This window comes from Melioribacter sulfuriphilus (assembly GCF_051488685.1).
Taxonomy (GTDB): Bacteria; Bacteroidota; Ignavibacteria; order Ignavibacteriales; family Melioribacteraceae; genus Melioribacter.
The window spans coordinates 576715-634385 of record NZ_JBPSEH010000001.1; the positions used below are offsets into that span (position 1 = coordinate 576715).

Here is a 57671-nt window from a genome sequence, read left to right on the forward strand (position 1 = left end):
TTTGCCGAAGGAATTATTGAGCAGCGTCAGGACGGCTATCTGGCGCTATTAATTAAACCAGAGCTCGGTAATCTTACACCTGAGGAATTCAATACAATCGCTGAACTATCTGATAGATATGGAAGCGGTTATGGTATATTCACACCTACACAAAATATTTTAATTCCCTGGATAAATAAGGAATTAATTTATGATGCGTATAATTTTCTCAATGAAAGGTCGTTTTTCAAAAAAGCTTCGGGTTCAACTCGCAACATTGTCTCGTGCCCGGGAGCTTTTTCGTGTAGACTAGCAGTGACCCACCCTTACAATCTGGCACAGGATATTGGAAAGAACAACGAGGAACTTGGCGGTTTGCGTATTCACATTTCTGGTTGTCCAAATTCGTGTGGCCAGCATCATATCGGCGATATCGGTCTCTACGGCGCCTCGATTAAAAGCGGCGATCGACTCGCACCACATTACGTTGTTCTTTTAGGCGGAAATATTCATATCGGTAAAATTGGTAAAGTTATCGGCAAAATACCTGCAAGGTTTGCCCATGAATTCGTTTCGAAAGTTGTAAAACTCTGGGAAGAAAATAAAAAGAATAATGAGCAATTTTACGAATTCGTCGAAAGAATGGGATTCGAGCCATTCAGAAAAATTCTCGCAACATACATGGCATCTCAAAACCTGTCAAACGATATATATAAAGAGCCTGGCTTCGAGGAAGATTTCAAAATGGAAGCCGAAAGCAGAGGAGAATGTGCCGGTAGCCTGCTCGACTTGATGGCAATAAACCTCTTCGATTCGATACGCTATATTTACGAAGCTGAAGACTACATTAAAATTGGCGACATCGACAGTGCACGCAATAAATGTCTCGAAGCGCTATTGCTTTCTTCCAGAATGTTTGTTTTTCTCGACGGTATCGACTCTGAAAACGAAGACGAAATTCTTAATGAATTTATTGCCAGAATTGTGCCCAGAAAATGGCTCTGCAACGATTGGAGCGACCTCAAAAACAGATATTACCAATGGAAAAGCAATTCCAATGCAGATATTACTGAATTATTAAAATATTCGAAAGATTTCGTATACGATTGCGATAAATCTTTCGTTCGTCTTCAACCAAACCTTAAAATACAACAATGCGCAAAAATAGAAGGAGAAGTTCATTATGAAAACTGAACTCAACACTTCAACTCACATCCTGGATTTAAGTGGAGTTGCTTGCCCTATAAATTATTTAAAAGCAAAATTAAAACTCGAAGAAATTCAAGCTGGCGAATATCTTGAAATAATTCTCGACGATGGCCAACCGATTAAAAATGTTCCTCTCTCCCTACAGCAGGATGGGCATGAAATTACGAAAAAAGAAAAATTTAACGAGAATCAATGGAAAATAATCGTCAAAAAAGAGGCACAAGGTTGACTTTAATTTAGTAATTAGGTATAATTGCTACCAATAAGATTAAAATGGTAGTGTATATGAAACTTTCAACACGCAGTCGTTATGGAGTCAAAATTTTGTTAGAAATTGCAATAGCTAATGCAAATACAACAAGGGGAGAAAATGTGCCGGTAACAATAAAAGATATCGCCGTAAAACAAAAAATATCTGAAAAATATTTGAGTAAATTGATAATTACACTTAAAGGTGCAGGCTTGATTAAATCATTTAGAGGTACAAATGGCGGATATCTTCTTGCACGGCAACCTTCGGAAATCAATATGCTAAATGTGGTCAAAGTGCTGGAAGGCGATTTATTGATTTCAGAAGTCTCGAGGTCGGATAATTACTGTCCAGTAGAGAATATGTGGGTAGGTTTACGCTCGAATATAGAAGACTATTTAAGAAACATAAATCTTAACGACTTACTCGAAGATTACACAAAGCATAATACAAAAGCGATTTCATTTGAAATATGAAAATAGCTGAAAACATTACAAAGTTAGTTGGCAAAACACCGCTTGTATATATAAATAAAATTACACAGAATGCATATGCACGGGTGGCAGCCAAGCTGGAAGCCTTTAATCCTGGAGGCTCGGTTAAAGACAGAATTGGACTGGCTATGATCGAAGATGCCGAAGATAAAGGAATTTTAAAACCTGGTAGTTTGATAATCGAACCAACATCAGGAAATACAGGATTAGCTCTGGCATACGTCGCAGCCGCAAAAGGTTATAGAGTAATCATTACCATGCCGGAAAGCATGAGTATTGAAAGAAGAAAAATACTTGAACTATTCGGAGCGGAAGTTATTCTTACTCCTGCCGAAAAAGGCATGAGCGGTTCGATAGAAAAAGCTGAGGAGTTACTCAAGAAGTATCCAGACGCTTTTATGCCGTATCAATTCCGCAACAATGCAAATCCGGAAATTCACCGTCGTACTACTGCGCTTGAAATCTGGAACGATACCGACGGTAAAGTTGATATTTTTGTCGCTGGTGTTGGAACTGGCGGCACAATTACTGGTGTGGCAGAAATTCTAAAATCTAAAAAACCAGAGATAAAAATTGTAGCTGTTGAACCTGCGAGTTCTCCGGTTTTATCTGGTGGTAAACCCGGACCTCATATGATACAGGGTATTGGTGCAGGATTTATACCCGAAGTGCTCAACACTGAAATTATCGACGAAATAATACAGGTCAAGAACGAAGAAGCAATTCGAACGAGCAAAAGAATAATTGCCGAGGAAGGAATTCTTGCTGGCATATCGAGCGGTGCCGCAATGTATGCAGCGCTAAAGCTTGCTGAATTGCCCGAAAACAAGGACAAATTAATCGTAGTTATTTTCCCGGATACAGGTGAAAGATATTTATCGCTCTCATTCTTTTCTAATAACAATGGAGTAAATTATGAAACTGACAATCAACGGCAATAATGAAAATATAGAGAAAGATAAATTAACCGTCTCTGAACTTCTAAAACTTAAAAACGTAGAAATGCCCGAGATGGTTTCTGTCGAGTTAAATGGCGAAATACTTGACAGAGAAAAATACGACTCTACCGAACTGCAAGATTCTGATGTAATTGAATTTCTTTACTTTATGGGTGGAGGTAAAATTGAATTTTGAAACTGCGGCAATTCATGCCGGGAAATTATTAATTGAAAAAACTGGTGCCACACAAGTCCCGATTTATCAAAGTGCTTCGTTTGCTTACGAAACGGCAAGCGATATTGCAAGTGTGTTTCAAGGCAGACAGTTCGGTTATCTCTATTCGCGAATTACTAATCCAACAATAACAACTTTCGAACTCAGAATGAATGCACTCGAAGATGGCATTGGAGCTATAGCTACTTCTTCTGGAATGTCTGCCATTGCTACAGTGATTTTTACTCTTGCCGAAAATGGTAGTGAAATCGTTGCTTCAAAGTCTCTTTTCGGAGGCACCTATATTTTCTTTAATGAAATTTTAAATTACTCTGGTATTAATGTAAAATACGCTGACTTCAATTCACCAGCTGAAATCGAGAAATCTATAAACGACAAAACACGCCTAATATTTCTTGAATCGATCAGCAATCCGAAACTTGAAATTTATGACCTCAAAAAAGTTTCTGATCTTGGACATAAATATAATCTTCCTGTTGTAACAGACAACACATTAACCACGCCTTATTTATGGCGTGCAAAAGAATATGGGGCCGACGTAATAATTCACTCTGCTACTAAGTTTATTACCGGAAATGGTACGGCAGTTGGCGGTATTTTAATTGATACTGGGAATTATAATTGGGAGTTACATCCATCACCTAAAATAAAATCGCTTATCGAAAAGGCTGGCTCCTTTGCATTTATAGCGGCAGCTCGTTCAAAAGTATATCAAAATTTTGGCTTCGCACCTGCTCCACAAAATGTATTTTTTCACCTTCTGGGACTGGAGACTTTAGCTTTAAGAGTGGAAAAACATTGTTTTAATGCCTCGAAACTTGCTGAATTTTTATTGAAACATCATAAAATTAAATCGGTTAATTATCCCGGGCTTAAAGATAATAGATACTATCAATTGGGCAAGAACCAGTTTAATAATCGATTCGGAGGATTAATTACAATTGAGTTAAATACAAAAGAAGATTGTTTTCGTTTAATTGATAATCTTAAATACACAAAGAATTCTGCCAATCTTGGAGACTGTCGCACTCTCATTATTCATCCTGAGTCTACAATCTATTCAAATTGCAGTCAGGAAGAAAAAGAGAATGCAGGTGTTACATCGTCCTTAGTTCGGATTTCTGTTGGTATTGAAAATATTGACGACATAATTGAAGACTTCAGCAATGCACTCGACAAAATTTAAGAGGATAAAATGAATTTCACAGAAGAACAAATATATCGATATAGCAGGAACATAATTCTAAAAGAAGTAGGGGGAAAAGGACAGGAAAAGTTACTCAATTCGAGAGTACTTGTCATTGGTGCTGGTGGACTCGGTTCTCCCTTACTTCTCTACCTTGCTGCAGCAGGAGTAGGAACACTCGGGATTATCGACAGCGACGTTGTCGACCTGAGTAATCTCCAGCGACAGGTTATCCATTTTACAGACGATCTGAACAGATCAAAAGTAGAATCCGCTGCTGAAAAAATTTCTCGTATCAATCCGGATGTAAAAGTAATTCCTCACAAGGTCAGACTCGATTCTACAAACATCGAAGAAATTATCAAAGACTACGACTTCATTATCGACGGAACAGACAATTTTCCTACTAAATTTTTAATTAACGATGCATGTGTTATGCACGGAAAATCTTTTTCACATGCGGGCATACTTCGATTCGAAGGACAAACCTTCACACATATTCCAGGCAGCATGTGTTACAGATGTATTTTCAAAGAACCACCTCCCAAGGGTGTAGTGCCAACATGTAGTGAAGCCGGCATTCTAGGCGCTGTGGCAGGTGTTATCGGAAGCATTCAAGCAGTTGAAACGCTAAAATATCTAATCGGTGCTGGAGATTTATTGACCAATCGACTCCTTACATTCAATGCTCTCAAAGGAAGTTTCAGAGAAGTTAAACTCAACAAAAATAAAAATTGCCCGCTCTGTGGAGAAAATCCGACTATTACCGTACTTACTGATTACGAACAACCAGCGTGCGATTTAAAGTGAGGAACAGGGAAATGGCTAATAAAAAGAAAATATCAATAGTTCTTTTCAGCGGCGACTTCGACAGAGCTATTGCAGCTTTTACAATAGCTTCTGGAGCTGCCGCAGTTAATTACGAAGTCAACCTTTTCTTTACATTCTGGGGCTTAAATACAATCAAACAAAAGAAAGGCAGAAGCGCAATCGGCAAAGGTTTTCTTGCGAGAGCCTTTAATTTTCTGATGGGAGGTTTTAAGAACCTACCCCTCAGCAGATTTAACTTCGCCGGTATCAGTCCTAAAATTATGACCGGAATGATGAAAAAAAGAAACGTTGCTACTCTTAATGAACTTATAAACGCTGCTATTCAATTAAAAGCAAATTTTTATGCCTGTGAAATGTCGATGAATATTCTGGGTTTGAAAAAGGAAGACTTCATTCCCGAAATAAAAGAAGTCCTGGGTGTAGCTAAATTTCTAAATTTATCAGAAGACGGAGAAATTTTATTTATATGAAAAAATATAAACTCGACATAACCAAAGACCATTGTCCGATGACCTTTGTAAAAACGAAGCTTGAATTAGAAAAACTTTCGAGCGGCGAGATACTCGAAGTAATTCTTAAAGAAGGCGAGCCTTTGGAAAACGTGCCTCGTACAGCCGAAGAACAGGGAAATAAAGTGATCGAAATAAAACACATTCAAGACGATATCTATCTCGTGACAATTCAAAAGGGATGATATGCTTCAAATACCCAGACAGATCATTGAAAAGATAATCGAACATGCCAAACAAGATTATCCGATTGAAGCCTGTGGATACCTGACAGGAAAAGACTGCGTAGTAAGCGATATAATAAAAATGACTAATACAGATAAGTCCAGCGAGCACTTCTCGTTCGACCCGAAAGAGCAGTTTCAAGCCGTTAAATATGCTCGAAGCCGCGCCGAAAGTCTTATTGCCGTATATCATTCTCATCCGGATACTCCCGCTCGAATGTCGCAAGAGGATATTCGTCTGGCAAACGATACAGAAATAAATTACATAATATTTTCGGTCAGGGACAATACGATGAGGTGTTTTAAAGTCGATAAAAACAAAAATGTAATTGAAATTCCTATTCGTGAAGTATGATTTAAATCATAAGCCACACTTGACTTAATTTGTCTCATAATTTAATATTGAGTGTGAAAAAGGGATATGTATGAACATAAGCGCAAACATAACGATACATCCTTTGCACGAGTATGTTAATACAAAACTCGACCCCAATAATATACGCACAATCAGCCAGTTGCAAAAAGACGCTCAATATGATTCCTTTCATAAATATTTTATTCCCGAAGAAGTTAGCAAAACAATAACGGAAAACTCTGATGAGAGGAAATCTGAAGAATTAAGATTCAGAGAAAACTCGCCAATAGCACGCCCGCTCGAAGGCACTCAAATTTTTAACAATACGGTTAAAATCAACAAGAAAAAATTAGAAAGATATTTCTCGTTCAACAAAGGATTTCAATCCGAAGAGGAAGAGGTAGTTGAGACGAAAGAAAATTTTGAATTTTACATTGTTACAAATGATAAATATGAATTTAATTCGGACACACAAAAACCACTTACCTACCTTCAGAGAATCGTCAAGAAGACCTACCGCGCTGGATACGTAAAAGACCCCGGCACTCTTGTGAATTTATCCGCTTAATTATCGTAGTATCCTTTCTTTTTGTATAGCTTTGCGCCGTAGGTTCTTTCGTTCCCAATTTGATTTATTATATAATGTTTTTCCGGTTTACCGTTAATCTCCAGTATCTCGTATCCCACTACACCCCGTTTAATTAGAGAGGCGAGCATTTTCATAAATTCTTCTTTCTCGGCTGCATTCAGATCACTGAGATCAAGTCTATCCTTCCTGCCGAGATTTAAGAATTTATCAAGCTTATCGAAAACTCTTGCTGTATTTGAAATTTCAGCAGAATCCGGTGAAATAGAATTGCTGTCGGTTCGCGATGTTTCGGATTTCAATTGTGCAAAAAGCGTACTAAGAAAAAATTTATTCCCCGATACAGGTTCCATAGTTTTTTTATTTTATTATCGATTGGATTCAGAAATTAGTTGAGGATTTTTTTCAAAAAACCGTCGATCCAATCGACCACCTGTTCTTGCCATGGATGAAAAAGCCAGAACGGGTGAGGAGTATTTTCAATTGTATGTACTTCGGAATAAATACCGTGCTCATTTAATATTTTAATCGCCTCATCTCGTCCCGCATGAAAGCGTGGTAAGGAGCTATTAATAAAAAGCATGGGCGGAGATGTACTGTCGACATATTTAAGAGGTGAGGCTTCGATCCATAAAGAGGGATTTTCTTTATAAGTAAACCCGAGCCATTGTTTAGCCGCTGAAGGTTTAGAGGGGATGGAATCCTTCCCACTTTCAGAAGGAGTTGTCATATCGTAAACGCCGTCTACATCAATAATTGCAGCTGCATTAATAGCGCAATTTTTTGCCGATAATTTTTCAATTTTATCCGTTAAAGCTGCCATTGCTGCAATTTGACCACCTGCCGACATCCCCATCAGAACAATTTTAGAAGTATCAATTTTATAAACATCTGAATTTTCTTTAAGCCAGCAGATTGCTCTTTTAACATCAAGGATTGCTACCGGATAGAGAGCTTCGGTCGAAAGTCTGTATTCTACTGTAGCACAAAGATAATTTTTTCTGGCAATGCGGGATGCAATTGGATGCTCCATTTCTTTGTACCCAGAACGCCAGCCACCACCGTGAACAATTACAACCAGCGGAAGTTTTTTAGCATGGCCCGCAGGCATAAATAAATCGAGCAATAACTTTCTTTGACCTTCTGAGTAATAAATTACGTTCTTTAAGATTTGCAAACCTTGCGAATCAAGTTCAGCCGGCTTAACAAACGGATATTCTTTTTTAATCTTTTCATAAGCACTTTTAGTTGTAAACGAAGTATCTCTGTTAAACTGTGCAATAGCTAGTATGGGCAAAAAAAAGATTAATGCAAATGTTTTTTTCATAACGAAGACCAATAGTGTTTACTGTTACGAAATTTATCAGATCACTCAATTTAAAATTACAGCTTGTTTTATTTCTTATCTAATCAGTATGAAAAGATTTAATTCATAAGTTATATACTGCATTAAACAATCAATAAAAAGGAAGCCCTATGAATCAGGGCTTCCTGTAATGAAATTTATTTTAGAAGTAGCATTTTATGAGTAATTATTTTTTCATTTGTTTGCAGCTGGTAAAAATAAATACCGCTTGCCAGATTCGAAGCATTAAATCGCACTTCATAATTACCTGGATTCTGGTTTCCATCAACAAGTATTTTTACTATTTGGCCGGTTACGTCGTATATAATCAATTTAACGTTACTTTGAGCTGGTAAAGAATACTTGATTTTAGTTTCCGGGTTAAATGGATTGGGATAATTCTGTGATAAAGAGTATTCTGATGGTATTTCATTGCTACTGTTATTATACTCTTCGACAGAAGTAATTACATCGGGCATCCAGCTATATCCAAAATTAGGATGAGAATCTTTCGAAAAGATATTTTCGATTGTATAGAGCTTTGCTTCTTCGTCAGTAAGTTGTCGTGAAATCGACTTAATGCGGTTAGTAGTGTCGGAACCAGGACCAAAGCATTTATACTCAGCATACAATGCAGGAGTAACGTTCCAGGTTGACCATCCAGCTGGATTAAGGGATTGAGGTTCATAACAATTGATAAATACTGTTCTGGGTTTATCCTGCCATGGTCTACCGAGTACAAAAGTTGTTATTGGCCTTCCGTCGAAACCGACCGAATCCGCAGAAATAATGCAGTCCTTAAACACATAACCAAATTTCGATACGGCCTCGGTGCTGGCGGCTGTAAGTGTTCCGCCTTCACGATTAATATGAATTTCGCATGAATCAAACAGTACTATATCTCGACCAAATATAAAATCGACCGATCCTTCGATGTAACAATTCTTCATATAAATTCTTCCGGTACCTCTACCGCCCCACGTGTAATAAGTATCCTGATAACCGAGTAGCCTGCAGTTGTAATATTGTTGTCTATCACCGTTAACTCTAAGAGCTACTGCTTGTTCACTGCTACCGTGTGTTCCGTCGTTCTTAATTGTATTTTGAAATGTTATGTTGATTGCAGTAAAATCGTCGGCGTCTATTGCCACACTATACGATTTTGATGTACCCAGATTATTTTTACCTGCATAGTCGTCATAAGTAAGAATTGTGCTATCTCTGTCTTCGCCTTCGAGAATTACATTTGTTTTAGTTGAAGGCAGCAGCAATTTTTCGTAATAGACTCCTTTTTTAACCAGTATTCTGTATTTGCCGGTATAATAATCCGGAACATCGTCAAATGCAGCTTGAACGGATGTGTAATCGCCTGTGCCGTCGAGAGCAACGATCTTGGTTACATCAGGAGCCGGCTCCTGCGTTGTAAAAGAAAATTCTTCGCCGTAACCTGTACCAATACTGTTTGTTGCATAAGCTCGTACGTAATATGTGGTATTTGGTTCAAGAGGATACATTATACTCTTGAATGCACCAAGTCCACTTCCATTCTCTGTTTTATTATCGTTAATTGTAGGATTCCCCTTTGTATTCCAGCAAACACCGCGGACTATTACCGTATCGCCGCCCCATTTTTCAACAGTGCCTCCGCTTACAGCTGTTTTAGTCATAATTTCTGTTACCTCTGCAGTTGTAACTGTGGGTACCATTAAAGAATCGAGCGTTTCGAATACAACTTCATTTCCGTAGGCAACACCTGCATCATTAATTGCATAGGCCCGGACGTAATATTTGGTTCCTGGTTGCAATCCCGTTAATTTACTTACGAACTTTCCTGAACCACCTCCATCATCAGTTTTATTGTTGTCGATAGTTGGATTTCCCTCAGTATTCCAGCAGACGCCGCGTTTTGTAACAACAGCCCCACCATCGGATGGAATGTTTCCGCCACCTGTAGCAAACGTTGTTGATATATCCGTAATTTCAGAAGTTACAACTTCCGGAGGATCAGCAGTAACACCCAAGACGTTACCGTATATCATCACGCTGTCAACTGCAATTAATTTTGCCCATCCTTCAGCCTTTGTATTATGAGGATAAATAAGCAGATAGAATGATTCGCCTGTATTGATTGTCTCTTCTAATTTAGCTCCGAATTTTGCAATCTTATTTCCAGGAAGAGAAGTATCAGCAATCAAAATAGTTTTGTTAACAAATGATGAATCTTTTGAATAGTAGATTGCTGCTTTTAAATTGCTCGAAAACCATCCGCCCAGGTAGAGTGAAACAGAATCGACATAAAGTGTACCGCCGAACTTCGGTTTAATTACATAGCCAAAATAGAGCGAATCTGTCGGGAGAGGTTCGGCATACCATTCTTTCGAAACAGTTTGAACAGCACCTACTTTGTGATCATTCCCTTCAGTGTCCTGTAGATTTGTCGTTCCGTAAAATTTCATTGCACTGCTGTAAAATGGTTTTTGAGCAATTACGGGCCCTGTTGATTCCCATTCTTCACCTGTTTCATAGGGCCATAGTACATTTGACGAAACTGGACTACCTTCCACTTCGCCAGCAATAAGAATGTTCTGGAGGCACAGATATTTGCCGGTTTTTACCGCTGGATCTTCGTTCCACGGATAAACTCTAAAATAAAATTTTTGACCCGACATCACTTTAACGTTCAGATCAAAAGTAAAACTTTCGAGTGCTGTAGCATTTAAATAATTATTACCGCTCTGGTCGCTTGTATGATAATCGAGTTTTACAGCATTTGTAAAATCCGGATTTGTAGAATACCACAAGTTAGCTTTAAAGGTACTGGAGCTTTTTGCACCGATGTCAAGACTCAAAGAATTAACATACAGTGTATAGCCGGCTTTTGGGGCAACTGTAAATTGAACATAAACTGTATCAATCTGGTCGGTTAAATTTGCTGGCCAGGAATTATTTGTATTTGCCATTCGGATTCGCTGGCTATTATTGGGACCAGTATAACCGTTAATTTCAGTATTTACAAAGAGCTCCTGTTCGGCAATAACCTGCCCAGTTGTAATAACATTAACTCCCGTTCCCCCCTCGTCGGGATTTGTAAGCGGCCAGGAAGCACTTGCGGGATATGTTATTCCTTTTGTTTCACCCCAGATAATAACGTCCTGCACATAAAGATATTTGGATGTAGAAGGCGAGCCTTCGTACCATGGATAAATGCGCACAAACAGCGTATCGCCATCATTTATTTTTTCATTGATTATAAATGAATAAAGCGTATCGCTACCGTTGCCGAGAACAAGCGGGTTTTCGTTTAACTTATGAGGATTATCAAAAGACGAATTAATGTCGTAAACAACGTCGGCACGGATGTAGCTGGTACCACCTCCGCCCAGATAGAGGGTTATTGAATCGGCATAAAATGTAAAGTTGGGTTTAGGAGTAACTGCAAATTGTACCCATCTTGATGCGACAGGCCCTGTTTCATTTCCCCATTGTATTGGATTTGTACCATCGTGGGGCCACCATCTCTGGTTAGTGCCCAGTGGACCTGGATTGCTACCCGTATAACTTCGCACTACAAAGCCGGGACTTCCTATTTCAGGAAAACCAATTAAATTACCCTGAACTACCGAGACATTCTGACTGTCCGGCGGTACGCATTTCCATTCGACGAAAGATTTACTTTGAGAAAATGCGGAAATCAAAGGAATTAATAAGAAGAGTAAAACGATAAATCTCTTTTTCATAAACACCCCATTAGAATTTATTAATAATAGTCACTGGGACTGTATTCAACAATAAAGTTATCGATTAAGTATTTTTAATGAAAGTATTTTTCGATCAAAAGGGGAATATGAAAGTTAAAATGGATTTTTTTGCGATGAAATTATCAAAGCGAGGCTGACATTTTATTTATTGCCTCTTTGTAGTTTCTGCTCATTTTTAATTTGACACCCGATTTTAAAATAACGAGATAATCTCCGTGTTCGCTCGAAACCAGCCTGTCAATCTTTTCAATGTTTACAATTATTGAGCGATGTATGCGAACAAATTTTGATGGATCGAGTTTCTTTTCAATAATGTGAAGTCTACCTCGCTCCAGAAATTCATCCTCTCGCGTAAAGATGTTCAGGTAGTCGCCTTCTGCTTCAATATATTCAATATCGTCTATGTCAATTAATTTAATTACGTTCTTCCGTTTAATTGTAATCCTTCTGAGATAATCTTTATAGCTGGATTGAGTTTTGCCTATCGAATTTAAGTACTCATTAATCAATTCTTTAATACTGACACCATATTCTCGTCGATTGTTTGTTTCAATCAGTTCGAGTGCATACTTAACAGCAGCATCAAACCTCGATGTATTTATTGGTTTCAGTAGATAATCCGTCGCGTGCACTTCAAAAGCTTGCAAAGCATATTTATCGTATGCAGTTATAAATATGATCACTGGAATCTCTTCTGTTTTCAATCTATTGAGCATCTCAAATCCACTCATACCAGGCATTTGAATATCCAGAAAAACAAGTTCAGGTTTATATTTATTTATTGCGTTTAAGCCTTCCTTCCCATCGCTGCATTCGGCTACAACATAAATATTGTTAAACTTTTTCAAACGCAGTAATATGCCTTCGCGAGCATGTTCTTCGTCGTCAACTATTATAGCTTTGATTCGTGACATTCTAGTTGTTCCGATTAATGTAATTAATTTTTATTGTCCTGTTGTTTAAAATTACTTCAATTTGACCGTCATCTTCGAGGTTTAAAATAGTTGTGACACTACTCTCATTTTCTGCTTGCTTCAATTCATTTTGCAAAAGATTTTTCACTGCATAAAATAATGAATAAGACGAAAGCTTTTTGTCAAACACATCGTTGAGTCCAGCTGATTCGAGTTTCAAATTTTCCTCGTATAATATTTTTCTTAAACTGATATACTTTTCTAACAGTGCAATTTGTGAACGGATATCAATATAATCCTCATCATTGTATAGAATCAATCTGATGTAGTCGCTCAACTCAGTTAGTAAATCTTCAGCTTCTTCGTATTGAGAATTTGCTATAAACGATTTCATTTTATTAAGAGCGCGATCAATAAGCTCGGGTTGAATTTTTGATTGTGTATCTGTTAATTCAATCCTTGCGAGCTCTTCTTGCATTTTGTAAAGGTATAGATTTTTTTCAATGGTTTTATTGCGCGTTTGAATCGAATAATAAACAGCTGCGAACAATATGCAAAAACCGTAATCCATCCATACCTGAGGATTTACAATCAGCATGTCGTATAATTTTGAATAATCTGCTTTATTGATAAAAAATAAATCTACCTGATGCTGTAAAACTTGATGCATGATTATTAAAAGAGTAGAAACGAGTGTAATAAAGAGAGTTTTAGTTAAACGGCTTTTTGTCTTTAATTTAAGCAATAGATATCCGACAAGAGCAAGAATTATCAGATACCAATTATAAATTAAATTAGACATGAAAAGTGAGAATAGGTGTTTTGTTTTATGAAATACAAAATATTCCTGGAACGTATTTATTATCGCAATCAAAGTAAGTAAGAGTATGAACGAGAAAAAATACTTAATTACAGGTAACTGATAATTATTTTCTAATAAGTCGGTTTTTGTTTTCACTTTTAGTTCAACTTTTTAATTATCGGAATCGATATTCGATTTACAAATCCACTTGAAGTTTGTTCTGCGCTGAAATAATAGTCATCTTTGAAAAGATAAGAAAGCTGGTGCTCTACTATTTTGAGTCCCACTCCACTTTTTTCAATTTTATTGCCGTTACAATTGTGGCAATTATCCTCAATTTTTATTTCAAGTTTGTTATGATTTTTTTCTGCGGATATACAAATTATCCCCTTGCTTTTATTTTTCGAAATGCCATGTCGAATTGAGTTTTCGACTAACGGTTGAAGAATAAAAGGCGGAATAAGTGCATCAAGCAACGTTTCATCAATAGCGTATTTAATTTCCAGTCGTTCACTGAGCCTAACTTTTTCAATTTGTAAGTAAGTTTGCACAAATGAAATTTCCTCGTGGAGCGTTACAAATTCATTCGTTCCTTCTTCTGCAGCTTTTCGGAACAATGCGCGTAAATTTTCAATAACCTCGATCGCTTTTTCTTTTTCCCTTTTTAAAATAAGAGTGGATATTGTGTTGAATGTATTAAAAATGAAATGTGGATGAAATTGATTTTTCAATCTTTTCAAACGCACAGCAGCAAGTTCGGATTTCAATTTCCACATTTCGATTTCTTCTTCTTCATACTTTTTGCGGGATTCGGTAATATTTATACCAACAGAAATTACAAAAAAGACTACCAGATCGACCCAAGCCCACTGACTTCTGAATATTCTTTTGTAAATCAATGTTTTCACATCGAGAAAATCGAGAAATCCATATATAATGATCGCCGACAAAATTTGGTGCAACGAGACAATTATCAGCGGTAGTAAGAAGTACAAAAATACTTTGCCAGCGATTCTATTTTTGCCAAATCTTTCAAATGCAAAGAAAAGAAGGGGAGTTATAAACAACCAGTAATACCAGTAAACTAAATTAAACGAAATGTGCCAGATCAAACTGAAACTCTGATTTGCTTCGGGATCAAATACTAAATAATGCTGTATTGCAACAATTAGAGCAATTATTGTAAGTGCCGTCAGCTCAATTATTACAAGATGCGAATAATATTCGTTTTTCAATTTCATCATTTATGGTTAAGCAAGAACTTATCGATCAAATCAAATACCACATAAGTTGAAGCAAGCACATTCCATCGGGAAGTGTTTACAACAACCACCTTTAATTCTGGTATTACAATTAAAAATTGTCCTCCCCATCCAGCAGCCAGATAAGAATTATATTTACCGAATTTTCGAGTATGCCAGTGATATCCGTAACCGCCAATTTGCTCGAATCCGTCAAAATATTTTCTGGTCGATTTCTCAATCCACTTGCCGCTTACTATCACTTTGTTTTCCCACACTCCTTCGTTTAGCAACATAATTCCAATTTTTAGCAAGTCTTTCGGCTTCATCCACAGCTCAGAATTTCCTTTATAAATTCCATCTCTGGCTTTCGACCATTTTATGTCGTTAATTCCAAGCGGATTAAATAAGTATTTGCGTGCAAATTCAAGAGTACTCATTCGTGATGTCCGCGTAATTATGACCGAAAGCAAGTGGGACAAACCACTGTTGTAATTCCATTTATCGCCCGGATTATTCTCAAGTGGAACATTATTAATCAAATATAAAGCCGGATTTTCGCTATTGTCCCATCCACTTCTTATTTTACCGCCAAGGTTATTCCACTTGAAACCCGCAGACATAGTAAGCAAATCTCTAATAGTAATTTCGAACTTGCGTTTATCGCGTATTCCTGCAAACAATTCCGGCAGCAGCTCAGATACTCTGACATATTCATTCTCGATGTACCCTTTGTCGATGGCAATTCCTATAAGTAATGAAATAATACTTTTAGTCACAGATTTAAGATTGTTCAGCTTTTCCGAATCAAAATTATTAAAGTAATGCTCATAGAGAATATTTCCATCATTATAGATTATTATAGAGTGAGTTAATGGATTTGATTTGTTGTACTCTTTGATATATCGGTCGAGCTCTTGAATCTGCGCATTAATATTAATCATACAAATAACAAGGACAATAAAAATTTTCAGTTTCATTATTTATGCAGCTGATATTAATAACCGAGCGCCCATTTTTTAATAATACTTTTTTTAATAAAGTCGAGTTTAACATTTGGCCTGGTTAAAGTATAAACATATTTAGGCATTTTATCGTTTTCAATTTCCTCCCATAATTCTTTCTTGAGATGCGATTTCTTATTAGCATCGTATGTTTCCCACTCGGAAAAATTTAATTCACTTCTGCCCTCTTTTACATCTTTTTCGATCAGCAAAGAAAAAGGTGCGATATAAGAATACCACGGCCATTTAGTTTCATTCGAATGGCAGTCATAACACGACTCTTTCAATATATTTTTAACTTCCTGAGGTGCTTTCAAGTCTCCTTTTACCAATGGGTTTTTACGGTCTACCTTAATAAATTGAATGCCGATCAAACCCACTGTCAGTATAACAATGAATATTTTTATATAAAGTTTCATTATTCCTCCTTATGAGTCATGTTCAATATAAAACATTTACCGTACTATTATCAATCGTTTATGATTTTTATTTAGATGTTCGTAATTTTGTTATCATCAAACACGGATTCGATGTATAAAAAACTACCACTGTCGTTTTACAGACGCGATGTGCATACAGTTGCCCGCGAATTGCTTGGCAAAGTTTTTATTAAAAATGAAAAGAATGCCATTCTCTCCGGCATCATAGTAGAAGTTGAAGCCTACGACGGACGTATCGATATGGCGGCTCACTCTTACAATGGCAAAACCCAGAGGAATAAGGTAATGTTCGAAGGCGGTGGAAATCTATATGTTTATTTCACATACGGAATGCATTTTTGTGCTAATGTTGTAACTGGCAATGAAGGCGAGGGATCTGCAGTTTTAATTCGCGCAGTCGAACCACTCGAAGGAATTAACATAATGGCTTTAAATCGATTTGGCAAAACTGAAATTACCGAACGGGAAAAACTAAACTTAACAAGCGGTCCAGCAAAATTTTGCAAGGCATTTAACATCGACAAAACATACAACGGCATTCCCTTGATCGGAGATCTGATCTTTATTGCTGAAGGAGAAAGTCCAGACCCTGAAAACATCGCAGTTACAAAAAGAATAGGCATTAAAAAGTCAGCTGAGCTTGAATGGCGCTATTATATCAAGAACAATCGATACGTCTCTTCAAAATGAATAAGCCCGAAAATATATTAATTATCAGAACAGATAGAATCGGCGACGTTACGTTAACCCTTCCAATGGCTTACGTTATCAAAAAATTTTATCCCGATTCTAAAGTTACCTTTTTAGTAAGAGAATATACCAGACCACTTGTAGACAATAACAAATACATCGACGAAGTGCTTATTTTAAAAGAGAAGAATGGCCGACTAATATTCAGAGAGAACCTCAACCTGCTGAAAAATTTCGATACTTGCTTTCTTGTCCATCCTACTTTTAAGCTTGCCACATTAATATTAATGGCGGGCATTAAAGTTCGAATTGGAACAGGCTATCGCTGGTATTCTTTTTTATTTAACAAGAAAGTTTATGAACACCGCAAATATGCCGGAAAGCATGAACTCGAATTCAACCTGTCGATGCTCAAACTAATTGGCATCAGTTATGATATAAATATTGACAGAGTTGACTTCGGATTGAAACCAGATATGACGGTATTAGAGAATGTAAAAATGGTTCTCAACAAAAGGGGAATAAACATAAATTCAAAGATAATAATTATTCATCCCGGCAGTGGGGGAAGCTCGGTCGATCTACCCGTCGATAAGATGAAACTATTAATTGCAAAATTATCTGAAGTAGACGGCATTGAGATTTTAATCACAGGTAGCAAATCGGAAGCGGAACTTTGCAATAGTTTAATTGTAAGCGACAAAACAAAAAACCTGGCGGGAATTTTTAATCTGAACGAATTAATCGCTCTAATAAATTTATCTGATATTTTAATAGCAAATTCAACTGGCCCGATTCACATTGCAGCTGCTCTGGATAAATTCGTCGTCGGATTTTATCCCAAAGTAGTTTCCTGCTCAGCTGAACGATGGGGTCCTTATACGAGAAATAGAGCCGTATTCAAACCGGAGACGGAATGCAGCAATTGTAGTATTAAAAAATGTTTACATACAAATTGCATGGCAACTATCGACATTGATAAAGTATTCAATGTCATAGCTAATAAATTGAGTGTATAGAATGGACAATAAATTAGAAGACATCATCAAAATTTTAGTGGTCGCTTTTATTTTTGCATACAATATAAATTATGCACAAAATAGAAATAACGAATTCAGAGAAATCAAGAATGATGCGTTTACCACCGGTGAAATTCTAAGATTCGAAGTTAGATACGGTTTTATTACGGCAGGCATTGCCGAATTTTCAATACCGCGTATGGTCAAAATAGCAGGCCGAGAAGCATACAACGTTGTCTTTAAGGTTAATTCTATTCCCGCCTTCGATATGTTTTACAAAGTCCGGGATCGTTACGAAACATATATCGACAAGGAAGGAATATTTCCCTGGCGATTCGAACAGCACATACGAGAAGGAGGATACTCGCGCGATTTTTCGGCATTCTTCGACCAAAGACGTGGCATTGCAAGAACCTCAGAGGGCTCTTATGAAATTCCCAAATATGTTAATGATATTGTTTCTGCATTTTATTTTACCAGAACTTATGATTTTTCCAGTCTTAAACCCGGAGAAAAAATTCAACTCGAAAACTTTTACAAAGATAAGGTATATCCTCTCGATGTAATTTACCGTGGCAAGGAAAAAATTAGCGTCGATGCCGGAACTTTCAAATGTATAATTCTTGAACCGATAATCCGCGAGGGTGGACTATTCAAAAGCGAAGGCACAATCGTTATCTGGTTAACAGACGACGAATTGAAAATTCCGGTTAAGGTTAAAACGAAAATATTGATTGGTTCAATTGATGCCGACCTGATTTATTACGAAGGACTAAAGTCTAGACCAAAATCGAAGATTAATTAAGTAATTTATTTTTGGGCGAACTGAATTGTAAAATAAAATTTTGTTCCTTTACCGGGTTCACTTTCAACCCATATTTTACCGCCGTTGTTTTCGACGTGTTCTTTACACAGTATCAATCCAAGTCCCGTCCCCTTTTCGCCCTGCGTACCTCTTTTGGTAAAATTATCATTTGGATCGAAAATTCTATTTATTTCTCTCTGCTCTATTCCAATGCCACTATCCTCAACACATACTTCGAGATAACCATCGTTCGTAGTACTTGTTTTAATGATTACATTACTGTTCGAATAAGAAAATTTTATTGCATTCGAAATCAAATTGAGAAGTACAGACTCGATTGCTGTTTTATCCGCATAAACACTTTTCTTGCTACCCGGAATATATTTAATCATAATATTTTTTTGTTCTGCATACGTTCGAAGCAGCGTAATAATATTGTTAATCGATTCCGAGATATCGAATTCTATTTTTCGATATTCAATTCGACCGGCTTGAATCCGAGCCCATGCAAGTAAATTTTCAATTAAATTATTCAACAAAAGCGTTGAATTCTTTATCAAATTTATTAGTTCATCTATTTCGTCGTCTTTCAATTCCTTTCTACTATTCATCAGAAAATCGGCAGACGAAGCAATTGAATAGAGTGGATTTCTGAGGTCGTGAGATATAATCGAGAAGAGTTTGTCTTTGGTCCTATTTAATTCTTCCAGTTTTCCAGCATATTCTTTTAATTCTTTCTGTACGGCTTCCTTCGCTCTAATTTCATTTTTTAATTCTTCTGTACGAATTTCGACGATCCTTTCTAAGAGCGCAGTTTGTTTTTCCTGTTTATGGAGTCGCCATTTAATTGCAAGATAAACTAAAACTATCAATAATAACGGCACAATGATTTTGAAATATATAGTTTGATAAATTGCTGGCGGTATGTAAATGGATACTTTCGCTTCCTGACTTCCCCAAACATTATACTGATTCGAAGACGTGATTCTGAAAACATATTCTCCGGGTTCGAGGTTATAATAAATTACACTTCTCCTATTTTCCCATATTTTCCACTCATCTTCATAGCCTTCGAGTTTGTACTTATATTTTATTTTTTCCGGTTTGTAAAAAGAAGGCGCTATAAAATCAAATCGAATTATAGAAGTGCCCACAGGGGCTTTCATACTTCTCGTAATTTCGAAGGGTACAAAATTGAACAATACCCTTTTGATTTTAACTGGAGGTACATAATCACTGTAAGGCTTTAAATTTGGATCGATTGAAATTGCTCCCTGAAGAGTGGGGAACCAGATTTTTCCCGATGAATCGAGGGCCACGGCTCCCTGGACTCCTCCGTTGCATTCGTCATTTTTCATACCATCTTCAGTTCCGTATTTTTCTGCATTGACCAACTTGATTTTTCCATCGGCAACTTTATTGAGTTTGATCTTACTCACTTTAAATATGCCGTTATTGCTGCTTCCCCAGATGAAACCATTGCCATCCTCCACAATAGCATGTACTGCATCGGTCGGCAATCCCTCCCGTCTCGTTATCTGTCTAACTTTTCCATCTTTGATTCTGAGTATCCCGCTGCCACTTGTTGCAATCCAGAGAGTTCCGGATTTATCACAAATGATATGACGTATTAAATTCGAAGGAAAGCCGTTCGATTCTTCGTAGTATTTGTATGTTCCGTTATTATAAATAATGAATCCGTTGCCGGCCGTCCCAAGAAGTAGATTCCCTCTGTCGTCCTCGGTTATAAAGCGTACACGCAAAAGCGATGATTTTTCGTCAACAGATTTTTTAATTAGTTTTCCGTTGCCGTATAAAAACAATCCCCCGCCGTCAGTACCCACCCAAAGATTTCCTTTCTTATCGACGTAAAGCGCATATATCTCATTGCAATTATTACACACATATCGTTTCACTTTACCTAATTTACCGTCGATAAAATAATAGAGCCCTTTGTTTGTACCTACCCACAAAGTATCGTTCCTTATAGCATAGGTTTGTATCATTAAGTCAGGCTCTCTGTTATAAATATAATTGTACACCTTCCCGTCGACTATTCTCGTAATGTTATTAGTACGCGAACCTATCCAAACGCCTTTTTTGTCAGCTATTACTGAAAGAACAAAATTTTCGGGTAAACCTTCTTCTTTTGCAAAAGTTGTTATAATCCCTTCGTGAATTTTATAGAGACCATTACTGTAAGTGCCCAGCCATAAATTATTTTCTTTGTCGAAATAGAGATCGATTATACTATTATAATTCGTCTGAGAGGATAAAATAAAACTATCGACCTGTCCTTCGTTGAACCTATAAAGCCCGTTCTGCGCACCAATATAAATTACGCCGTTTTCGTCTTCTTCGAAATCGAGAGCAGACAATCGTTTTAATTTGTCCTTCCCCTTAAAATAGACCGGCTTACCGTCTTTTATTAATTCAATGCCTGAATTAAACGTCCCCACCCACAACTGTCTTTTACTATCTAAGTAAACCGACCTTACAGAATTACTCAACAATCCCTGTTTCGTGGTAATAGCGCTAAACTTAATTCTACTGCGGTCATATTCTACAACATTAACGCCACCTCCACGAGTTGCCAGATAAACTTTTCCTTTTTGATTACCTGAAATTTTATAAATATAATCGTTTGTTAATCCATCTTTCACCCTATAACATTTTACTTTATCCATATCGATTATATTCAAACCGTTCGACGTCCCAGCCCATATTCTTCCATATTCATCCTCGAATAGAGTGCGTACAGAATTGTTCGAAAGCCCATTGCTTAAGTCGAACAATTTAATTTCACTTTCAGAATATTTTAATAATCCGCCGAATGTAGCTACCCAATATGTGCCTCTTGAGTCCTGCAGCATTGCAACTACAAGATTATTTTTCATCAAGTCGATATTTTCCGAGCTGAAGACTTCAAAACGAACGCCGTCATATCTGACAAATCCCTCCTCAGTACCGAACCAGATAAATCCATCCTTCGATTGCATAATACCATAAACAGAATTCTGTGGAAGTCCTTCATTATTTGTCCACTTTTCGATAACGTACTGGCTAAATTTCTTGGAAGGATCTAATGATTGTCCGACATTTATATGAACGATAAAAGTAAAGACAATTACCGTTCTGATTACCAACTGATAATGTTTGATTAAATTGTAGTTCATAATTTTCTCATATCTTCACACAATTTCCCCCACTTAACCATATCTAAAACTCAATTTTACAAACATCGTAATCTATCCCTTTTATTATCGTAGTGATTTTATAAAAGTTTAATCGAACTTAATCAATTACTCTTAATTTTATTATTTTTGCATCAAAAAATGCTTAATAAATACAGACATATAATCTGGGACTGGAACGGAACAATTTTAAACGACGTCGATCTGGGAATTGAAATTATCAACCGGCTCCTACGCGAAAGGAACCTACCGAACATAACAAAAGAAATTTATAAAGACGTCTTTACAATTCCCGTTAAAGATTATTATGCAAAGCTTGGGTTCGATTTCGAAAAGGAGCCATTTGAAGTTATAGGCAGGCTCTGGATTGAAGAATATGAAAAAAGAAAATACGAATGTTCAATTTATGACGGCGTTCTCGATGTAATGGAAAGAATTAGAAACAACTCAGTCGAACAATCGATACTTTCTGCTTACTCACAACACACACTCGAAGAAATGGCAATGCGTCTTGGCATCGATAAATATTGTAGCCACATAGTAGGACTCGATAATATTTATGCCGCGGGAAAACTTCATCTTGGACTCGAATTACTCAAAAAGATTGGAAACGGCAATGGCAGGCTATTGCTTATTGGCGACACACTGCACGATTTTGAAGTGGCAAAAGCTATTGGTGCCGACTGCATTCTATTGTCAACAGGACACCAGTCGAAGAAAGTATTAAAATCGGCTGGAGTTAAAGTTATAGATGATATCCGTGAACTTCTCAATTATTAATTTGCGCTGAGATTCAAGATACTCAGCGGGTCAATTCTCTTGGAATACCATTGTACTCCCCAGTGGAGATGTGGTCCGGTCGACCGCCCTGTCGATCCAACTTCGCCAATCACTTCACCTTTTTTAACTAATTGACCATCAGTAACGTACAATTTATTCAGATGCAGATAAATTGTATTTAAGCCCAGCCCGTGATCGATTAAAACAAAATTGCCGTTGAAATAGAAATCTTCTCCCGCCAGAACAACGATACCGTCTGCAGCCGCTTTTACCTGAGTGCCTACTTCTACATCTCCGATATCAATTCCATTATGAGGCTTCTTAGGAATCCCATTGAGAATTCTCTGACTACCAAAAACAGCTGTAATTTCGCCACCTTCCACCGGCATAACAAATCCGTCATCGAACATCATCGAATCGATCTGCCCAATTTTTTTGCGGGCTTCTTTCATAATCTCCAACTCCCGATCTATTCTTTCCATATCTTCCTCAGGAGGATCTACGTATTTATCTTTGATTTTCAAGCGCTGAATTTCATATTTCCGTTTTTTAATGGTTAGTTTCTTAGTTTTAATTGTACCGTCTTTGAATTTGATTTTTAATGTCCTTAACCCTTTTTCGTTCCTGTCGAAGCCAATTACAAATCTACCGTTTTTATCTACCGGGATCGGCTTTTTATTCAGATATACTTCCACTACATTCTCTCCACTTCCAATTATAATTGAGCCCTGGACAGCTTCGCCGCTCAATTTATAATTCTGTGCACTACAGATAATAGACAACAACAAGAAAACCGAAAAAAATAGTCTCATTTTTTCACCTTAAAAAGCTGTCCAGTAGATAGATAATTGAGTTGAAAAATATCTGTAGCTCGCGTCGTCCCTTGAGGTGCTGCCCATCCCCATTCTTCCACTGATTGTAAGGTTTTCTAAAGGACGATACAAAAGTTCGAGGTGTCCTTCGAGAGCAATAAATTTACTGAAAGGGATGTAACCAATTTTTCCCCCGAGTACAACGGTTAAATCCTTCTTTTTCTCCAGTTCATTATCCAGCCAGAAACTGTGAGATTCAAAATTTTGCGGTGAGTAATAATATTGCGACTTAAATTTATAATTCGTGTAATAATATTCGTATCCAACGATTAGATCGCTATAGACATATTTACCAAGTCTTATCATCAAATCGTTGCCTTCGTTGATATCCGAGACAGAAATGTATTGAAAAGACCCGCTGATCTTTAGTCCGTTCTTGTGAATATAATATCCGCCGACACGATAGAGCGAGGCATAATACGTCTGGTCGATTAAATAAGGCGAATAGAGAATCAATGCGCCATCCGAATTTTGATAAGTGAAAGATACTGAAACAGTATCTCTGATTTCAAAATTTGCGAAAACTTCCTTTTCATCTCGTTGTAACCTGCCCGCCGAATTTGTAACTCCCACTCCCGTTCCAACATTGAAATATTTCGAAATGCGGATTGTAACCAAACCTTTTAATGTTCTATAATTCCTTGTTCCAATATAATCATAGGTAGAAATTATGTCGGGATTCAGAATTTGTGAGTTCGAATTTAGTCGGGTAGAACTGAACAGAAATCCCGCCGACAAATAATTATTAATACCCAGGTCGGCGCGTAAACCGAAAGTGGACAGACTAAAACTAATATTATCGGAATAATATTGTGATAGAGGTGCGATCCCGACATAGTATGGAAATGTTTCGAGGATGGCGGCTATTCCAGTAACTGGCAGCCAGCCTTTACGTAGTTTTACCAACTCGACTTTTGAAGAGTCGAGATCCCAGGTTTCGAGTAGCATATTATAAATTTTACGTGCAGAATCGGGCTCGCCAAGTTTCAAATAAGAATCGCCGAGGTACAAATGCGCTTCAAAGTCCGTCGAATCCTCTTTAATAAGCTCTTTAAATGCTTTGACTGCATTGACAGAATCGCCCAGTGCATAATAAACTTTTGCCCTTTGCATTGCTGCATCGTAATTATATCCCAATTCAAGCACCTGATTATAAGCTTCGAGAGCGCGTTGATACTCTTTAGCACAGAAGAGGACGTCGCCATATTCCTTGAGTATCAATAAATTCGGTTCAGCTTTCGACATGTATTCTTCATAATAAACCAGTCCATCTTCGCAATGACCGTCAAGAACTTCTTTTCGTCCTTTCTCCAGAATACTATAGAGCTTTTCTTCCTCTTCTCTCAGTTTTTGCCAGTCAATATCCGACTGTAATTTAATTACTTCGTCGTTTGTCGGATCGATACTGCGGGCTTTGTCGGCATACTTTTGCGCTTCTTCAAAATTTCTTTCAATCAACATTAAGGAGCCCATCGCGATATTTGCATCCAGATTATTCGGCCTTTTCTGTAAAACGTTATTGAGATATTCTCTGGCAAGTTCCATATCTCTTTTAATCCATACCGAGACCTGAGCTCTGAACAATTGATAATCGAGATTATCGGGAAATTTTTCCAGAAGCTTATCCATTATATCGATAGACCTGTCGAACTCGCGATTCCACGCCAATATCCTGGCGTACTGATAAATCAATTCGGGGTCATCCTCGTCTGGTACTTGTTCAAAATATTTGTCGAGATAAGTCAGGGCACTGTCGTAAAATTGTAGATACTCATAATAGCGGGAAAGAATTTTAAGAGCATCTTTGTCGAGAGAATTATTTGCCAATCTCAATTTTGCTCTGTCGAGATTAAGCCGATAAAGACTATCGCGGAATTGCACCACATAATCCCACTTAGACTGAAACCGTTCGTCGTCGCTATGCGCAAAACCGATAATTTGAAGTTGTTGATATGCCTCTTCGATTCTTTTGGCTTTAAGCAATTCGTCGACGAGTTTAAATCTTATTTCAACATCGGAGGGATCTTTTTTAAGAAGACGATAATAACGATCAATCGGATATTCTTTTTCGAAGGCTCGTGGATTTTGCTGCGTTACATAAGCTTGCCTGTTAACGATATCCAGACCGTCGCGAGCTTCTTTGAAGAACGGCTTTATTGCAAGAGCTTTTTCGAAAGCATCTTTGGCAATATTGTATTTGCTAAGCCACATTGTAAAATATCCATACCTGCTCCAAAGCCGCCAGTCGTCGGGATATCTTTCTACATACTTTTTTAATATCTTTTCACCTTTAGTAATACTCCCAGTTTTAGCTAAAATTTCTGTATATCTAATAATTTCATCTGGCGAGGCGTTGTCGTCTCGCTTGAGATATTCGTCGTACCATTCCTCAGCCTTGTTCCAGATTTCCATCCAGCGATAACACTTTCCTATTTCGAGGTAGTTGATCGGATTGTCTGGATTAATGGCAATTTCCCTCAGATGACCTTCAATTTTTTTGTTGAGGATGTTATACCACACTTCCTGAACTCTTCTGAGATTTTTGAGATACTCATTCCTCCTGGTATTGTTCTTTTCGAGTGCAATCGCTCTTCTGAAATCGAGCACGGCATTTTCGTACTGCTTTCTCTGTTCGAAACAGCGCGCACGTAAATTATAACCTTCGGGATTTTGTGGAACTGCAGAGATATACTTGTTTAACTGGTCAATTGCTTCGCCGTACCTACCATTTTCCATATGTTCGAGAGCAGTTTTGCGATATATTTCCACATCCTTATTCTGCGCCTGTATTAATTGCGCAATTACAAAAATTATTAATAGAATTGTAAGCCGCTCTCTAATCATCAGAGTTTTATAAAGTTGTCAGGTCAAAGTTATTAAATTATATCTAATAATTCCGTAATTTAGTTCAATTAATAAATAGTAAAAAAATCCCGGAATAATCACGCATTAAGATTAATCCGGGCTTTATTATGAAAATAATAAATCTATTATTCAAAGTTTTCCGATTCGTCGTCGTAGATATGTTCGTGAAAGATCGATTCGAGTTCTTCTTCAAAGAAGAATTTGTCTTCTCCGAAAGCAGGCTTAAGCTGGTCAAGCCAGATTGCATTTTCATCGTATTTAGCAAAGAACGGCTTTGCAACCCAATCGGGATTTCTGCCCTGGAGAAATCTTAACACAATGATCTTTTCGCCATTGACCTCATTTACACCGAGAATCTGTACTTTGCCCGGGGTGGCACTCATACTTGGTCCTCTTACCGTACGGCAAACTCCACTTACACTTTGATAAGCATTACGATAAATATTCCATGCTTCGACAAGAGGCACACCAAAGAATTCCTGTGCACCTGTGTCGCGTGCAATAAACATGTAATATGGAATACAATTCAAGTTAACCTGTTTTCGCCACATTTCAGCCCATATTCCAGGTGAAGCATTGATATGCTTCAATAACGGCGATTGAGTTCTTATTTGAGCACCGGTAGCTCTTATCCTTCTTATTGCTGTTTCGGCTGCAGGTGTGCTTAATTCCACAGGATGATTGAAGTGTGCCATGATTGCGAGATTTTTACCTTTTGCAACTATCTTTTCGAAAAGCTTAATCAAGTCGTCTGCATCGGGCTCGTCAATGAAACGATATGGCCAGTAACCGATGGCTTTAGTGCCAATTCTAATTGTCTGCAGGTGTTCCATATTGGCGTTAAGGATCTGTTCGATATAAGAAGCAAGAATTTTTGTTTTCATTATCAACGGATCACCGCCTGTAAAAAGCAGGTCTGTTACTTCAGTATGTTCCTTCAAATATTTAATCAGCAATTCTGTTTCTTTCATGGCAAATTTTAATTCACTTATGCCCACAAATTGTGGCCATCTAAAACAAAATGTACAGTAAGCGTGGCATGTTTGTCCCTGACTCGGAAAGAACAACACTGTTTCCCTGTACTTATGCTGGACTCCAGTCAATTCAATGCCGTCAATTCTGGGAACGTTGTATTTTTGTCCTGCTGGATGTGGATTTAGCTCCCATCTAATGTTATTGACTATTTTTTTGATTTTGTCCTGCGGCGCACCGGAGTCTAAAAGTTTTTCAATTTCTTTGAAATGTTCTTGACTCAGCATTTCTGCCCGGGGAAATGTAAGTGTAAAAATTGGATCGTCCGGAACTTTATCCCAATCGATAAGTTCTTCAACCACATAATTATTTGTTTTGAAAGGAAGAACCGCTCCAACAACTTCAATAGCTCTTTTCTGATTATCGTCCAATTTCTGTAATTGTGGCAATTCCTTCCAATTTCTTAGCGTATAACTCTTATAGTTTCTCATGACAGGTTCCTCTCTCGATTTATTTAAAAAAAATTAGACTATGCACACTCACCAGGCTTTACCAGATACACCAATTCTCATCGACAGGATAGCGGAGATAGTACTACAAGATTTTAGACAGGATAATTCGGACAGTAAAAGATGTTACATTAAAGGAGTTATTTTATAGATGTAACTTTATTTACGTCGTCAAGTTTTACGAATCTTTCCTGAAATTTGTATTTACCGTTTTCGGATTTAACAGTAGAAACCACTTTAACATTAACGAAAGCTGCTTTTGCTTTGCTTTTTGCTTTATCTGCGAAGCTTTGTTGTTTTGCCATTGAATATTCTCCTTTTTTTTGATTTCAAATCTAAGAAAAAACGGCATAAAATAAAAATAAATCGATAAGGTTATTTTAACAGGTCAGCCCACGAGGCATTAGTTACATTTTTCAGATCATCGGGCGAAATTAACAATTGCATACCTCGTACACCCGCACTTACGTATATTTTATCCCAGAGTTGGGCAGTTTCGTCGATAAATGTTGGGTAGATTTTTTTCATCCCAATTGGTGAACATCCACCCCTGATATATCCTGTGAGAGGTAGCAATTCTTTAACTTTAACCAGATCGATTTTTTTTACATTGGCAGCATTAGCTGCTTTTTTCAGGTCGATCTCGCAATTTCCGGGAATAACAAAAACAAAAATTTCACCGCCGCCTTTTGCAACAAGTGTTTTGAAGACCCGCTCCGCTTCAGCATTGATTTTTTTAGCCACAGAAAGTGCGTCGATTTCATCTTCGTTGAATTCATAAACAGCGGTTTCGTACTTGACATTCAACTTATCGAGCAGTCTTAGAGCATTAGTTTTTTGGATTTTATTCGCCATCTTCAGCTAAACCGTAATTTTCAATTTTTGAATATAAAGTAGGCAACGATATTCCCAGAATCTTCGCTGCTTCTGGCTTGTTCCATTTGGTATGTTCGAGAACAAATTTGATATGTTTTTTTTCTACTTCTTTGAGTGATATTAATTTATTAGAGTCGTTGTAAAGACCAGCTTTTATCAAAAGATTTTCTTTGTGCAATATTTCATCGTTCGAAAGAACAATAGCCTGCATGAGAGTATTCTCAAGTTCGCGTATGTTACCGGGCCAATCGTATTCAATTAACGATTCAATTGCTTCCGATGAAATTTTATTTACATTCTTATGCAGTTCGGAGTTTAATTTATGGAGGAAATAGTTAACCAGCAGTGGAATATCTTCTTTTCGTTCTCTGAGAGGGGGAACATCGATCGAAACGACTTTCAAGCGAAAAAAAAGATCCTCACGGAATTTGCCTTCATTTACAAGTTGTTCCAGATTCCTGTTTGTAGCTGCAATAATACGAGCTTTCATCGGTATTAAATATTCGCCCCCGACACGTTCGAATTCTTTTTCTTGCAGCACTCTTAACAATTTCACTTGAAGATGGGGAGACATTTCGGAAATTTCATCGAGAAAAATCGTTCCCTCGCCGGCTAATTCGAATTTACCTTTTTTTAGTCTGTCGGCTCCTGTAAAGGCACCTTTTTCGTGTCCAAACAATTCGCTTTCAAGGAGCGATTCGGTGATAGCCGTACAATTAACTGCAACAAAGGGCTGATTCTGAGTAATTCCGCTGTAATGAATTGATTTTGCAATCAGTTCTTTTCCCGTGCCACTTTCGCCCTGAATAAGAATTGTTACTCTGCTTGTGGAGACCTGTCCAATAATCTTATAAATTTCTTTCATGGCATGGGATTTACCGATTAGTCTTTTTTCGGGTTGAAATTCTTCGGCTTCTTTTTCAATAATCGAGTCGATTCTCTCACTCAGTTGCTTCGACTCGAGAGCTCGTTCCACTGCAATTTTAAGTTTTTCTATGTCGAGCGGTTTTTCAAAATAGTCGTAAGCTCCTTTTTGCATGGCTTCGATTGTGGTTCGATAATCGTCGTGCGCAGTTATTAAAATTACTTTTATATGCTCGTCAGTTTCTTTTGCTTTCCGTAAAAATTCAAGACCCGATAGGCCAGGCATTCTGATATCCGAGATAACAAGATCCGGCAGCATTTTTTGAAGCATCTCGTACCCTTCATTCCCATCACGAGCCGCCACCACGTTGTAACCAAGTTTTTTGAAGTAATTGGTTAATGTTTGACGAATCGAATCGTCGTCGTCAATGATTAACAATTTAGATCTCATTTTTGATACGGAATTTTAATTTCGAAAATGGTTTCTCCTGGCTCCGATTTTTTCAATATCAAATCACCGCCATGAAGCTCAATTATTTTTTTTGAAATCGAAAGGCCGAGACCCGTGCCCGAAGCTTTGGTTGTGTAAAATGGATCGTATATTTTATCCCCCTCTTTAATTCCTTTGCCATTGTCTTTGACATAGAGACAGAAGAAATCATTTTCTATCGTGGAATAAAATTCAAGTCTACCATTTTCATCCATCGCTTCGAGTGCATTTTGAGCAAGATTAATAAGAACCTGTTTGAATTTATCCGGATCGACGTTGAGCCAGGTATTTGCAGTGTGATTAAGAATCAAGGTTTTTTTATCAGATAATTTAGGAAGTATTTGTTGAATTACGTCCTCGCATAAAGAATGAATATCAGTTTCGCTTTTTGAAATTGTCAGTTCTTTCGAAAACTGAAGCACTTCCTTGACCAGGTTTGTAAGTCTCGTAATCTCTTTGTCGATTATTACAAATGATTCTTTTTCGTCATCCGATAGAATCAATGATTTGCGAAGAATGTCGGCATTCATTTTAATGGAGGTGAGGGGAGTTTTAATTTCGTGAGCCAGAATGGCTGCCATTTTCCCGAGCGAAGCAAATTTTTCAGCCCTGATTATTTCTGCTTCGAGTTTTTTCCTGTCGCTTATATCGATTTCCACGAAAAGATAACCTCGCCTGGTTTCGCCAATTTCTGAAACAGAAATCAATAAATCCTTCTGACTACCATCCTGAACTATAATCTGTATTTCACTTAAATAAATTTTTTTCTGTTTAACGCTGTTAACAATTTCATTCAGTATTTTTTTCGACCCGCTGAACTGTATTTCTAATATTGATTTTCCGTTCAGTTCAGTATCACGTTTGAATCCGCAGATTTCGTAAAATCGCTCGTTTGCTTCGATAATATTCAAATCTTCATCGACTATGGCTATAGCGGCAAGCGATTTCTCGAAGGCATTCAACAAAATTGAAATTCTTTCTTCCTTTCTTTTTAACTCACTGTTGCTATTACTCAATGTCTCAGCCATACTGTCGAATGCGCGGGACAACTCGCCTATTTCGTCATTTGAGCGAATGTTCGTCTTAACATTAAAATTACCACGTTCTATTTCATTTACTTTCTCAATCAAAAGAGAAATCGGTTGCGCTATTATCCTGGAAAACACAAATGAAAGTGTAATGCTTACCGTAATTCCCACCAGCACGCTATAAAAGAAAAATCTTATTTGTTCCTTGCCAGGATTTATACCGAACAATACTCTGCCTATGGGAATTTGAATAAGCAAAATTATTATCGGAACTATGACCAGAGCAACGAAAAATATTTTTCTATTAAGACTGAAAGACGAGACCTTCTCCTTTGCAACGGGGAACATATTATATTTACCCACAGCAATTGAAGTAAAAAAAATAAATCCAACCATAAAAGCAAGAGGACTTATTTCAACGAGATAATAAAAACCGAGTATCCATGGCAAAAGTAAACCAAAAATGTATGTGGCTGTATTGGTAATAACGAGTCCAAACAAGTAAAGGATTAATTGTTTTTTGTGAAGTTTGTTTTCCGTCGATCTGTATTTTGAAATTATCCAGAAATAATTCAGAAGGATTAAGATCAAATACCAGATTAAATAGAGTGGATAGAGATTGGTGAAATATGGATAGAAACCATGGTCGTGTGCGTATGATTCCCTTATCAACCATCCTTTCCACAACATAACCAGCAGTAATACCAATGGAACTATGACCAAAAATTCCGCCAGCTTCGTCTTGAAAATTTTACGGGGATAATAAATAGTAAAAAAAGTAATTGATACCATAATCAGAAGAAGCAAAGAATGGCACGATCGGTCGAGCAATGTAACATCGTAGGTGGGCATGAAGACAAAATGAATTGTATGAGATATCAAATATGCAATTACAAGAAAAAGCGTCAGCAAGAAGATCTTTGAATTTATCGATTCATCAGCTCGAGCATAGATTACATAAATTAATCCAGCCGCTGCAATAAATGACGAGGCAAGAAAAATTATTTGATTTAATAACATTCCCATAATTACAAAATAGAATAAGTAATTCCTATTTGCAATGCCTCTTTCGTTTGTGTTTTTAATGATTGCGCTTTTTCATAGAGCAGAAGGTAAGTAAAGTTGACACTCAACCAGTTATTAACTTTTGCAGTAATTACATTATCCCATCGAACGTCCCAGACATCGAGGCTTTCGAATCGGGAGAAAAATCTCAATTTACTCGCAAGAACGATATTATCGTCGAGATTAAAATTCATATCTGTCACCGACTCGAATCCGGTTTCGAATTTGAATGTTTCAATTTCGCTTGTTTCGGGATTGTCTGTATATTGAGTAAACCGATTCGATATTACCTCCTGAAATGCGAGACCAACTCTGGTGGTAATATTTGCGTATTTATTGTAAGCAAAGCCGAATGTTTGTGTAATATATCCTGGATCAAAAAAATCCGAAACATTCGGAGCGTTAGATAATTTGTAATCATAACCTTTCGTAACCTGTGTTCTGACGGAATTCGAAAAAAATGGATCGATAGCCCAACCTGCCTTATACGAAAGAACATCTTCCATAAAAAGGTCGTTTTCGGTCGTTTTGTAAGTAGCTTCGCCTATTTTTGCCCTTCCATACGCCGCTTTTAATTGATGTTTAAAGTTCCATTTTTCTGTGCCGCGACTTAATTTAAAATCGCCATATAGCGTCCATGCAATCGAATTTTCGCCCCCTTTTACCCAGTTATTGAATGCCACCTGGTTGATTCCAAGTCCCATTACAAGTCCCGGAATCCACTTCCCTTCCAGCGAATCGGGGGTCTGAGAATAAATTATACCAAAAGAAAACAAACAAATCATTATAATTCTCGATTTCATAAATAACCTCTTTAATTTTGGGATATTAAATTTAACAAATAAAACAGGTTCCTTACTAATTTGCTCATGTCTTGAGAGATTTTATATATTTATTACTCAATTAAACGAAACGAAAGTGTTTTATGAAAATAAATAAAATTATTTTACCTGTAATGATCGTGGCTGTAGTTTTGGTTATTTATATTACATATTTCAATCCAAAGGATGATCTGGGACTCTTTTCTGATTTCGATAAAAACAGCAACGTAAACAGGGATATAATTGTAAAAGTGATTCACGATAAAGGATTTTTTATCGATCAGGCTTCGGGTGGAACTGTTTTTTACGTTGAAGATAGAGCTGGAATTCAAATGAAAGTTTTGGGTCCTATTAAACTGCCACCGGGAATGGATGTAACAAATAATGTTACTTTGAGAGGACATTTACACGACGGTTATTTTCATGCTGCAGAAGTCAGGACACGCAACTAAGTATGAAATTTGAATTAGTTTCCAGTTACCAGCCTTCGGGCGATCAGCCGAAGGCAATTAAGGAATTGGTCGAAGGGCTCAATAAGGGACTGAAGCATCAGGTTCTGCTTGGAGTTACAGGCAGTGGAAAAACTTATACGATTTCCAATGTGATTAAGGAGGCTAATCGACCTACACTTATTATTTCGCACAACAAAACTCTCGCTGCCCAACTCTATTCTGAATTTAAATCGTTTTTTCCCAAGAACGCCGTCGAGTTTTTCATAAGTTACTACGATTACTATCAACCGGAAGCCTATGTGGTCAAAAGGGATTTATATATAGAAAAAGATTTTTCGGTAAATGAAGAAATTGATCGACTGCGGCTTAAGGCAACTACGGCATTAATTGAAGGCCGACGCGATGTAATTATCGTTGCGAGCGTTTCGAGCATTTACGGTATCGGTGCACCTGATGAATATGCCCGTCAGATTTTATTTCTCAGAAAAGGTCAGGAAATAAACCGCAAGAAACTTATGAGGGATTTAATCGACATTTATTACACCCGCAACGATATCGAATTTTCGAGAGGCACTTTCAGGGCGCGCGGAGACGTCATTGAAATTATTCCAGCTTATCAATACGAAGAGGCCATAAGGGTAGAATTCTGGGGCGACGAAATCGAGCGAATCTCGGTGATCGATTCAATTACTGGCGACACAATTAGAGAGGTAGATTCTGCACCGATCTATCCGGCGAAATATTTTGTAACAACTAAAGAACAGATCAACCGCGCAATCAAATCGATCGAAGAGGAACTTAAAGAACGCCTGCAGTATTTCTGGTCACAGGAAAAATACGTCGAAGCACAGCGGCTCGAACAGCGCACCCGTTTTGATATCGAAATGATGCGCGAAATTGGTTACTGTTCCGGAATTGAAAATTATTCGCGCCATATTGACGGCAGACCACCTGGCTCGCGACCCTATTGCCTTTTCGACTATTTTCCGAAAGATTATCTTCTGATAATTGATGAATCGCACGTTACAATTCCTCAAATAAGAGGAATGTACAACGGCGATCGCTCCCGCAAAGAAACTCTCGTTGAATACGGTTTCCGATTACCTTCAGCACTCGACAATAGACCTCTTAAATTCGAGGAATTCGAAAATCTTGTCAACCAGGTAATTTACGTAAGCGCAACACCGGGTGATTATGAACTCGAAAAAAGCGGCGGCGCCTATGTGGAACAAATTATTCGGCCTACAGGACTACTCGACCCTGAAATTGAAGTACGTCCCGTCGCCGGTCAGATTGACGATTTAATCGGAGAAATTCGCAAACGCGTCAAAAATAAAGAACGAACTCTAGTAACTACTTTAACGAAAAAAATGGCCGAAGATCTTACCGATTATCTCGATAAACTCAACATCAAAGTGCGTTATATCCACAGCGATATCGACGCTCTTGAAAGAGTCGAAATTATACGCGACCTGCGTATGGGGGACTTCGATGTACTTGTGGGGGTTAATTTATTACGCGAAGGTCTGGATTTGCCGGAAGTTTCACTCGTCGCAATTCTCGATGCCGATAAAGAAGGTTTCTTGAGAAGCGAACGCTCGCTTATGCAAACTGCCGGCAGAACCGCAAGAAACATAAACGGCAAGGTAATCATGTACGCAGACGTTATAACAGAATCAATGCGTAAAACAATCGATGAAACTTACCGCCGAAGAAAACTTCAGCAAGAATATAACGATAAACACGGCATTACACCCCAAACCGTCTATAAAAGCGTCGAGGAAATCCTCAGTTCGACCTCGATTGCGGATGTTCGTAGAAAAGAGAGCGAACCTGCAGAAACTTCAGTGCTCAAAGTAGTAGAACCGGTCATTAAGTATATGACAGACGAACAGAAAAAAGAATTGATTGAACAGATGACCGAAGAAATGTACGCCGCAGCAAAAGACCTCGAATTCGAACGTGCAGCTTTTCTTAGGGATGAAATTGAAAAATTGAAAAAAAACATCAAAGACAATTAAGATATCACCTGCTTTCTCTGTCAATATAAAATCCCAGCGTAAAGAATCCCACCCAGTGATCGAGAGAATAAGGCGCCGTTGTACCCATTGAACTTCCTTCAAAAGGAAGAAGTTTTTCTGTGTAGGTATCGGAATATTTTATTAACGCACCGTGAATGCTACCGAGATTTAATTGATCAACTACATTTTTAACAGTCATAAGACCGAATAAAAGCGGATATCTTCCACACCAGAGAGGTTGTGTACCTCGATTTACACCATCGATTAATTCTCCATAAAGACCTATAATTTTTTCTTTACCAATAACACCCACGAGATAATTATTTATTATTCTGAGGTCATTATCGATTGCGCTTTTATGAGCAGCTTCATCAATACCGTAAGGATAATTGTTAAAATCAACGCCGTAATGATTTGCATCGTTCGATATCAATATAAAAATATCTTTTCCAAGCGTTAGTTGACGTTCAATAATATATTGAGAAATAATCTCCGAAAGCTCTTTCGATATTATTTCCATTGTGTCCCGATTCATAGCCGTAACCATTACTGGAGTTATCTTTATTTCTTTATTATAAAATTGAAGAAACGGGATAACAGCTTCGATCGAATGTTCTATTTGATGAGCCCTGTTATTAATTACATAATAGTTTCGGTCTAATTTTTTCTTGATAATTTCTCTCAGGGGTGAAATTTTTACGTCGTTGTAAATTCCAGTCCACGCATCATGATTCTCGAGGATTAATTTGTTTCTGAAAGTCCCCAATTCTTTTCTGACTGTCGAATGTGTAACTCCCAGAATAATTACTTCTTTTGCATCGATCAATTTGAAAAGAGGATGATAAACTTTACCAGCATAGAGATAATCGTCGTGAACAGATATTGCGGCAATCAAACGTCCTTTGAAATTAATATTGTCGCTCGAATTTTTATTCAACCAACTAACAAAACGTTCCATCTCGCTTGCATCCCAGCAAAAACCAACTTTATCCCGAACATCTCTCTTTTCCTGAGTGTAATGTTCAGCAAAAGGCAGAAGCAAGAGCAATATGACCAATATTTTTTTCATATTCACTCTATTTCATCACCAGCTCTACTTGCTGAGGTAAATTAATATATCCGTCTTTATTTAACAAGTCTGTAACCCTGTCGGCCACAATATAGACTGTCCAATAAAGCCATTCTCTAAAGCTGCACTGATCCTTAAAGCTACTTTCAAGATAATATTTTACCAGCCTTGGAATTTGTCTATCAAAGTATTCGACCAAATCTTTTTGAGTAATCTTTGAAATATTTTCAATCGTCTTTAATTCATCTTTCTCAAAAATAATTTTACTTCTTAATCTGCCATTGTTCAGAATTTCTTTTTCAAATAATGCTGCATAGAACCTATCTCCGCCTCTGAGTGGTGGTTCGACTTTAATAATATAATCGGAAATATTTTTCATAATGGAATAGTCACGAATCACAAAGTACGCAATGTCATTAAAAGGTTTGCTCATTTTGTTTTTCTTGTATTCGTTCTCAATATTATCGAGGCGATCGAGAATAATTATCCTTACATCTTTAATTAACGAATCGAGTCTATTTAAAATATCATTATAGTCGTCGCTGGAAATTACGGGGAATGCTGGCTGAAAATTATCGTCGTCTTTTTTTATGAGGTTATTTGAAAAGAGGAAATTGATTTCTTCGTTAAATTGCATCTGATTTATTTTAAAATACTCTCTAATTTCATCGCTGGGAAATCTGTGCTTGAAAAGTAGCAGATAATCTTTCTGGCGCTTGCTTAAGTCGAAGTTTTGTTGAGGGACAGTAACAAGAACAAAATTGGCATCGAGAAAATCTTCCGGAGATTTTTTTGTACTGCATGCGCTCATTAACATTAAAGCCATTATTAAAATGAATAGTCGCTTCATAAACGACTCCTATTTAAAACCGATATAAAGTGCCGGCCCGAATCCTGTTTCTTTTTTTTCCGTTCGCCGAATGCCGGCATTGACTAACCATTCTTTAATTTCGCTTTCCGAGTAAGTGCGTCCTTCTTTTGTAGAGACGAGCATATTCACCGAAAATAAAGCCGCTTCTGGAGGCTCCGTTAAATTATCATTCATCACCCAATCTCTTATTACAATAAAGCCATCTGGAGAGAGAACATCTGCTGATTTTTTTATCAATTTATTGTTTTGATCATAACTATTCATATGAATTATCGAAGAAATGAAAATCATATCGTAATTTTGGCCGAAATCAACAGATAAATAATCACCTTCTATGAATTCGGTTCTATCGGACATCTGCTCTTCGGAAGCATACCATTTTGTAAGCGGTATTACTTCAGATAAATCGAGAATTACTGATTTTAATTCTGGATTACGTTTCATGAATGCGTATGAAAATGCACCTGAGCCGCCGCCAACGTCAAGCATTTTTTTTACTTTGCCTATATCGATCATGTATGCAATGATCTCCGCTTGCAATCTGGCTCTGTAATGCATAGCTGCGATAAATTGTTCTCTTTCAATTTCGTTTCTCTCAAAAGATGCCACACTTCTACCGTGCTTGATTATTTCCGTAAGCCTGCTCCACTTGCGCCATTGATTTGCTGTATGATGGAGATTTGGCATATAGTCGGTACTTTTTTGCGACAAATATTTAGAAGCTGTTTCCGTACAGTAATATTTATTTTTAGATTTCTTTAAAAGACCGATTGCACAAAGTGCATTAAGTAAAATGGAGGTCGCAGATTCGTCGGTGTTCAAATCCTGGGCAATTTCTTTACTGGTTAACAATTTGCCGTCGAGCTCAGAGAATAGATCGAGTTCGACAGCAGTTAGTAATATTTTGCTAATGCGAAAAGAAGAAGCAAGCGTTTCGATCTCTCTTTTGTCGAGTAAGTCGCTCATTTATTAGATCCTTCTTCTAAATCCTTCGCCGAGCACCTCGTGCACGTTATAAACGATTACAAATGCAGAGGGATCGATGCTCTTGACAAGGTCAACCAGTTTTGATACTTCGCGCAGTGGCACAACAGTCAAAATCATTTCACGTTCCACATTTCGATAAACACCTCTGGTTTTGACAGCAGTGCACCCTCTTCCCATTTCAGTCAATATCGTATCGATAATTTCATTGTATTTGTCCGATATAACGTAAGCTGCTCTGGCGTAGTCGAAGCCGTCAATAATTGCATCAATTAATCGGGAAGAAACGAACAAAAGAAAAATTGCATAAAATGTTAGAGTTAGCGCAGGACGATTGGGCGAGAGATTTTTTAGTTCAATTATCATTCCTGCAAATGCAATAACAAAAAAGTCGATTATCATTATTGCCTGGCCTGGTTTAATTCCAAACCGTTTATGCAAAATCGAAGCTACGATATCGGAACCAGCGGTTGTACCTTTAAATTTGAAAACCAGACCGAGTCCAATTCCAAGCAAAACAGCACCAATAAGTATCAAGAAAAGAAAATCGTTTTTGTACAAATCCTGAATTGGCTTGGTATTTTGCAGGCGAATAAAAGAAAGTCCTGGTATGTCGCCCCTGAAAAGATCGATAAAAATTGAATTGAATGTAAAACCGACGAAAGTACGCATACCGAACTTACCGCCGAGTTCCTTAATTCCCCATATAAACAAAGGCACATTAAAAATCCAGATCAGCATACCAACTGGAATTTTATTGCCTGACAAATAATGAAATGCCATCGCCAATCCACTTACTCCGCCTGGTACGACCTGTGCATCTACAAGAAATACTCCGATACCTACAGCCATAATAGCCGAACCGATTATAATTACGGTATAATCTATTATCGGGTACTTCATAAAAAGTGACTTAATCATGGTACTCCAAAAATTTATTTTTTGAGGACTAAAATAGTCAGATGGGAATTGTGAAAAAAGTTATAAAGTTTAAAGTTTGCCGTTGCGGTACATCATGCGTGTTTTAATTCTGAGTAGCTGGCGTTCAATTATCAAATCGGCAAGCCTTGCAGGGATGGCAGTTTTATTTCTATCATACAAAATTTCATTAACCTTCGCTTCGTCGACGTCAATTCTGTACAAATTATTTATGAATCTTCCGTAGTCCCGTGCCATTAATTCTTTTATTTTCTCTACGAGATAAACGCGAATGAATTCAATATCGTTCTTTGCAGGAAGATTAGTTTCATCGAGCGAAAAATCTTTATTTAACGTATTCACCAATTCGGAATAAATGTCTACATCGCTCATTTTTTTCTCCGAAATCGAAATTGACTTGTTAAAATTTTCTACGGACAGAATCAAAGAAATGACTGTTTATTACGGAGAACAAGTTAATAAATCGCACCGACAGGGTCAAATTAAAAAACGGCAAACACGCATCGAAGTTAGATACGCGTTTGCCACAATAAATTACTGTTTAAGCCAGCGGAATACTTCCGACCATTTTGGTTTCTTGCCTGTAATTAAAATTCCCACACGATAAATTTTTCCGGCTACAGGGAATATGGCAATTATGGTAAGAATATTTATTAGAATTGCGGCTATCAACTGCCAGGTTGGCACGTCAATTAAAGTCATTCTTGCAGGCATTACGATTACTGATGAAAATGGGAACAAAGAGGCAATCTCAGCGTAAGGCTTATTCGGATTTTCCATAATCGAAAAAGCTATGAAAAATGGAATTATGATAAGCATCATTATCGGCATAGTACCGGATGAAGCATCCTGTGGGTTGTCGAATATTGCGCCTACAGTTGCGAACAATCCAATAAACAGTACCAATCCAATGAAGAAATTAACAAGGACATAGAGCACCACGTTAGTATCGATTTCAAGAACCAGATTATCGGGGAGTGTTAACCAGGAAGATGAAACGACACCCATAATCGTAAAGAGCCAGATTCCCATTTGAACCAATCCGGTAATCGACGCTCCGAGTATCTTGCCTGTCATCAATTCTTTCGGCTCTACCGATGAAAGAACAATTTCGACAATCCTATTACTCTTCTCTTCAATTACCGATTGAAGCGTAATCTGACCGATGATAAGCAAACTCATATAGAGCAGAAACGTAAAGGCGTAGGCAAGAATTATATTGCCGTATCCTTCTTCTTTAATTTGCTCTTCTTCAGAGACTTTGAAACCGGCAAAATCGACCCCACGTCGCGCAAACTCGAGTTCTTCTGGGTTTAGCGTCTTATTCATAAAATAAGCATCAACCAGCACTTTATTTATTGGTCCGTTCAATTCTCTCGAGAGTGCAATGTTTTGTGGCGACTTAGAATAATATTCTATTTTCTTATCTTTAAGTGCCGATGAAGGAACAAATATCACGCCCGTCAATGATTCGTCAACAATTTTGTTTCTTATTTCCTCTAAATGTTTTTTGAATTCTTCCCTTTTCATCGATTTGTAAAGGAAGACATAGTGTTTTTCTTTGACAAAATCTGCATTCGAAAATTCATACTTAAAAGCAGATGTCAGTTCTTCATTCTCGGTAATCAATTCAAAATTGAGATTTTTACTCTCAGTGCTGTAAAGCAATGCCTGTACACCAAAAATTACGATTATAAGTCCTGGTATCAATAATGTCGTAGTAATAAAAGCTTTAGAAAAAAGGCGCTCTCTCAATTCTCTTTTAATGATTGCAAGTACTCTGTAATTAAACATTTTTGCCCTCCTTATCCGATAACGAAAATTGAGTTTCGGAATCGACTTCGTTGCCAACGGTTTCAACAAATATTTCGTGAAGCGAGATATCGTTGGCATTGAATTTTTTTATCTCAACTCCATTATCAATCAGTAGTTTCAACAAGTCCTGTATTTGTGATTCTTTGTGTACTCTTATTCCAGTCGAATTACCAAAGTCTTCTATTTTTTCTACTATCTCATTATGTTTTTTCAGGAATGAAATATCTCCGTTATAGACGAGACTTACATTCCTGTTAGCATACTTAGATTTTAGTTCTTCGAGGGAGCCCTTCAAAACTATTTTTCCTTTATCGATAATTGCCACGTGGTCACACATCTTTTCGGCATAATCAATCAGGTGAGTCGAAAGTATTATTACCTTGCCTCTCCTTTTCATTTCAAGAATAATTTCTTTCAGGATATTTGTATTAATCGGGTCGAGTCCGGAAAACGGTTCATCAAGAATAATAAACTCCGGGTCGTGGAGAATAGTAGTGATAAACTGGATCTTCTGCTGGTTTCCTTTGGAGAGGTCTTCTATTTTCGACATTCGTCGGTCATAGAGCTCGAATTTCTTCAAGTATTCGATCGCTTGTTTATGTACCTCTTTGCCGGTTTTGCCTTTAAGTTCAGCGAAATAGTGGAGTGTTTCGAGAACTCTCATTTTTTTATAAAGTCCTCTTTCTTCCGGCAGATAACCCACCTTGCTTTTAAATTCCCTGCCTACTTTAACGCCTTTAAGAATTACTTCGCCTTCGTCTGGCAGATAGATGCCCATCATCATTCTGATGGTTGTAGTTTTACCCGCTCCATTTCTGCCAATTAATCCAAATATCGAGCCGTCGGGCACCTCGAAAGAGGCGCCGTCGACAGCTACAATTTTATCGAATCTTTTGGTAAGATTATGTACTTCTAAAGAATTCATTCTACCCTCGAAAAAAATTAAAAATCAGTTTACCATATTTTAACGATTTTATCATCCGGTATTCTCATCGGATCTCCCGGTTGTACATTGTATGCTTCAAAGAATTCGGGCATAGTCATCAAAGGCCCGTTGACGCGTTGAACTGCCGGTGAATGGACATCGGTTTTGATCTGAAGTTTAAGAGCCTCGGGTCTAATATTTGTAGCCCACACCTGAGCCCATCCAAGGAAAAATCTTTGAGCTGGCGTGAAGCCATCGATGCTTTCTCCCTTTTTGTATTGTTCGGTTTTCTTAAACGCATTGAAGGAAATCGTCAGTCCGCCAAGGTCAGCAATATTTTCGCCGAGAGTCAAAGCACCGTCAACTTTAAATGTATCGATAACTACAAAGCTGTTATAAAGGTCGACCAATTTTTGTGCTCTCTGCTGGAATTTTTCGTTGTCTTCTTTTGTCCACCAATCATTCAGATTTCCGTTCTCGTCGTATTTCCTCCCCTGGTCATCGAAGCCGTGGGTAATTTCATGACCGATAACCGCTCCCATTGCGCCGTAATTGATCGCATCATCAGCATCGGGATTAAAGAAAGGAGGTTGCAGTATGCCCGCAGGAAATGTAATATCGTTTCGTGTGGGAGAATACATTGCATTGACAGTTTGAGGATTCATCGACCATTCTGATTTATCTGTCGGTTGACCGATTTTTTTCAGGTTGTCTTTAATTTCCCATTCCGATGCTCTCATCAAATTTTTGAGATAAGAATCGCGTTTTATTTCGAGTTCCGAATAGTCTTTCCATTTATCGGGATATCCAATTTTCACACCGAAAGTGCTTAGTTTTTTCAAAGCTCGAGCTTTTGTTTCATCGCTCATCCAGTCAAGATTTTGAATGCTTTCCTTCATCGAGACGAGTATATTGTCGACAATAGCTTTAGCTTTGGCTTTCGATTCAGGCGGAAAAGCTTTTTCAACATAAACCTGGCCGAGCAATTGGCCGAGCGTTCCGTTCATTACGTTAATTACCCTTTTCCAGCGCGGCTGGATTTCCTGTTGACCTCTCAAAAACTTTCCTTCGAATTCGAATTTTTCCATAACAAAAGGAGTGCTAAGTGCTTCGGCGGTCTCATTAATTACATTCCACTTCAAATAAATTTTCCAATCGTCGAGAGTTACATCGTCAATCAAAGCCGCCATCCCTTTAATAAATTCAGGTTGCCTAATTATTATAACATTCAGATTTTCGACTCCAAGTCCTTCAAAGTAACGGTCCCAGTCAAACGAGGGAGTCAATTTTTTAAGAGCATTGATTGTCAATTTATTATATGTTTTTATCGGGTCCCTGTTTTCCAGACGTGTGTTGGAAACTTTTGCGAGAGCCGTTTCAATTTTCATAATTTTTTCGGCAAAATCATTAGCATTCTTCTCTTCGCCTGCTAATGCAAACATCTTTGCAACGTGCTGGAGATACTTTTCTCTTATTTCTTTCGATCTCTCGTCGTCTTTGGTATAATATTCCACGTCCGGAAGACCAACCCCGCCTTGATAAATATGAGCTGCCATTAGATCACTTCTTTTAGCATCGCTGGCAACGTAAAAATAAAAGAATGGAGAAATTCCAGTTTTATGGAATTGTGCTACTGCTTCAATAAGTTCGGCTTTGTTTCTGATTTTATCAATTTGTTCGAAAAGAGGAAGAATTGGTTTGTAACCATATTTTTCGATCCGAGCCGAGTCCATTGCCGTTACATAAAAATCAGCAATCTTTTGCTTTGCTGTCCCCTTTTCCCAATTCGGATTTGAAGCTACTTCTTCCACAATAGAACGGAGCAATTCATTATTCCTCTCGATTAGAACGTTGAAGGTTCCCCACCTGCTCTGATCGGGAGGTATTGGATTGTTTTTAACCCAGTTACCGACTGCGAACTCATAAAAGTTTTCTCGTGGCGATACAGATTTGTTCAAGTTACTGATGTCAAAACCTTTTCCTCCTCCTGATGCATTTACATTTATAAACGCCGAAAGGAGGAATAGACCGAAGAGAATAATTTTAAATCGCATTACCAAACTCCTTTTAATTTTTTGTACTTATTTTGACGGAATAAACAGTTAGTTTGTTCTGTTGTTCAAAAAATAAGTAAAATAATGGAGTTCGAAAAATTTTCGAGGTAATAATCCTGGCTTGAAAAAATTATGCAGAAGCGAGTTTTTTCTTCCACTTACGTAAAGCTTTGTTGACTTCTTCAGGGGAAGTGCTTCCTTCGGATGTTTTTTTCTTTATGCTGCTCAATGGAGTGAGGAGTGAGTATAAATCTTTTTCGAATGCGGGAGAAAATTTTTTATATTCACTCAATTCGAGTTGATTCAATTTGATCCCTTTTTCTACACAACGGGCGACAATTTTCCCAACCAGATGATGAGCTTTTCTGAAAGGTACATTCTTCCGTACAAGATAATCGAGCAAGTCTGTTGCAAGCGATAAATCGCCGGTCAGCTCTTCCTCAAATCTGTCGGTTTTAAATTCTGTATGGTCGATCATGCCGGCTGCAATTTTTAAAGAATCTTTCGTTGTATCGAGTGCCGAAATTAGATGATACTTGTCTTCCTGCATATCTCTATTGTAAGCAAGCGGGAGGCCTTTCATTAAAGTTAAAATTCCGGTCAAAGCGCCAAAAACTCTGCCCGACTTACCTCTTATCAATTCGGCAAAGTCAGGATTTTTCTTCTGTGGCATCAAACTACTGCCCGTTGCATACGCATCGTCAATTTGAGCAAACGCAAATTCGGAACTACTCCACAGGATAAATTCTTCAGACAGACGACTTAAATTCACCATTATAATTGACATTGCCGAAATTAATTCGATAATAAAGTCCCTGCTGCTGACGGCATCGATGCTATTTTCAACAATACCTCCGAAGCCGAGCAGTTTAGCAGTGTAACTTCTGTCGATCGGGAGCGACGTGCCGGCGAATGCAGCAGCACCCAGAGGCGATTTGTCGCTCCGTTTCAGACAATCTTTTAATCTTTCTTTGTCTCTTTCGAGCATTTCAATATACGCTGTCAGATGGTGTGCGAAGAGGATAGGTTGCGCTCTTTGCAAATGCGTATAACCCGGAATAACTGTGGTCTTATATTTTTCAGCTTTTTTCAATAACGATTTTTGTAAACCCGTAATCAGTTTAATTAATATATTGATTTCTTTCTTCAGGAACAGTCGTTCGTCGAGTGCTACCTGGTCATTTCTGCTTCGGCCTGTATGAAGCCGCTTTCCAGCTTCGCCAATTTTCTGTATCAGTCTCTCTTCAATTGCAGAATGAATATCCTCTTTAGTCCAATCGATTAGATATTTGCCATTTGCAATTTCACTACGAATTTCTTCAAGCGCCTTTACAATCTTTTTCGATTCTACAAGAGTAATAATTTTCTGCCTGGCTAACATTTTGACGTGAGCAATGCTACCATCAATATCTTCGTTAAACATCCGTCGATCGAGCTCAATTGAAGAAGAAAATTTTAGCGCTTCTTTGTCCAGATCTTTTTTAAAACGACCGTTCCAGACAGCCATATCACACCGTTACTTTATTATCACTTAATTTTTGTTCGACCCGGTTGATTGTTTTGTAAGGCAATCCGTAGATTTTAATAAATCCTTCCGAGGCTTTATGGTCAAATTGATCTTCAATAGTATAAGTTGCCAGCGAAGGGTCATAGAGAGAGTAAGGAGATGTTCTACCGACAACTCTCATTGTACCTTTGTAGAGTTTAACTTTAACAAGACCCGTTACTTTTTCTTGAGTTTTATCGACGAAAGCCTGGAGTGATTCTCTCAATGGAGTAAACCAGAGTCCGTTATAAATAAGATTAGCAAATTCATGAGAGACGAGATTCTTGTAATGCATAACAGCTTTATCGAGAGTAAGTCTTTCGAGTTCAGTATGTGCAAAATGAAGAATCGAGGCAGCTGGAGCTTCATAAACTTCGCGGGATTTAATTCCGACCAATCGATTTTCAATCATGTCGATTCTGCCTATTCCGTGCTTACCTCCAATTTCATTCAGGTAATTAACCAGTTCTATCGAACTTAACTCTTTGCCGTCTACTTTAACAGGAATTCCTTTTTCAAATTCGACCGTAACAGTTTCAGGATAGTCGGGAGCTTTTTCGGGAGAGACGGTATGGAGGTATGCATCTTCCGGTGGTTCCTGCATCGGGTCTTCCAGAATGCCGCATTCAATTGCAGTTCCCCAGATATTATCGTCAATGGAATAAGGATTGTCTTTGGTAATTGTTACGGGAATATTATTTTCTTTAGCATATTCAATTTCTTCTTCGCGGGATTTAAATTCCCATGTTCTCAATGGTGCAATACATTTAAGATCGGGTGCCAGCGCGCCTACAGAAACTTCGAATCTGACCTGGTCGTTTCCCTTCCCTGTGCAGCCGTGAGCTACCATAGTTGCATTTTCTTTCAGAGCTATCTCGACGAGTGATTTTGCCAGTAATGGTCGCCCAATAGCCGTTGCCATTGGATATGCATTTTCGTAAAGAGCACCCGACCTTAGTGCCGGGAAAGCGTAATTTGTCAAGAATTCTTCAGTTAAATCTTCTATATAAACCTTAGAAGCGCCGGATTTAAGAGCTTTTTCCTCCAATCCGACTAATTCTTTCGACTGACCCAGATTACCTGTAAAAGTAATTATATCGGCGTCATAGTTTTTTTTGAGCCAGTGGACCATAACAGATGTGTCCAGACCACCGGAATAAGCCACTACTATTTTTTGTTTACTCATTTTTCTATTCCTAACATTGTTTTTAATTCTTCAACTACTTTTTTAATGTTCTTAATTGATTTTGGGATAACGATAATCGTATCGTCACCGGCTACTGTACCTAAAACATCGGGAAGGTTTTCCTTGTCAATTTGAACAGCCACTCCCTGAGCACGCCCTAAAAATGTTTTTACCACAATCACACATTCATTAAAATCAATCGACAGGACTTCTTCGGCTATATAATTTTTTAAGGCGCTTTCTCCTCCTTCCTGATTAATTTGATATACAAGTCCATTTGACGTGGGTACGCGCACCACGCCCAGTTCGTTTAAATCCCTGGAAAGAGTAGCTTGCGTGACTTTAATGCCTTTACTTCTTAAAATCTTACCTAGTTGAGTCTGATTAAATACTTCTTGCGAAGTAATAATCGATTTAATTAATGAATGACGTTTTTGAATTTCCTCTAATTTCTTTCCCATTGTTTTCCTTCGTTTATTCATCGACTATTTCTGTTCCAACGCCTTCTTTGGTAAAAATTTCGAGCAGGAGCGCATGAGGAATTCTACCGTCGATAATGTGAACTTTTTTTACACCGGCTTCGAGCGCCCTGAAAGCTGACTCGACCTTGGGAATCATACCGCCACTAATAATCCCGTCTTCGATCATATTCTGAGCTTCGGAGCGCGTTAAATGAGTCAAAAGTCGATCGCCGTCTTTAATACCTTCGACATCGGTCAAAAATACCAGTTTAGATGAAGTAACTGCACCTGCAATATAACAGGCGGCTATATCTGCGTTTACGTTGTAAATTGTTCCTCTGGAATCCACTCCAACAGGAGCAATGACTGGCATGTAGCCGTCCTTCATCAGGTTTGAAAGAAGACGGTCATTAACATTTTCGATTTCACCAACGAGCCCCAGGTCTTCTTTTTCATATTTTTTTACACCGAGCAGATTTCCGTCAATACCGCTAATTCCGACAGCTCTGCCGCCGTGCATATTTATTCTTCTTACAATATCTTTATTAATCTGCCCGGCAAGTACCATCTGAACAACGCCAATTGTATCCTGGTCGGTATATCTTTGTCCGTTTATAAAATTTGTTTTTATATTGAGTTTGTTTGAAAGTGAAGTTATTTCTTTACCACCGCCATGAACTACAATTATATTGATACCTATTTTACGTAAGAGAGTAACATCCTGTGCTACCATCTGTTTAAGATTTTCTTCTTCCATTACGGCGCCGCCGTATTTAACAACAAAGGTTTTATTTTCGAATTCCTGTATGTATGGCAGAGCTTCTACAAGTACATCCTCTTTTCTGTATTTAGGAAGTGTCATGTTCTGTAGCTCCCATTAATCTTAACATATTCTTCCGAAAAATCGCACGTCCAGTAATTTGCTTTACCGGAACCTTCATTCAACTTAATCAATAATTCGATCTGATCCGATTTCAAGGTTTTGTTTGCTTCTTCCATCGAAAGTTTTACTTCATAGTTCTTCCCGAGAATGCATTTTCCATTAATGTAAATCTCGGCATCATCGGGATAGAATGTAATTCCAGAATAACCGACAGCGGCTAAAATTCTGCCCCAGTTGGCATCCTCGCCATGAATAGCAGTTTTAACGAGGGGAGATTTAGCAACGCTACAAGCGGCTTTCAATGCATCGTTATTGTTTAGTGCTCCTTCAACTATTATTTCAATGAGTTTTGTAGCGCCTTCACCATCTTTAACAATATCGGTAGCGAGTTTTTTCATCACTTCGAAGAGTGCATTTTCAAAAACTTGTGCACTTACGTCTCCTTCTATTATTTCAACTCCCGATAATCCGTTTGCCAATGCAATCACCATATCGTTTGTACTTGTATCGCCGTCGACTGTTATTCTGTTAAAGGTTCTGTCGGCTGTTTTCTTTAATAAATTTTGAAAATAATTTTTTTCGATCTGCACATCCGTCGTAATAAAAGCCAGCATTGTCGCCATATTGGGATGAATCATTCCCGAACCTTTTGCTATGCCACCGATTGTACCTGTTTTCCCATTGACATCAAATTTTATCGAAGTAAATTTTGGGAAAGTATCTGTAGTCATAATTGCTTCAGCAGCGGCAATCCCTTCGTTTTCAGAAAGGACTTCAACTATCTTATCGATGCCATTTCTTATCTTTTCCATCGGAAGTGGCTCGCCTATAACTCCCGTTGACGAGACGAATACTTCTTCTGGTTTAATATGCAGTCTTGAAGCTGTTAAAAAAGCCATTTGAATTGCATCACGCATACCACGTTCGCCCGTGCAGGCATTTGCATTGCCGCTGTTAATAATAATTGCACGAAATTTGTCGTTTGATTTTAGATGCTCTTTAGATAGCAAAACAGGGGCGGCTTGAACTTTGTTTTGAGTAAAAATTGCCGCTGCGGTAGCCGGGGCTTCAGACATAATAAGTGCAAGATCCTTTTTGTATCTCTTTATGCCGCAATGAATGCCTGCACTCAGAAAACCCATCGGCGCAGTTATTCCGTATTTCATTTCTTTATCCGATGTTATTTCCACATATTTATTTTCATTCATAACAATCCCAATGTTTGATCATAATTAAAAATCAAGTTCATATTTTGAATAGCCTGGCCTGCAGCGCCTTTGATGAGGTTGTCGATGGCGGACATAATAATCAGATCATTACCAGCAATACTGAATCCAATATCACAAAAATTAGTATAAGCAACATTTTTAATTTCTGGAATTCCATCGTCTATTAATCGAACAAAAGGCTTATCGGAATAATATTTTTTATAAACTTTCTCGACTTCCAGTCTATCTGTCGATTTATTTGTTTTACAATGAATTGTTGTATATATACCTCTTGTAATTGGCATAAGATGCGGCACAAAAGTGAAAGCGGTAGCGACATTACCAAACTTTTGTAGATAAAAATCTATTTCCGGAATGTGCTGATGATTACCCACTTTATATGCTCTCACATTTTCGTTGACTTCTGTGAAAATCATCGAAAGGTTTACCGATTTTCCTGCTCCCGATGTACCACTGTATGAATTTATTGAAATAAAATCCGGTTTGATAAGTTTTTCTTTAAGCAGCGGAATTAATGGCAGAAGAACGCTCGTTGGATAACAGCCCGGATTTGCAATAATTTTCGCTTTTTTAATTTCACTTGTATTCCATTCCGGCAGTCCGTAAACTGCTTCATCCAGCAATTCAGGATTTAAGTGCTCGTGTTTATAATATTTTTTATAAAGATTCACGTCCTTTAATCGGAAATCGCCACCAATGTCAATCACTTTTACGTTCTTTTTATACGCTTCCGAAACAATCGACTGGGCTTCTCCAGAAGGAAGAGCAACAAACAAAATATCCGTATCACTTAACGACATTGTCTCAAAAGGGACTATTTCTTTTGAAAGCAGATATCTAAAAGACGGATGGACTTCGTCTATTTTCTTTCCAGCCGTTGAATAGCCGAAGAGTTTATCTATTTTGACTTCAGGATGCCGCAGCAGTAATTTAATTAATTCTGCTCCCGAATATCCCGCGGCACCAGCTATCGAAACATTAATCACTTATTTCTCCATTTCTGAAGTATAATTATACATAATTATGCATAATTATGCAAATTCTTGATTCATTGTTTTTTATTTTATTTATTTGTATACGTAATTCTTTTTTTAGTACCATCAGAGGTTGTTATGAAAAAATCTATTTTACTTGTGCTTGTAGGTAAAAGGAAAGAAGAAGCCATCAAAGTGCAACAGATACTAACCGCCTGGGGATGTATGATTAAAACTCGACTTGGCATTCACGATGGCGTTCTTGAGAATTGTTCTGATACGGGTTTGATAATGCTCGAACTCGTGGGAGAAGACGAAAAGAAAACAGAACTCGAAAGAAAACTAAACCTGTTAGCTGGAGTGACGGCTAAACTTGTCAATCTTGAAGTAGAGGAATAATATTATTTAAGCGTCCGACTTCCGACTACAAATTATTTAAAAGGAAAGAGCTGTCTATTTTAAGTTCCTAATAGTTTCGGGTTTTGTTAATTCTCTGTAAGCGTCGCTTCCAATCCATCGGGCAGATTTCGTGTTGGAATTCTTCAGTTCCTGTGCAATTTGAACTGCCAGCCTATTTAAGTTTATGTTTCTTTTTCCAATTTGTCGAAGAGCCCAGTTGACAGCCTTTTTCACAAAATTTCTTTCGTCGTACGAATAGCGCTTGATGTCACTTAAATAATTAATGAAGGTCACATCGTCCGCTTTTTTATCGTGAAGAGCAAGAGTGGCTATTAGTGTAAATGAAGCTCGCCGCACAAATTCTTCATCGTTTTTCATCCAGCGATTTATTTTATCGTTAGCAAACGGTGTTTTTCGGAAAAGATGTATGCAAGTTCCGTCGCATAAATCCCACGAGTCGAAGTCGTGGACCCATTTTTCCATCTGCTTTTTGGTCACCTTATCTAATTCCTCAATCAAGACAGCCAGGTGACGGGCTTCGTGATATCCCGATTCCCACAATTCTTTAGCCAATTCGTGATTCTTGCCAATCCGTCGCGCAATGTCTCTTAATTCATTCAGGCTAACACCAAAAGCCTTTTCAACGTTAATACCGTATCTTGCCATCCCTGTTTTATTCTTTTCATTCCTTTTCGACAAAAGGAGATGCATTACTTTTTCCTTAGTCCATCCAATTTCTTTCATTTTATCTTGAACCTGTAAAGTTTTTCTTCCCTGTCGGAAATAATATATATCACATTGTCATTATGATTGATTGCCACACCTTCCATCTGAATTACATTAGTATCGAACGATTCCATTATATTCATTTTCATGTCGAGCTTAAATATTTTTTTGTCTTCGTCGCTTATCATCCACAGGCAGTTATCAGTGCCATCGTAACACAAACCCGATATGTCTCTTACAAAATCAATTTCTTTTCTTTCGATTTCGTTGAAAAGACTATCATATTTTATAATCATTGCAGGATTTTTTTCGTTTGCCAACCAGTAAGTTTTATTATTCCGATCATAGGCTATACCTTCAGGTCCGTTATTAAAGATTCCATTGTTGAATGCGGACTTTCTATCGATTATGCTACCGTTTTTAGAGACGAAAACTATTTTACGTCTTTCCTCGCTCAAAACCGCAAGTGTCGAGTCGTTAACAAGAGCTATACCTTCAAGATCTTTGTCGGGAAGTTCTATCCTTTTCAGAATCTCTCCGTCTCTGTTTAAGAGATAAATACAGTTGGTTTCGTCGCTCACTGTCCAGAGTTTATTCTCCACCGCGTCATATTCCAGACCGGATGGCTCGGGTATATTGAGATTCACGCTGGTATATTTTTCCTGCTGTATGCAGGAACAGATAGAACAAAATATAATTACAGCTGAAAGCAATTTAACATTCGACATAACTCTCACATAAAATTATATGTTAACTAATCACGGATTTTAACATAATGCAATTTAATCGAACAGTAACAGATATAATATTATTCATTAAAATGCAATAACCATCAAACTTTTAATTCAGGTAGTAAATTAAAAATTACTACGGAAAACTTATTTTCAACCGTCAGGATTTTACCAGTAACATTATTGGAATTATCTCAAGCAACTCTTTCTATTTCTGGCATGGCAGGAAGTGCTTCGAGAAAAGGTATGGCATAAATCGAATAGCAATTATCATAACATAAATGCAAAAATATTTATCTACCCTGTAATTAATTTCTCCAGCCATCATTTATGTTCAAGAACGATTTCAATAAAACAGATTTAGTGTGGGAAGTAGCTGATCTGGAACATCTCCGTCTTACTTTTTATAATAACCGCGTTAAAAGTATTCCATTGGTCATAGTTTACCATTTAAGAGCTGCTTCAATTTTATCGTCGCCACCGAATAAGATCAGTTCGTCGCCTTCCTGAATTATATAATTGGGATCAGGGACAATAACCTCTTTTTCATTTTCATCAAAGGGCGAATTAGTTTTTTTAACAACGAGTACTTCCAATCCATAACGACTTCTAATTTTAAGTTCTACGAGCGATTTACCAACAAATTCAGGAGGAGCTGTTTTTTCCAGTATAGAATAGCCTTCAAACACCTGTGTCTTTTTAATTTTTGATACGGTCAAAAGCTCGTGCGACAGACCTTCCACAATATTAGTTTTTAGACTTTCTTTATTATAAGCCGAAATTACATCTTGGCGACTGATAGTACCGAGAATTTTATTCACGTCTGAATTGCTGACCACTGGAAATTCATCGGCGTCTTTTGCTTCGAATTTTTTAAGCACACTATCGAGTGTTTCATCTTCTCGAATTAAGGTAACCGAAGAAGAAGCCACATCTCTTGCCACGAGAACATTCCTTATATGTTCGTACTCAGTTATTATGGGTCTTAGTTCAGCTTCGGTAATTGTACCAGTGATTTTTCCGTTATCGTCAATCATGTAAAAAGTAGTATGTGTACTTTCAATTAGATGTTTTACAATTTCCGGCAGAGGCGTATCTCCTTTTACCAAAACTATATCGTTTTTCATAACTTGTTTTGCAGTCAGCGATTTTAGCAAATTAATTTCTCCCTTAGACGAAACCCTGTAGCCTTGTTTTTCGAGATGTCGTTCGTGAATCGATTTTTTCAAGATAATTTGAACAATCATTGTGCTTGTAACAACAGCCAGCATCAATGGTAGTATAAAGGAATAATCTTTTGTCATTTCGAAAATGATAAGGATAGCAGAGATAGGAATGAAATTTATCCCTCCAAGAACCGCTCCCATTGCTACCAATACAAATGCGGTAGTATCAAATTGATAGCCAAGTAAATAATTCAAACCCGTGCCGTAAAGGAATCCAAGGCAGGCACCCATAAACAACGAAGGAGCAAATATTCCCCCAAATCCGCCAGAGTTTAACACCAATGGAACCAATAAAAATTTCAGAATCAGCAGTGCTGCAACAACCTGCCAGGCAAGAGAACTCGAAAGGATATGATTTATGCCATTATAACCAATTCCGAAAATATCTTTATAAAAATAACCCGATATTCCAACTATTAGACCTACAAAAGTCATTAACACCCAGCGGGGTATTTTTTTCAATATTTTTTTAGTGATAAAATTGTCGAGCAAATTTGAATACCTTATAAAAGAGAGCGATAAAATTCCAGCCAGTACTCCGAGTATTGCGTAATAATAAAGACTGAGATAGTCGCCTACCAGAGGGGTGTGGAATATAAAAATCGATTTATTGCCTAAAAACGCGCGCGACACGGCGCTCGAAGTAACCGAGGAAAGGATGAGTGCCGGAAAAGTTGAAGTGGAAAATTCATTTAAAAGTACGATTTCCAGAGCAAAAAAAATGCCGCCCATGGGAGTGTTAAAGATAGCAGCTATTGCCGCACCTGCGCCGGCCGCCGTCAAAACCTTTCGTTTCGTTTCAGAGAGATTGAAAAGATATGCAAGTTTATTTGCCAAACCCCCGCCCAGTTGTGCCGCCGGCCCCTCGGGCCCTACTGTATTACCGGAACCGATACTAATTACAGGGGCAATAAAGTGGAAAATTGTATTGCGCAGTGGTATCCGATATCCCTTCGTTGCAACGGCTTTGATAACTTCGACCACTCCTCGATTCTTTGCAATCTCAGGCGCACCATAAATCATCAAGCTCTGGATTAACATTCCGATTGCCGGCAAAGCAATTACAGCCGCTGCTCCAAGAAAATAGAGTCCGCCAGTGGTTTGTTTGAAAAAAAGCTCATTGAAAAAATCAATCGATTCGTGGAATGTTACAGTTGCAAATCCCACCACAATTCCCATAATAACAGAATAAATCACATAAGTCGTATAATCGTAGTCGAGAATTTTTTTTGTATTAAGGACTCTTAGCTTTTCTTTAAGCACTTCGTCTTTTTTTCATTAACTTTTTTATGATATTCTTTTAATTACAACCACTGTAGCGTCGTCTTCCCAATCTTTCTTCCCGCCGTAGACGTAAAGCGTATCAAATATTATTTCGACTATTTGATCGGGTGTTTTATCGTAATGTTGTTGAATGATTTTTTTCAGGCCTGTAATATCGAAATCATTTTGCTTTCCGTTTTTTCTCTCGATTATACCGTCACTGTAAAGCACCATCAGATCGTTTGGCTTCAAAAAAGCATAACCTCTTTGAAGTTCAATTTCAGGCAAAGCGCCAAAGACCAGTCCCGTTGACTGCATTTCTCTAAATTCCTTGCCATCGTAAATTAATGGCGAAGGATGGCCAGCATTTACATAGAGAATATTTCCGTTCTTTTCAATTTCGGCATAAACGAGTGAGACAAAACTGGTTGCATAAACGCTTCGGTAAATGACATTATTTAGTTTTTTAAAAGTATAAACCATTTTCAGATGTTTTTCGAGCCCCATTCTCAACCCTGTTACAACATCACGTACGAGAAGTGCTGCTGGCAATCCATGACCGCTAGCGTCGCCCACACATACACCAAATACATCGTCGTCGAAATCAAAAAAATCATAAAAGTCCCCACCAACCAATTCAGCTGGCACCGAACGTGCAGCTATTTGCAATCCTTTCACATCAGGTATGTTTACCGGTATTAAACTTTGCTGTATTTGAGCTGCCTGTTCCATTTCACTTTTAACTGCTTCGGACGTTAAACGATAATTCAGTACTGTTCTTACTGCATTAAAACAAAATTCAATTTCTTCACGAATCCACCCGCTCTTGAGTTCGAAAACAAATAACCATACGTTGTCCGGACTTTTAACGCTTAGTGCGGCAGGTATTCTGTAATCTTTTTTCAAAAAAACCGAAGGATCGATTGTAAAATTCGGATTGTCGAAAATATAAGTTTTCGATTTAAGCAGGGCTTGCAAGGGTTCTGAATCAACTGGAATTTCAGTTAAATAATTTTTCTTGTTTTCTTTGGGCGATATGAGCACAAATTTATCATCCTGCTCAACATATATTCGACCATTGCAGATATGTAAATCTTCACCGAATGTCTTTTCGAGCTCCTGTACAATCGTAAAAAGGAAATCCTCGCCCGATTTTTCGGTGCCAATTTTTGCTAACAGAGAATCGAGTTTCCTGTAGAAAATTTTTGGGTCAATCATAAAGCATCCTCTATTTAACTTACAAAATTAGTAAAAAGAAGAGAATTGATAGGGAATCAAAGAATAAAATTAGTGTTAATATTTTCCAGTACTCGATTGAACGAATCAGACAAATCAACCCTTAACCGGTAAGACTTGCCCCCGTAGTCAAATCTAATCGATTCGGCGTGTAACATAAGGCGAGGATATTTTTTTTGAACTTCACGATTCCCGTATTTCAAATCGCCGGCAATCGGACAGCCAATCGAGTACATATGCACCCTTAGTTGATGGCGCCTTCCAGTAAGTGGATTTAATTTAACAAGCGCGTGACCATTATAATATTTCAAAACTTCGTAATAAGTTTCAGATGGCTTTCCTTTCTCGTGGTCAACCCCCATTCGACCCGAGCCAAATTGTCGTAATGGATAATTGATTATTCCTTCGTCTGCTTCAGGCTTTCCGATAATAAGAGCCTTATATGTTTTCTGAACATTTCTACTCTCAAAAAGGAGATTCAATTCTCTGTGTGTCTCGCTATTAAACGCAAAAATAATGATACCGCTTACCTCTTTGTCGAGTCGATGTACTACATAAATTTTACGCCCATATTTTTCTGATAACATCTTGTATAAATTTATAGCCATGTTATTGCTTTCAGGAATTGCAGCTATTCCCTCCGGCTTGTTTACCGCTATCAGAGAATCGTCTTCGTAAATAATATCTATTTCCAACTTCAATCCATTAGATTAAGTTCGTATTTGCCTTCTGCAGTTTCAACGAATCCCATTTTTTTCAAATACTTCCGATGCACTTTGTTGCCAGGATCGCTTATTATTTTCTTTACATTTCTATTCCTGAAAAAATTTTGAAAGACGAACTTGCCCACTTTAAAATCGCGATAACCGGGAATAACATAATCGAGCTTAACTGAGAGTGAACCGTCGGATAGAGATTCCGCACAAATAATTCCTGCAGGAACTGAATTTCTCAGTACAAACAGGATCGTCCAATCAGGCTGAGGTTTGAAATTAAAAGTAGGAATAAATTTTCTAATATCTTTTTCATGGAATTTCAAAAAATATTCGAGGAACCCCGAGTCGTGTTTTACTTCGAGAATATCAAAGTATTCTTTTCTGGAAAATATTTCAACCAGGTAATAGATATTAACGATTGCCACAAATCCGTTTACAAGAGCTACTGGGTAAGCGTTGATTATTATACCATAAATAGTAAAAATTAAGGAGCCAACGAAGTTTATAATTCTGAGTTTTACAATCGAACTCATCATTAATGATACTGCAACCATCATTGAGGCGACATAACCGATTAATTCTACAAATGGAATCTCCATGCTAAAATCCTCGCAGTTTTCAATTACATTCTTTAACAATAAATCTTATTTTTACTCTACAAATAAAAAAAATTTATTATGGAAAACCACGCTGTAATTAGTTTGGATAAGGTCATTAGACCTACGCATGTGGTCGTCAATCTGAAAATCATAAAAGAAAATTTCCACAAAATCAAAGAGGCTGTCAAGCCTTCGAAAGTAATGCCGATACTCAAA

At 37.7% G+C, this 57671-nt stretch carries 56 protein-coding genes (2 of these 56 only partly in view); 19 read left to right on the forward strand and 37 right to left on the reverse strand.

Going from position 1 to position 57671, the window contains the following annotated elements; genetic code table 11:
- The 11 genes from ACSSV9_RS02430 to ACSSV9_RS02480 all read left to right on the forward strand — a co-directional run.
- Positions 1 to 1173: the 3' portion of a nitrite/sulfite reductase gene (locus tag ACSSV9_RS02430; RefSeq protein WP_437345623.1), read on the forward strand. 1020 nt of this gene lie to the left of the window's left edge; the window shows 1173 of its 2193 coding nt (coding positions 1021–2193); its start codon lies beyond the left edge, outside the window; it ends in the stop codon at positions 1171 to 1173.
- On the forward strand, positions 1163 to 1417 hold the full coding sequence (locus ACSSV9_RS02435) for a sulfurtransferase TusA family protein (RefSeq protein ID WP_437345624.1): 255 nt from the start codon (positions 1163 to 1165) through the stop codon (positions 1415 to 1417). The genes ACSSV9_RS02430 and ACSSV9_RS02435 overlap by 11 nt, the downstream gene beginning before the upstream one ends.
- A 56-nt stretch (positions 1418 to 1473) precedes the next feature.
- A complete protein-coding gene (locus ACSSV9_RS02440) occupies positions 1474 to 1914 on the forward strand; it encodes an RrF2 family transcriptional regulator (RefSeq protein ID WP_437345625.1) in 441 nt (146 codons plus the stop codon).
- Positions 1911 to 2873, forward strand: coding sequence for a cysteine synthase A (gene cysK / locus ACSSV9_RS02445; protein WP_437345626.1), 963 nt, complete (start codon positions 1911 to 1913; stop codon positions 2871 to 2873). Before ACSSV9_RS02440 ends, cysK begins: the two co-directional genes overlap by 4 nt.
- A complete protein-coding gene (gene thiS, locus ACSSV9_RS02450; RefSeq protein WP_437345627.1) occupies positions 2848 to 3066 on the forward strand; it encodes a sulfur carrier protein ThiS in 219 nt (72 codons plus the stop codon). Before cysK ends, thiS begins: the two co-directional genes overlap by 26 nt.
- Positions 3056 to 4291: an O-acetylhomoserine aminocarboxypropyltransferase/cysteine synthase family protein gene (locus ACSSV9_RS02455; RefSeq protein WP_437345628.1), complete on the forward strand. Its 1236-nt coding sequence runs from the start codon at positions 3056 to 3058 to the stop codon at positions 4289 to 4291. Before thiS ends, ACSSV9_RS02455 begins: the two co-directional genes overlap by 11 nt.
- 9 nt (positions 4292 to 4300) lie before the next feature.
- Positions 4301 to 5101 (forward strand): HesA/MoeB/ThiF family protein, encoded by an 801-nt coding sequence (locus tag ACSSV9_RS02460; RefSeq protein ID WP_437345629.1) that lies wholly within the window; start codon positions 4301 to 4303, stop codon positions 5099 to 5101.
- Between the two features lie 11 nt (positions 5102 to 5112).
- Complete coding sequence (locus ACSSV9_RS02465) at positions 5113 to 5592, forward strand: DsrE/DsrF/DrsH-like family protein (RefSeq protein WP_437345630.1); 480 nt, start codon at positions 5113 to 5115, stop codon at positions 5590 to 5592.
- Positions 5589 to 5816: a sulfurtransferase TusA family protein gene (locus tag ACSSV9_RS02470; protein WP_437345631.1), complete on the forward strand. Its 228-nt coding sequence runs from the start codon at positions 5589 to 5591 to the stop codon at positions 5814 to 5816. The genes ACSSV9_RS02465 and ACSSV9_RS02470 overlap by 4 nt, the downstream gene beginning before the upstream one ends.
- A 1-nt stretch (position 5817) precedes the next feature.
- A complete protein-coding gene (locus ACSSV9_RS02475) occupies positions 5818 to 6210 on the forward strand; it encodes a M67 family metallopeptidase (protein ID WP_437345632.1) in 393 nt (130 codons plus the stop codon).
- A gap of 70 nt (positions 6211 to 6280) precedes the next feature.
- On the forward strand, positions 6281 to 6778 hold the full coding sequence (locus ACSSV9_RS02480; protein WP_437345633.1) for a hypothetical protein: 498 nt from the start codon (positions 6281 to 6283) through the stop codon (positions 6776 to 6778).
- Here the strand turns inward: ACSSV9_RS02480 and ACSSV9_RS02485 are convergent.
- The 8 genes from ACSSV9_RS02485 to ACSSV9_RS02520 all read right to left on the reverse strand — a co-directional run bounded on the left by ACSSV9_RS02485 (position 6775) and on the right by ACSSV9_RS02520 (position 16279).
- Positions 6775 to 7149 (reverse strand): hypothetical protein, encoded by a 375-nt coding sequence (locus ACSSV9_RS02485; protein ID WP_437345634.1) that lies wholly within the window; start codon positions 7147 to 7149, stop codon positions 6775 to 6777. The genes ACSSV9_RS02480 and ACSSV9_RS02485 overlap by 4 nt on opposite strands.
- A gap of 35 nt (positions 7150 to 7184) precedes the next feature.
- A complete protein-coding gene (locus ACSSV9_RS02490; protein ID WP_437345635.1) occupies positions 7185 to 8123 on the reverse strand; it encodes an alpha/beta hydrolase in 939 nt (312 codons plus the stop codon).
- A gap of 176 nt (positions 8124 to 8299) precedes the next feature.
- Positions 8300 to 11878 carry a pectinesterase family protein gene (locus tag ACSSV9_RS02495; protein ID WP_437345636.1) on the reverse strand — a complete coding sequence of 1193 codons (3579 nt, stop codon included), beginning with the start codon at positions 11876 to 11878 and terminating at the stop codon, positions 8300 to 8302.
- A gap of 143 nt (positions 11879 to 12021) precedes the next feature.
- Complete coding sequence (locus ACSSV9_RS02500; RefSeq protein WP_437345637.1) at positions 12022 to 12813, reverse strand: LytR/AlgR family response regulator transcription factor; 792 nt, start codon at positions 12811 to 12813, stop codon at positions 12022 to 12024.
- Position 12814: 1 nt separating this feature from the next.
- The gene (locus ACSSV9_RS02505) at positions 12815 to 13771 is read right to left on the reverse strand and encodes a histidine kinase (RefSeq protein ID WP_437345638.1); all 957 of its coding nucleotides are present in this window, start codon (positions 13769 to 13771) and stop codon (positions 12815 to 12817) included.
- Positions 13772 to 13773: 2 nt separating this feature from the next.
- Positions 13774 to 14859: a sensor histidine kinase gene (locus ACSSV9_RS02510; RefSeq protein ID WP_437345639.1), complete on the reverse strand. Its 1086-nt coding sequence runs from the start codon at positions 14857 to 14859 to the stop codon at positions 13774 to 13776.
- Positions 14856 to 15836 carry a serine hydrolase domain-containing protein gene (locus ACSSV9_RS02515; RefSeq protein WP_437345640.1) on the reverse strand — a complete coding sequence of 327 codons (981 nt, stop codon included), beginning with the start codon at positions 15834 to 15836 and terminating at the stop codon, positions 14856 to 14858. The genes ACSSV9_RS02510 and ACSSV9_RS02515 overlap by 4 nt, the downstream gene beginning before the upstream one ends.
- 17 nt (positions 15837 to 15853) lie before the next feature.
- The gene (locus ACSSV9_RS02520) at positions 15854 to 16279 is read right to left on the reverse strand and encodes a heme-binding domain-containing protein (RefSeq protein ID WP_437345641.1); all 426 of its coding nucleotides are present in this window, start codon (positions 16277 to 16279) and stop codon (positions 15854 to 15856) included.
- Between the two features lie 111 nt (positions 16280 to 16390).
- Here ACSSV9_RS02520 and ACSSV9_RS02525 point away from each other — a divergent pair, with 111 nt between their 5' ends.
- From ACSSV9_RS02525 to ACSSV9_RS02535, 3 genes are read left to right on the forward strand one after another with little or no spacing between them, the layout of a single operon-like run.
- Complete coding sequence (locus tag ACSSV9_RS02525; protein WP_437345642.1) at positions 16391 to 16990, forward strand: DNA-3-methyladenine glycosylase; 600 nt, start codon at positions 16391 to 16393, stop codon at positions 16988 to 16990.
- On the forward strand, positions 16945 to 18009 hold the full coding sequence (locus tag ACSSV9_RS02530) for a glycosyltransferase family 9 protein (RefSeq protein ID WP_437345643.1): 1065 nt from the start codon (positions 16945 to 16947) through the stop codon (positions 18007 to 18009). The genes ACSSV9_RS02525 and ACSSV9_RS02530 overlap by 46 nt, the downstream gene beginning before the upstream one ends.
- Position 18010: 1 nt before the next feature.
- Positions 18011 to 18814 (forward strand): DUF3108 domain-containing protein, encoded by an 804-nt coding sequence (locus ACSSV9_RS02535; RefSeq protein WP_437345644.1) that lies wholly within the window; start codon positions 18011 to 18013, stop codon positions 18812 to 18814.
- Between the two features lie 5 nt (positions 18815 to 18819).
- On the opposite strand, the gene ACSSV9_RS02540 is transcribed toward ACSSV9_RS02535, so the two are convergent.
- Positions 18820 to 21990: a ligand-binding sensor domain-containing protein gene (locus ACSSV9_RS02540; RefSeq protein ID WP_437345645.1), complete on the reverse strand. Its 3171-nt coding sequence runs from the start codon at positions 21988 to 21990 to the stop codon at positions 18820 to 18822.
- A gap of 159 nt (positions 21991 to 22149) precedes the next feature.
- On the opposite strand from ACSSV9_RS02540, the gene ACSSV9_RS02545 reads away from it, so the two are divergent.
- Positions 22150 to 22788: an HAD family hydrolase gene (locus tag ACSSV9_RS02545; RefSeq protein WP_437345646.1), complete on the forward strand. Its 639-nt coding sequence runs from the start codon at positions 22150 to 22152 to the stop codon at positions 22786 to 22788.
- Here ACSSV9_RS02545 and ACSSV9_RS02550 read toward each other — a convergent pair.
- The 8 genes from ACSSV9_RS02550 to ACSSV9_RS02585 form a co-directional block, all read right to left on the reverse strand.
- Positions 22785 to 23600, reverse strand: coding sequence for a M23 family metallopeptidase (locus ACSSV9_RS02550; protein WP_437345647.1), 816 nt, complete (start codon positions 23598 to 23600; stop codon positions 22785 to 22787). The genes ACSSV9_RS02545 and ACSSV9_RS02550 overlap by 4 nt on opposite strands.
- Before the next feature lie 9 nt (positions 23601 to 23609).
- A complete protein-coding gene (locus ACSSV9_RS02555; protein WP_437345648.1) occupies positions 23610 to 26504 on the reverse strand; it encodes a tetratricopeptide repeat protein in 2895 nt (964 codons plus the stop codon).
- Positions 26505 to 26650: 146 nt separating this feature from the next.
- Positions 26651 to 27988, reverse strand: a complete 1338-nt coding sequence (locus tag ACSSV9_RS02560; protein ID WP_437345649.1) for a KamA family radical SAM protein — start codon at positions 27986 to 27988, stop codon at positions 26651 to 26653.
- Positions 27989 to 28146: 158 nt separating this feature from the next.
- Positions 28147 to 28311, reverse strand: coding sequence for a hypothetical protein (locus ACSSV9_RS02565; protein WP_437345650.1), 165 nt, complete (start codon positions 28309 to 28311; stop codon positions 28147 to 28149).
- Positions 28312 to 28381: 70 nt separating this feature from the next.
- Positions 28382 to 28861: a Cys-tRNA(Pro) deacylase gene (gene ybaK / locus ACSSV9_RS02570; protein ID WP_437345651.1), complete on the reverse strand. Its 480-nt coding sequence runs from the start codon at positions 28859 to 28861 to the stop codon at positions 28382 to 28384.
- Positions 28851 to 30197: a sigma-54-dependent transcriptional regulator gene (locus ACSSV9_RS02575; protein ID WP_437345652.1), complete on the reverse strand. Its 1347-nt coding sequence runs from the start codon at positions 30195 to 30197 to the stop codon at positions 28851 to 28853. The genes ybaK and ACSSV9_RS02575 overlap by 11 nt, the downstream gene beginning before the upstream one ends.
- A complete protein-coding gene (locus tag ACSSV9_RS02580; RefSeq protein WP_437345653.1) occupies positions 30194 to 32284 on the reverse strand; it encodes a sensor histidine kinase in 2091 nt (696 codons plus the stop codon). Before ACSSV9_RS02580 ends, ACSSV9_RS02575 begins: the two co-directional genes overlap by 4 nt.
- 8 nt (positions 32285 to 32292) lie before the next feature.
- Entirely contained in the window at positions 32293 to 33132 is an 840-nt protein-coding gene (locus tag ACSSV9_RS02585; RefSeq protein ID WP_437345654.1) for a DUF3078 domain-containing protein, read from the reverse strand.
- A 122-nt stretch (positions 33133 to 33254) separates the two neighbouring features.
- Between ACSSV9_RS02585 and ACSSV9_RS02590 the strand changes: the two genes are divergently transcribed.
- Together ACSSV9_RS02590 and uvrB are read left to right on the forward strand one after the other, a co-directional pair.
- Positions 33255 to 33602 carry a hypothetical protein gene (locus ACSSV9_RS02590; protein ID WP_437345655.1) on the forward strand — a complete coding sequence of 116 codons (348 nt, stop codon included), beginning with the start codon at positions 33255 to 33257 and terminating at the stop codon, positions 33600 to 33602.
- Between the two features lie 2 nt (positions 33603 to 33604).
- Complete coding sequence (gene uvrB / locus ACSSV9_RS02595; RefSeq protein ID WP_437345656.1) at positions 33605 to 35623, forward strand: excinuclease ABC subunit UvrB; 2019 nt, start codon at positions 33605 to 33607, stop codon at positions 35621 to 35623.
- 4 nt (positions 35624 to 35627) lie between these two features.
- Here uvrB and amrB read toward each other — a convergent pair whose 3' ends face one another.
- The 14 genes from amrB to argC all read right to left on the reverse strand — a co-directional run bounded on the left by amrB (position 35628) and on the right by argC (position 50571).
- Complete coding sequence (amrB, locus tag ACSSV9_RS02600) at positions 35628 to 36692, reverse strand: AmmeMemoRadiSam system protein B (protein ID WP_437345657.1); 1065 nt, start codon at positions 36690 to 36692, stop codon at positions 35628 to 35630.
- 7 nt (positions 36693 to 36699) lie between these two features.
- Positions 36700 to 37542 carry a putative periplasmic lipoprotein gene (locus ACSSV9_RS02605; protein WP_437345658.1) on the reverse strand — a complete coding sequence of 281 codons (843 nt, stop codon included), beginning with the start codon at positions 37540 to 37542 and terminating at the stop codon, positions 36700 to 36702.
- Between the two features lie 9 nt (positions 37543 to 37551).
- Complete coding sequence (locus tag ACSSV9_RS02610; protein ID WP_437345659.1) at positions 37552 to 38529, reverse strand: methyltransferase; 978 nt, start codon at positions 38527 to 38529, stop codon at positions 37552 to 37554.
- Between the two features lie 3 nt (positions 38530 to 38532).
- Positions 38533 to 39468 (reverse strand): YitT family protein, encoded by a 936-nt coding sequence (locus ACSSV9_RS02615; protein ID WP_437345660.1) that lies wholly within the window; start codon positions 39466 to 39468, stop codon positions 38533 to 38535.
- A 69-nt stretch (positions 39469 to 39537) separates the two neighbouring features.
- Complete coding sequence (locus tag ACSSV9_RS02620) at positions 39538 to 39858, reverse strand: hypothetical protein (RefSeq protein WP_437345661.1); 321 nt, start codon at positions 39856 to 39858, stop codon at positions 39538 to 39540.
- Positions 39859 to 40020: 162 nt separating this feature from the next.
- Positions 40021 to 41280 carry an ABC transporter permease gene (locus ACSSV9_RS02625; RefSeq protein ID WP_437345662.1) on the reverse strand — a complete coding sequence of 420 codons (1260 nt, stop codon included), beginning with the start codon at positions 41278 to 41280 and terminating at the stop codon, positions 40021 to 40023.
- On the reverse strand, positions 41273 to 42226 hold the full coding sequence (locus tag ACSSV9_RS02630) for an ABC transporter ATP-binding protein (protein ID WP_437345663.1): 954 nt from the start codon (positions 42224 to 42226) through the stop codon (positions 41273 to 41275). The genes ACSSV9_RS02625 and ACSSV9_RS02630 overlap by 8 nt, the downstream gene beginning before the upstream one ends.
- A 29-nt stretch (positions 42227 to 42255) precedes the next feature.
- On the reverse strand, positions 42256 to 44280 hold the full coding sequence (locus tag ACSSV9_RS02635) for a M13 family metallopeptidase (protein WP_437345664.1): 2025 nt from the start codon (positions 44278 to 44280) through the stop codon (positions 42256 to 42258).
- A 130-nt stretch (positions 44281 to 44410) separates the two neighbouring features.
- Positions 44411 to 45787, reverse strand: a complete 1377-nt coding sequence (argH, locus tag ACSSV9_RS02640) for an argininosuccinate lyase (RefSeq protein ID WP_437345665.1) — start codon at positions 45785 to 45787, stop codon at positions 44411 to 44413.
- Between the two features lies 1 nt (position 45788).
- A complete protein-coding gene (locus tag ACSSV9_RS02645; RefSeq protein ID WP_437345666.1) occupies positions 45789 to 47012 on the reverse strand; it encodes an argininosuccinate synthase in 1224 nt (407 codons plus the stop codon).
- The gene (gene argR / locus ACSSV9_RS02650) at positions 47009 to 47473 is read right to left on the reverse strand and encodes an arginine repressor (protein WP_437345667.1); all 465 of its coding nucleotides are present in this window, start codon (positions 47471 to 47473) and stop codon (positions 47009 to 47011) included. The genes ACSSV9_RS02645 and argR overlap by 4 nt, the downstream gene beginning before the upstream one ends.
- Before the next feature lie 13 nt (positions 47474 to 47486).
- Complete coding sequence (gene argB, locus ACSSV9_RS02655) at positions 47487 to 48335, reverse strand: acetylglutamate kinase (RefSeq protein WP_437345668.1); 849 nt, start codon at positions 48333 to 48335, stop codon at positions 47487 to 47489.
- Positions 48332 to 49564 carry a bifunctional glutamate N-acetyltransferase/amino-acid acetyltransferase ArgJ gene (argJ, locus tag ACSSV9_RS02660; RefSeq protein ID WP_437345669.1) on the reverse strand — a complete coding sequence of 411 codons (1233 nt, stop codon included), beginning with the start codon at positions 49562 to 49564 and terminating at the stop codon, positions 48332 to 48334. The genes argB and argJ overlap by 4 nt, the downstream gene beginning before the upstream one ends.
- Complete coding sequence (gene argC, locus ACSSV9_RS02665; protein ID WP_437345670.1) at positions 49561 to 50571, reverse strand: N-acetyl-gamma-glutamyl-phosphate reductase; 1011 nt, start codon at positions 50569 to 50571, stop codon at positions 49561 to 49563. The genes argJ and argC overlap by 4 nt, the downstream gene beginning before the upstream one ends.
- A 126-nt stretch (positions 50572 to 50697) precedes the next feature.
- On the opposite strand from argC, the gene ACSSV9_RS02670 reads away from it, so the two are divergent.
- On the forward strand, positions 50698 to 50958 hold the full coding sequence (locus tag ACSSV9_RS02670; RefSeq protein WP_437345671.1) for a CPF_0552 family protein: 261 nt from the start codon (positions 50698 to 50700) through the stop codon (positions 50956 to 50958).
- Positions 50959 to 51012: 54 nt separating this feature from the next.
- Here ACSSV9_RS02670 and ACSSV9_RS02675 read toward each other — a convergent pair whose 3' ends face one another.
- The 6 genes from ACSSV9_RS02675 to ACSSV9_RS02700 form a co-directional block, all read right to left on the reverse strand.
- On the reverse strand, positions 51013 to 51702 hold the full coding sequence (locus ACSSV9_RS02675) for a DNA alkylation repair protein (RefSeq protein WP_437345672.1): 690 nt from the start codon (positions 51700 to 51702) through the stop codon (positions 51013 to 51015).
- Positions 51699 to 52412 carry an SdiA-regulated domain-containing protein gene (locus ACSSV9_RS02680; protein ID WP_437345673.1) on the reverse strand — a complete coding sequence of 238 codons (714 nt, stop codon included), beginning with the start codon at positions 52410 to 52412 and terminating at the stop codon, positions 51699 to 51701. The genes ACSSV9_RS02675 and ACSSV9_RS02680 overlap by 4 nt, the downstream gene beginning before the upstream one ends.
- 446 nt (positions 52413 to 52858) lie before the next feature.
- A complete protein-coding gene (locus ACSSV9_RS02685) occupies positions 52859 to 54904 on the reverse strand; it encodes a chloride channel protein (RefSeq protein WP_437345674.1) in 2046 nt (681 codons plus the stop codon).
- Between the two features lie 24 nt (positions 54905 to 54928).
- The gene (locus tag ACSSV9_RS02690; protein WP_437345675.1) at positions 54929 to 56122 is read right to left on the reverse strand and encodes a PP2C family protein-serine/threonine phosphatase; all 1194 of its coding nucleotides are present in this window, start codon (positions 56120 to 56122) and stop codon (positions 54929 to 54931) included.
- Positions 56123 to 56178: 56 nt separating this feature from the next.
- On the reverse strand, positions 56179 to 56835 hold the full coding sequence (locus tag ACSSV9_RS02695) for an RluA family pseudouridine synthase (RefSeq protein ID WP_437345676.1): 657 nt from the start codon (positions 56833 to 56835) through the stop codon (positions 56179 to 56181).
- A gap of 2 nt (positions 56836 to 56837) precedes the next feature.
- Positions 56838 to 57455: a hypothetical protein gene (locus ACSSV9_RS02700; RefSeq protein WP_437345677.1), complete on the reverse strand. Its 618-nt coding sequence runs from the start codon at positions 57453 to 57455 to the stop codon at positions 56838 to 56840.
- Positions 57456 to 57533: 78 nt separating this feature from the next.
- On the opposite strand from ACSSV9_RS02700, the gene alr reads away from it, so the two are divergent.
- Positions 57534 to 57671 carry the start of an alanine racemase gene (gene alr / locus ACSSV9_RS02705; RefSeq protein ID WP_437345678.1) on the forward strand. Its footprint extends 1020 nt past the window's final position, so the window shows 138 of its 1158 coding nt (coding positions 1–138); it begins with the start codon at positions 57534 to 57536; the stop codon falls past the right edge of the window.

Bases quoted from the DNA above. Each gene is read 5' to 3' on its own strand.
- ACSSV9_RS02575 (WP_437345652.1), bottom strand. From the start codon at position 30,197: ATGAGATCTAAATTGTTAATCATTGACGACGACGATTCGATTCGTCAA.
- ACSSV9_RS02465 (WP_437345630.1), top strand. From the start codon at position 5,113: ATGGCTAATAAAAAGAAAATATCAATAGTTCTTTTCAGCGGCGACTTC.
- ACSSV9_RS02635 (WP_437345664.1), bottom strand. From the start codon at position 44,280: ATGCGATTTAAAATTATTCTCTTCGGTCTATTCCTCCTTTCGGCGTTT.
- ACSSV9_RS02550 (WP_437345647.1), bottom strand. From the start codon at position 23,600: ATGAGACTATTTTTTTCGGTTTTCTTGTTGTTGTCTATTATCTGTAGT.
- ACSSV9_RS02560 (WP_437345649.1), bottom strand. From the start codon at position 27,988: ATGAGAAACTATAAGAGTTATACGCTAAGAAATTGGAAGGAATTGCCA.
- argB (WP_437345668.1), bottom strand. From the start codon at position 48,335: ATGACACTTCCTAAATACAGAAAAGAGGATGTACTTGTAGAAGCTCTG.
- ACSSV9_RS02440 (WP_437345625.1), top strand. From the start codon at position 1,474: ATGAAACTTTCAACACGCAGTCGTTATGGAGTCAAAATTTTGTTAGAA.
- ACSSV9_RS02670 (WP_437345671.1), top strand. From the start codon at position 50,698: ATGAAAAAATCTATTTTACTTGTGCTTGTAGGTAAAAGGAAAGAAGAA.
- ACSSV9_RS02625 (WP_437345662.1), bottom strand. From the start codon at position 41,280: ATGTTTAATTACAGAGTACTTGCAATCATTAAAAGAGAATTGAGAGAG.
- ACSSV9_RS02510 (WP_437345639.1), bottom strand. From the start codon at position 14,859: ATGATGAAATTGAAAAACGAATATTATTCGCATCTTGTAATAATTGAG.
- ACSSV9_RS02545 (WP_437345646.1), top strand. From the start codon at position 22,150: ATGCTTAATAAATACAGACATATAATCTGGGACTGGAACGGAACAATT.
- ACSSV9_RS02605 (WP_437345658.1), bottom strand. From the start codon at position 37,542: ATGAAGCGACTATTCATTTTAATAATGGCTTTAATGTTAATGAGCGCA.
- ACSSV9_RS02520 (WP_437345641.1), bottom strand. From the start codon at position 16,279: ATGAAACTTTATATAAAAATATTCATTGTTATACTGACAGTGGGTTTG.
- ACSSV9_RS02675 (WP_437345672.1), bottom strand. From the start codon at position 51,702: ATGAAAGAAATTGGATGGACTAAGGAAAAAGTAATGCATCTCCTTTTG.
- ACSSV9_RS02565 (WP_437345650.1), bottom strand. From the start codon at position 28,311: ATGGCAAAACAACAAAGCTTCGCAGATAAAGCAAAAAGCAAAGCAAAA.
- ACSSV9_RS02690 (WP_437345675.1), bottom strand. From the start codon at position 56,122: ATGATTGACCCAAAAATTTTCTACAGGAAACTCGATTCTCTGTTAGCA.
- thiS (WP_437345627.1), top strand. From the start codon at position 2,848: ATGAAACTGACAATCAACGGCAATAATGAAAATATAGAGAAAGATAAA.
- ACSSV9_RS02435 (WP_437345624.1), top strand. From the start codon at position 1,163: ATGAAAACTGAACTCAACACTTCAACTCACATCCTGGATTTAAGTGGA.
- ACSSV9_RS02525 (WP_437345642.1), top strand. From the start codon at position 16,391: ATGTATAAAAAACTACCACTGTCGTTTTACAGACGCGATGTGCATACA.
- ACSSV9_RS02615 (WP_437345660.1), bottom strand. From the start codon at position 39,468: ATGATTAAGTCACTTTTTATGAAGTACCCGATAATAGATTATACCGTA.
- ACSSV9_RS02460 (WP_437345629.1), top strand. From the start codon at position 4,301: ATGAATTTCACAGAAGAACAAATATATCGATATAGCAGGAACATAATT.
- ACSSV9_RS02490 (WP_437345635.1), bottom strand. From the start codon at position 8,123: ATGAAAAAAACATTTGCATTAATCTTTTTTTTGCCCATACTAGCTATT.
- ACSSV9_RS02535 (WP_437345644.1), top strand. From the start codon at position 18,011: ATGGACAATAAATTAGAAGACATCATCAAAATTTTAGTGGTCGCTTTT.
- ACSSV9_RS02580 (WP_437345653.1), bottom strand. From the start codon at position 32,284: ATGTTATTAAATCAAATAATTTTTCTTGCCTCGTCATTTATTGCAGCG.
- ACSSV9_RS02485 (WP_437345634.1), bottom strand. From the start codon at position 7,149: ATGGAACCTGTATCGGGGAATAAATTTTTTCTTAGTACGCTTTTTGCA.
- cysK (WP_437345626.1), top strand. From the start codon at position 1,911: ATGAAAATAGCTGAAAACATTACAAAGTTAGTTGGCAAAACACCGCTT.
- ybaK (WP_437345651.1), bottom strand. From the start codon at position 28,861: ATGGCGAATAAAATCCAAAAAACTAATGCTCTAAGACTGCTCGATAAG.
- ACSSV9_RS02680 (WP_437345673.1), bottom strand. From the start codon at position 52,412: ATGTCGAATGTTAAATTGCTTTCAGCTGTAATTATATTTTGTTCTATC.
- ACSSV9_RS02480 (WP_437345633.1), top strand. From the start codon at position 6,281: ATGAACATAAGCGCAAACATAACGATACATCCTTTGCACGAGTATGTT.
- ACSSV9_RS02470 (WP_437345631.1), top strand. From the start codon at position 5,589: ATGAAAAAATATAAACTCGACATAACCAAAGACCATTGTCCGATGACC.
- uvrB (WP_437345656.1), top strand. From the start codon at position 33,605: ATGAAATTTGAATTAGTTTCCAGTTACCAGCCTTCGGGCGATCAGCCG.
- argR (WP_437345667.1), bottom strand. From the start codon at position 47,473: ATGGGAAAGAAATTAGAGGAAATTCAAAAACGTCATTCATTAATTAAA.
- ACSSV9_RS02515 (WP_437345640.1), bottom strand. From the start codon at position 15,836: ATGAAACTGAAAATTTTTATTGTCCTTGTTATTTGTATGATTAATATT.
- ACSSV9_RS02530 (WP_437345643.1), top strand. From the start codon at position 16,945: ATGGCGCTATTATATCAAGAACAATCGATACGTCTCTTCAAAATGAAT.
- ACSSV9_RS02630 (WP_437345663.1), bottom strand. From the start codon at position 42,226: ATGAATTCTTTAGAAGTACATAATCTTACCAAAAGATTCGATAAAATT.
- ACSSV9_RS02610 (WP_437345659.1), bottom strand. From the start codon at position 38,529: ATGAGCGACTTACTCGACAAAAGAGAGATCGAAACGCTTGCTTCTTCT.
- ACSSV9_RS02500 (WP_437345637.1), bottom strand. From the start codon at position 12,813: ATGTCACGAATCAAAGCTATAATAGTTGACGACGAAGAACATGCTCGC.
- ACSSV9_RS02555 (WP_437345648.1), bottom strand. From the start codon at position 26,504: ATGATTAGAGAGCGGCTTACAATTCTATTAATAATTTTTGTAATTGCG.
- argH (WP_437345665.1), bottom strand. From the start codon at position 45,787: ATGGCTGTCTGGAACGGTCGTTTTAAAAAAGATCTGGACAAAGAAGCG.
- ACSSV9_RS02540 (WP_437345645.1), bottom strand. From the start codon at position 21,990: ATGAACTACAATTTAATCAAACATTATCAGTTGGTAATCAGAACGGTA.
- ACSSV9_RS02475 (WP_437345632.1), top strand. From the start codon at position 5,818: ATGCTTCAAATACCCAGACAGATCATTGAAAAGATAATCGAACATGCC.
- argJ (WP_437345669.1), bottom strand. From the start codon at position 49,564: ATGAATGAAAATAAATATGTGGAAATAACATCGGATAAAGAAATGAAA.
- amrB (WP_437345657.1), bottom strand. From the start codon at position 36,692: ATGAAAAAAATATTGGTCATATTGCTCTTGCTTCTGCCTTTTGCTGAA.
- ACSSV9_RS02620 (WP_437345661.1), bottom strand. From the start codon at position 39,858: ATGAGCGATGTAGACATTTATTCCGAATTGGTGAATACGTTAAATAAA.
- ACSSV9_RS02585 (WP_437345654.1), bottom strand. From the start codon at position 33,132: ATGAAATCGAGAATTATAATGATTTGTTTGTTTTCTTTTGGTATAATT.
- ACSSV9_RS02590 (WP_437345655.1), top strand. From the start codon at position 33,255: ATGAAAATAAATAAAATTATTTTACCTGTAATGATCGTGGCTGTAGTT.
- ACSSV9_RS02495 (WP_437345636.1), bottom strand. From the start codon at position 11,878: ATGAAAAAGAGATTTATCGTTTTACTCTTCTTATTAATTCCTTTGATT.
- ACSSV9_RS02700 (WP_437345677.1), bottom strand. From the start codon at position 57,455: ATGGAGATTCCATTTGTAGAATTAATCGGTTATGTCGCCTCAATGATG.
- ACSSV9_RS02645 (WP_437345666.1), bottom strand. From the start codon at position 47,012: ATGAGTAAACAAAAAATAGTAGTGGCTTATTCCGGTGGTCTGGACACA.